The sequence below is a fragment of the Streptomyces sp. NPDC001781 genome (assembly GCF_053596035.1).
Map to the genome: position 1 here is coordinate 1 of NZ_JBSFFI010000024.1, position 56,178 is coordinate 56,178.

Genomic DNA, 56,178 nt, shown 5'->3' on the forward strand with positions numbered 1-56,178 from the left:
GGGGGCGGGGCGGGGGCGCCGCCCCCGCCCCGCGGGCCCGCCCCCCCGCCCCCGGGGTGCTGCGACTCAGGCGAGGTCGAAGCGGCCCAGGTTCATCACCTTGTGCCACGCGGCGGCGAAGTCCTGCACGAACTTCTCCTTGGCGTCGTCGGAGGCGTACACCTCGGCGACGGCGCGCAGCTCGGCGTTGGAGCCGAAGACCAGGTCCGCACGGGTACCGGTCCACCGCACCGCGCCGGTGGAGGCGTCGCGGCCCTCGAAGGTGGACTGGTCCTCGGAGGTGGAGCTCCACGTGGTGCCGAGGTCGAGCAGGTTGACGAACCAGTCGTTCGTCAGCACGCCCGGCGTCTCGGTGAGGACACCGAGGTCGGAGTCCTGGTAGTTGGCGCCGAGGACCCGCAGACCGCCGATGAGGACGGTCAGTTCCGGGGAGCTGAGGGTCAGCAGGTTGGCTCGGTCGACCAGCGCGTACTCGGCGCGGCCGGGGTTGCTGCCCTTGCCGGCGTAGTTGCGGAAGCCGTCGGCCACGGGCTCGAGCGCCTCGAACGACTCCGCGTCGGTCTGCTCCTGGCTCGCGTCCACGCGGCCCGGCGTGAAGGGCACGTCGACCGGGAAGCCGCCGTCCTTCGCGGCCTTCTCCACCGCGGCGTCGCCGCCGAGCACGATCAGGTCGGCCAGGGACACGTGCTTGGCACCGGCGGAGGCGTTGAACTCCTCCTGGATGCCTTCGAGGGTGCGCAGCACCAGGGCGAGCCGGTCCGGCTCGTTGACCTCCCAGCCGCGCTGCGGCTCCAGACGGACGCGGGCGCCGTCGGCACCACCGCGCTTGTCACTGCCGCGGAAGGTGGACGCGGACGCCCACGCGGCACTGACGAGCTGCGACACGGTGAGACCGGAGTCGAGGATCTTGCGCTTGAGCGCGTCGGCGTCGGCCGCGTCGATCGGCTCGCCGACCGGCTGCGGCAGCGGGTCCTGCCAGAGCAGCGTCTCCTCGGGGACCTCGGGGCCGAGCAGCAGCGACTTCGGGCCCATGTCGCGGTGGGTCAGCTTGTACCAGGCGCGGGCGAAGGCGTCCGCGAATTCCTCGGGGTTCTCGTAGAACCTGCGGGAGATCGGCTCGTAGACCGGGTCGAAGCGCAGCGACAGGTCCGTCGTGAGCATGTTCGGCGCGATCTTCTTGTCCGGGTCGAAGGCGCTGGGCACGGTGCCGTCGCCGGCCCCGTCCTTCGGCTTCCACTGCTGGGCGCCGGCCGGGCTCTCGGTCAGCTCCCATTCGTAGCCGAAGAGGGTGGCGAAGTAGTTGACGTCCCAGGTGACCGGGGTGGAGTTCCAGGTGACCTCCAGACCCGAGGTGATGGCGTCGGGGCCCTTGCCGGTGCCGTGGCTGGACTTCCAGCCGAAGCCCTGCTGCTCCATCGGGGCGTCCATCGGGTCGGGGCCGACGTCGCTCGACGGGCCCGCCCCGTGGGTCTTGCCGAAGGTGTGGCCGCCCGCGATCAGGGCGACGGTCTCCTCGTCGTTCATCGCCATACGGGCGAAGGTCTCGCGGATGTCGCGGGCCGCGGCGACCGGGTCCGGGTTGCCGTTGGGGCCCTCCGGGTTGACGTAGATCAGGCCCATCTGGACGGCCGCGAGGGGCTTGTCCAGCTCACGGTCGCCGGTGTAGCGCTCGTCGCCGAGCCAGGTGGTCTCCGGACCCCAGTACACGTCGGCGTCGGGCTCCCACGCGTCCACCCGGCCGCCGCCGAAACCGAAGGTCTTGAAGCCCATGGTCTCCAGCGCGACGTTGCCCGCGAGGATCATGAGGTCGGCCCAGGAGATGTTCTTGCCGTACTTCTTCTTCACCGGCCAGAGCAGTCGACGGGCCTTGTCCAGGTTGACGTTGTCCGGCCAGCTGTTGAGCGGGGCGAAGCGCTGCTGGCCGCTGCCGCCACCGCCGCGGCCGTCGAAGGTGCGGTAGGTACCGGCGCTGTGCCAGGCCATGCGGATGATGAACGGGCCGTAGTGGCCGAAGTCGGCGGGCCACCAGTCCTGGGACGTGGTGAGCACCTCGGCCAGGTCACGCTTCACGGCCGGCAGGTCGAGGCTGAGGAAGGCTTCGGCGTAGTCGAACTCCTCGCCCAGCGGGTTGGCCACGGGCGGGTTCTTGGCAAGGATCTTCAGGTTGAGCTGCTTGGGCCACCAGCGGTCGTTCCCGCTGCCCAGGGCCGGGTGCAGGGAACTGGCGCCGGCACCGTGCGCGACGGGGCAGCCGCCGGTCTCCTCGGGCTTCGGGTCGGTGACGATCGCGTCTTCGTTGTGAGGCATGTCGATCCTTCCGGAAAAGGTGCGGGACAAGCGGCGCTAGGTGCTGCGGCCGGTGGAGCAGTCGGAGCAGACGCCCCAGTACACGACCTCGGCCTCGTCGATGGCGAAGCCCCGGTCGTCGGAGGCGGTCAGGCAGGGCGCGTGGCCCACCGCGCAGTCGACGTCGGCGACGGCACCGCACGACCGGCACACGGCGTGGTGGTGGTTGTCGCCGACGCGCCCCTCGAACAGCGCGGCGCTGCCGGGCGGCTCGATACGGCGCACGAGCCCCGCCGCGGTGAGCGCGTGCAGGGCTTCGTAGACGGCTTGTACGGAGATGTGGCCGACTCGCTCGCGGACCTGGGTGGCGATCGTCTCGACACCGAGATGGTCGCCCGCGCGGACGGTATCCAGCAGCGCGACACGGGCCGCCGTGACGCGGAGACCGGCACCGCGCAGGTCCGCGGCGGCGGTGGTCGGAGGCTGGGATGCGGTCATGGGGAAACCCTAGCGCCTTAAACACGAACCATTCAAGAAAACGAGCTGTACAAGTTTTCACTTCACCCGGTCACCGGCCGATACCGGTATGTATCGGACGAACCGGGGTCCGATGTGGTGGTTCCCCGCCAGGGCGGCACTCACTCGTCCGGGTGCTCCGGGCCCGCCATCCGTGGCAGGGCGGGAGCTCTCTCGTTCGGCAGCCGTGTGATGTTTCCGGCATGACGTGAATGTCGGTGCACCGGAGGGCAGCAGTCCCCTTCATGCCCCACGCGAACCTCCAGCGGCAGGTGATCGGATGACCACGGCGACGACCCGGACGCCCCGGACGCCGCCCGCACGGCCCGACGCGGCCGGTGCCCCCGGCCCACCGGACGGCGTCAGACCCTCGCTGCCCTCGCTGACCGGGCTGCGCTGGGTGGCGGCCCTGCTGGTGTTCGGACTCCACATCAACAACTTCGGCTACCTCGGTGGCCAGGCCGGGCGCCTGGTCTCCTGGGCGTTCACCCCCGGCGGCACAGGCGTGTCGTTCTTCTTCGTCCTGTCCGGATTCGTACTGACCTGGTCGGCCCGGCCCGGCGACCGGGCGCCGGGCTTCTGGCGGCGGCGGATCGCCCGGGTCTACCCGGTCCACCTGGCCACCGCCCTCCTCGCGGTCGCCATCGCCTTCGCCATGGGCAGGCCGGCCCTCCCGACCTGGAAGCAGACCCTGGCGAACATGTCGCTGGTCCACTCGTGGTGGCAGCCCTGGTGGCAGACGCTCAACCCGGTGAGCTGGTCGCTGGCCTGCGAAGCGTTCTTCTACGCGCTCTTCCCGGCTCTCTTCTGGCTGCTGCGCAGGCTGAACGCGCGCGGCACCCTGGTCCTCGGCGGATTCGCGGCCATGGTCGCACTGGTCCTCGCCTGGGCTGACGCCCATCACTGGCTGGACCAGCCGATGTACTCGCTGCCGCTGGCCCGGCTGCCGGAGTTCGTGCTCGGCACGGTCACCGCGCGGCTGGTGCTGCTCGACCGCTGGCGCGGGCCCGGCCCGGAGGGCTCGCTCGCCCTGGCCATCCTCGGCTACTTCCTCGTCCCCCAGGTGGCGCCCGGTTACGCGGCCACGTCCTGCACCCTGGCCGGGTTCACCCTGCTGATCCCGGCGGCGGCCGTGGCCGACCTGCGCGGACTGCCCACGCTGTGGCGGGGACGCCGGCTGGTGCGGCTCGGGGAGCTGTCGTTCGCGTTCTACATGGTGCATCTGCTGGTGCTGCGCGCGGGCATCTCCGTCCTGGGCGACAGGCCGCGCTTCGGCGCCGCGGCCGGGATCGGGGTGACCGCGGCCGCGTTCGCGATCTCGCTCGCGCTGTCCTGGGCGCTGTTCGAGGGCGTGGAGCGCCCGGTGCGGCGCCTGCTGCTGCGCGGCGGCCGGACGGAGGAACGGCCCGATGCCCGGAAGGAGCCGGTCGCGGCCGACTGACCCGCCGCAGCCGGGTGCCGGCCCCCGCGGAGAGGGACCGGCACCCGTCCCACCCTGTCAGGAGTTGGCGCAGATGTTGCCGAACGCGGGGTTCAGCAGGCCCACGACGTCGATCGTGTTGCCGCACAGGTTGACCGGCACGTCCACCGGGACCTGGATGACGTTGCCCGAGGCGACGCCGGGGCTGTTGGCGGCGGCGCCGGTGGTCGGGTCCGGGTCGGCCGCCTGGGCCGCCGTGGCACCGAAGAGGGCGAAGGCGCCCGCGAGAACGGCCGTTGCAGCGATCTTGCGCATACGCATGAGCTTGCCTCACTGAATCGAGGGTGGGGACCCCTCCATCAGAGCGTCGGCCCGGCCGCAACGCCCCCCGTGCTACTCCGTTCGAGCGGCGGCCCCCGGTCCGGGGGTCGTCCGAGACGGGAGCGGGAGGCTCCCGGTGGGTGAAGTCGGCCCAGCCGACCAGGAGTTGACCTGGACGGCAGACCGCTCGGACGCCTGACCGGGCCGGGGGCCGTGCACGGAGGGCCGCGCGGCCCTCCGTGCACGCCACCCTAGGCGCGCCTCGTCGAGCCCGCCTTCCGGGCCCCCGCCTCCCCGCTACCGGAACTGAGTGATCTTGGACGGAACGGTGTCCGACCCCGAGGTGAGCGCCCCGGTGCTGTTGACGACGTGGGCGTACTGGCCCTTGCCGCCGAGCGAGATCACCAGGATGTCGTGCAGCTTGACCCCGGAGTTCACCGGGACCTGGAAGCCGTGCGCCTGGACGACAGCGAGTAGCCGCAGGCGGTGCCCCGCGCGGTCCCGTACACGCGGACGTACCGGCCGGACCCGCTCACCGCGTAGGAGGCGGTGCCGCCCGTGCCGCCGGCGACCGTCCTGAGCGTGGTCCAGTCGGTTTCCTCGGTCGAGCTCTGGACCTGGAAGTCCAGGTCCTGCACCGAGCCGAGGTCGACGCGGAGCCGCTGTGGGTCGGCGAAGGCGCTGGACCAGCGGGTACCCGTGCCGCCGTCGAAGGCGGCGGACGCCGGGGTGCCGGCGCTCTCGGCGGACGAGGCGGAGGCGGGACCCGCCCTGCGCGGCGTCGGCGGTGCCGCAGCCGGCGCGGGCGGCGTCCGTCGCCGCGAGGGCCGGGGGTTGGAGGGCGAGCAGTGCTGCCGTGGCGGCGAGCGCTGTCCCCAGGGAGCTCAGTCCCATTGCGGCTCCCTGCGACCGCGGGACCGGGGAAACCGGCCCTGCTCGGTTCATGTCCCGACGGTCCCGCCCGGCGAGATCAGCGGACCGGCCGCCCCTGGGTGCGCAGCCGGCCGACCGTCTTCAGGAACCGATCGGCAGGAGAACGCAGTTGAGGGTGGGCCAGCACGGTGTTGCGCAGCCCGCGCACCGGCCGGCGCCACACCCGATGGGCCACGGAGACGGGATGCGGGCGGGACGCGAAGCCCTCCCCGACCCTGAGTTCGCGCGTCTTGAGCCAGTCCTTGTACTCCTTGTCGCCCCGCCCGAGGTCGACCAGGGTGACCCCGCCGCGGGCGGCGCCCTCGGCCGTGCGCAGGTGCATCATCAGCCCTGGCGAGTAGTAGTGCAGTTCGGGGTCGTAGGCGGTGAACCAGGCGGCCAGCACGGTGCTGGAGCGCGGCCCGAAGTGTGCGGCGACCGGGCGGTCACCCGCGTACAGCACGGAGAGCACGCCGGTGAAGTGCTCCTCGCGGACGTGGAAGAGGTGGTTCACCAGGTCCACGATCCAGGGACGGGAGAAGCGGTCCATCCGGCCGGTGCGGCGGTACTGGGCCGACTTCCAGCGCATGAGGGTGCGCAGCACCTGCGGGTCGCGCTCGTCGAAGACGAAGCGCACCTCACCCGCGTCCCGGCCGAGCCGGCGTTCCTTCTTCAGGGTCGTCCTGGCGAGCCCCGGATAGGTGGCGCGCAGCCACTCCGCGTAGGTGCCGTCGCCGGGCTTCACGTCGATGACCGGCGAGGCGAAGGTGCCGGTCAGGTGCGGGGCGAACGGACGCTGCTCCTGAACGAGATGGTCGAACTCGAAGATGCTGAGCCCGCAGGCGCGCAGCAGTTCGGCCGCGTCCCAGGTGACACCGGGGCGGTGCACGAGCGCCTGGCAGTCGGAGAGCCCGAGCCCGACGGCCCGCCCCGTACCCAACGGCCCCCGCTCGTACGGCAGGAAGCCGACCGGCTCGCCGCCCTCACGCAGCACCGCGATCCGGACGCCGCCGCGATGGCGGCCGACTCCGAGGGCGAACTCCGGCGCGAGGAAGGGGTTGGCGTACTCGGGTGACTCGTCCATCGCCCGGTGCCAGGCCCCGCGCAGCGCGGAGGTCAGTTCGCCGGGTCTGTGAATGGTGATCTCCACCGTGCTTGGCCCCGCCCTTCATGTGATCGCTCCCCCTCGCGCACCGCCGCTCAAACGTGGCGAAACAGTGCGCGCAGCGTCCAGGGTGCCCCAGAGGGCGGACGGTCCGCCACGGTTCCGCGCAGATCGACGGGTTCCGCAAGTCCCCTGCACAGACGGGACATTCACTTGCCACCGGGCAAAGAGACGGTTTGGTCCAGTCCAAAGGCGTGTATTGGACTAGACCAAGCCGGGTGCCGTCCAGGAGTCTGGCACCATCCCCTCCCCCACCCCCTCTGGAGGCTCGCAGTGAGACGACTTCGGGCATGTCTGGGCGCGGCGGCCGCCGTCACGCTGGCCGCGGCCGGTACGACGGCACTGGTCACGGGCAGCGCGTCCGGCGCCACGAGTGCGCTCGACAACCGCTGGTACGCGGCGGCCCCGTACCTGATGCCGACGGACAACGACCCGCCGAACGCGGCCGCCGTCATGGACGCGACCGGTCTCAAGGCGTTCCAGCTGGCGTTCGTGCTGGCACCCGACGGCGGCGGATGCTCGCCCACCTGGGGCGGCACCTCTCCGGTCTCCTCGGACACCGCCGTGCAGTCCGTGATCAACACCATCCGGTCCAAGGGCGGTGACGTCTCCGTCTCGATCGGCGGGTACGGCGGCACCAAGCTGGGCCAGACCTGCGCCGACCCGGCGGCCACGGCGGCGGCCTACCAGCAGGTCATCACCAAGTACGGCCTGCACGCGATCGACTTCGACCTGGAGGAGCCGGAATACGAGAACACGGCGGCGGTCCACAACGAGATCGGCGCGGCCAGGATCCTCCAGCGGAACAACCCCGGCCTGTACGTCTCGGTCACCACGGCCGGCACCGCGGACGGCACCGGCTGGTTCGGCAAGCAGATGCTGCTGGAGGCGAAGTCCCAGGGCTTCACCCCGAACAACTTCTCCATCATGCCGTTCGACGGCGGCTTCGACGGCGCGGCGAGCCAGACCAGCGCACTGGCCGGCTTCAACGGCGTCCTGCGCTCCACCTTCGGCTGGGACGAGGCCACGGCGTACGCGCACGAAGGCTTCTCCGGGATGAACGGCCGCAGCGACACCGGGGAGTACTTCTCCCAGGCAGACTTCCAGACGGTGCTGGACTTCGCCACCGGCCACCACATGGACCGCTTCACCTTCTGGAGCCTGAACCGGGACCGCCAGTGCACTCCGGCGGACAACGGCGGCCGTACTTCCGGGACTTGCTCCAGTGTGGCGCAGAACGCCTGGGACTTCGCCAAGTTCTCGGTGAAGTTCGCCGGCGCCACTCCGCCGAACCCGACCCCCACACCCACCCCGACCCCGACCCCGACGATCACTGACCCCGGCGGCTCCTGCAGGTCCGCGTGGAGTTCCTCGGCGGTGTACGTCAGCGGGGACGAGGTGTCCTACAACCACCGCAACTGGAAGGCCAGGTGGTGGACCCAGAACGAGGCACCGAACGGCTCCGGCTGGGGCCCGTGGCAGGACGAGGGCTCCTGCTGACCGCGCGGCCCCTTGCCCGGCCTGGCACGGGCCGTCGGCTTCACTGATCATCGACGCCCAAGGGTGCGTTCGGATTTCAACGCGCTGAACGCATCCGGGCTGCGGGAGGCCCTCCATGTGACCGTCCCCAGGCTTCTCACGGCCGCGGCAGGGATCCTCGCCCTCGGCGGCACCGCGCGGGCGGCAGATCGTACGTGGCGCCCGGAGGCGGCCTCGGCCTCCCGGTCCGGCAGCTCCAGGAAGCCGGTCGGCTCCCCCGCCGCGAGCTCCTCCGCCCGGCCGCGCGGCGCGAGCGGCTACCAGGACACCTACGGCGGTATCGCCCTGGGCGACGAGGACTGCTCCTCCTGCGGGGCCTGGGTGGCGTCCCGCGGGCCGACCTTCCGGCACGTGTGACCCGTGCTCCCACCTGCGCGAGTGGTGCATCCGGTCGAACGGTCGTAGCGTCGGCACACGGTCGGACACAGCACGACAGGTGGGAGCGACCATGCGCGGATCACTGGTGGGAACGACGGTCACCCTGGCTGCTGGAGCGCTGCTCACCGCGGCGATGACGACGGCGTCGGCCAACCCGCCGACGGCCCCCGTGCCGCACCGGACCGCACCCGTGCTCGTGGACTGCCAGTTCAAGAAGACCGTGCGCCCCGCGGACTTCATCCTGGCCTGCGGCGACGGCAACAGTCGGCTCAGCGGGCTCACCTGGGTGAAGTGGGACTCGAGGTCGGCGGTGGCCGAGGGCATGAACATGGTCAACGACTGCGACCCGTACTGCGCCAAGGGCGTCTTCCGCTCGTACCGTGTGACCGTGCGCCTCGACCGCCCGGCCGCGTGGAAGAAGCACCCGGACGTCAAGCGCTACACCCGCATGAGCGTCACGTACGACGACGCCCGTCCGAAGGGCTTCACGCAGACCATGGTCTACCCGCTCTGGGGCTGATCCGGCCGGTACGGCGTCAGCTCCGGCCCGCGAGTGGGGCCGGAGCCGAGGCCGGGCGGCTCAGACCAGCTCGACCAGCAGGTCCCCGCCCTCGACCTGCTGGATGCGGTTGATCGCCAGCCGGGACACCCGGCCCGCCTCGGGCGCGGTGATCGTCGCCTCCATCTTCATCGCCTCGATCGTGGCCACCGTCTCCCCGGCCGCCACCTCGGTGCCCTCCTCCACCGCGAGCGTCACCACACCGGCGAACGGCGCCGCGACATGGCCGGGCTTGGAGCGGTCGGCCTTCTCCGTCGCAGGTACGTCGGTGGCCGCCGAGCGGTCGCGGACCTGGATCGGCCGGAGCTGGCCGTTGAGGGTCGACATCACCGTGCGCATACCGCGCTCGTCCGCCTCGCCGACCGCCTGCAGCTCGATCAGCAGCCGCACGCCGGGCTCCAGGTCGACCGCGTACTCCTTGGCCGGGCGCAGGCCGTAGAAGAACGACTTGCTGTCCAGGACACCGGTGTCGCCGTAGGTCTGCCGGTGGGTCTCGAACTCACCGGTCGGGCCGGGGAACAGCAGCCGGTTCAGCGTGGGCCTCGGGTCCTTCTCCAGCCCTTCGCGGTCATCGGCGGACAGCTCCCGCACCGGCTTGGCCTCGGCGCGGCCGCGCAGCGCCTTGGTGCGGAACGGCTCCGGCCAGCCCCCGGGCGGGGTGCCCAGTTCGCCCCGGAGGAAGCCGATCACCGAGTCCGGGATGTCGAACCGGTCCGGGTCGGCCTCGAAGTCCTCCGGCGCGACGCCCGCGCCGACCAGGTGCAGGGCGAGGTCGCCGACCACCTTGGAGGACGGGGTGACCTTGACCAGGCGGCCCAGGATGCGGTCGGCGGCCGCGTACATCGCCTCGATCTCCTCGAAGCGGTCACCGAGGCCGAGCGCGACGGCCTGGGTGCGCAGGTTGGAGAGCTGGCCGCCGGGGATCTCGTGGTGGTAGACGCGGCCGGTCGGGGAGGCGAGACCCGCCTCGAAGGGCGCGTAGACCTTGCGCACGCCCTCCCAGTACGGCTCCAGTTCCTCGACCGCGTGCAGGCTGAGGCCGGTGGGGCGCTCGGAGTGGTCGGTGGCGGCGACCAGGGCGGAGAGCGAGGGCTGGGAGGTCGTCCCGGCCATCGAGGCGACCGCGCCGTCCACCGCGTCGACGCCCGCCTGGATCGCGGCCAGGTAGGTGGCGAGCTGGCCGCCGGCCGTGTCGTGGGTGTGCAGATGCACCGGCAGCCCGAACTCGCCGCGCAGCGCGGTGACCAGCTTCGCGGCGGCGGGCGCGCGCAGCAGGCCGGCCATGTCCTTGACGGCGAGGACATGGGCTCCGGCCTCGACGATCCGCTCGGCCAGCCTCAGGTAGTAGTCGAGCGTGTAGAGCCGCTCGGCGGGGTCGCTGAGGTCTGCGGTGTAGCAGAGCGCGACCTCGGCGACGGCCGTGCCGGTCTCCCGCACGGCGTCGATGGCGGGACGCATCTGGTCGACGTCGTTCAGCGCGTCGAAGATGCGGAAGATGTCGACACCGGTGGCGGCGGCCTCGCGTACGAAGGCGTCGGTGACCTCGGTGGGGTACGGGGTGTAGCCGACGGTGTTGCGGCCGCGCAGCAGCATCTGCAGGCAGATGTTGGGCACCGCCTCGCGGAGCGCGGCCAGCCGCTCCCACGGGTCCTCGGCGAGGAAGCGCAGCGCCACGTCGTAGGTGGCTCCGCCCCAGCACTCCAGGGAGAGCAGTTCGGGAAGGGTGCGGGCGACGACGGGGGCGACCGCGAGCAGGTCCTTGGTGCGCACGCGGGTGGCCAGCAGGGACTGGTGGGCGTCGCGGAAGGTGGTGTCGGTGACGCCGAGCGCCGGGGACTCCCGCAGGTCGCGGGCGAAGCCCTCGGGGCCGAGGCGGACGAGGCGCTGCCGGGAGCCCGCGGGGGGCTCGCCCGCCGGGAGCGCGGGCAGCTTGGTGACCGGGTCGAGCAGCTCGGGGCGCTCGCCGTGCGGCTTGTTGACGGTGACGTCGGCCAGGAAGGTGAGCAGCTTGGTTCCGCGGTCGGCCGAGTGACGGGACGTCAGCAGGTGCGGGCGCTCCTCGATGAACGAGGTGGTGACGCGTCCGGCGCGGAAGTCGGGGTCGTCCAGCACTGCCTGCAGGAAGGGGATGTTGGTGGCCACGCCCCGGATGCGGAACTCGGCGACCGCGCGCCTCGCGCGGCCCACCGCGGCCTGGAAGTCCCGTCCACGACAGGTGAGTTTGACCAGCATGGAGTCGAAGTGGGCGCTGATCTCGGTGCCGGCGTGGGTGGTTCCGCCGTCGAGCCGGATACCGGAGCCGCCGGGCGAGCGGTACGCGCTGATCAGACCGGTGTCCGGGCGGAAGCCGTTGGCGGGGTCCTCGGTGGTGATCCTGCACTGCAGGGCGGCGCCGCGCAGGGTGATCCGGTCCTGGGACAGCCCGAGGCCGGCCAGGGTCTCCCCGGCGGCGATGCGCATCTGGGCCTGGACGAGGTCGACGTCGGTGACCTCCTCGGTGACCGTGTGCTCGACCTGGATGCGGGGGTTCATCTCGATGAAGACGTGGTTGCCGTCTCCGTCGAGGAGGAACTCGACGGTGCCGGCGTTGCGGTAGCCGATCTCGCGGGCGAAGCGCACGGCGTCGGCGCAGATCCGGTCCCGCAGTTCGGGGTCGAGGTTGGGGGCGGGCGCCAGCTCGATGACCTTCTGGTGGCGGCGCTGGAGCGAGCAGTCGCGCTCGTAGAGGTGGATCACCTCGCCCTCGCCGTCGGCGAGGATCTGCACCTCGATGTGGCGGGGGTCGACCACGGCCTTCTCCAGGAAGACGGTCGGGTCACCGAAGGCGGAGGCCGCCTCGCGCGAGGCGGCCTCGATGGACTCGCGGAGCTGGGCGGGTTCCTCGACCCGGCGCATGCCCCGGCCGCCGCCGCCCGCGACCGCCTTCACGAAGACGGGGAAGCCGATCTCGTCGGCGGCACGCACCAGTTCGTCCACGTCGTTGGAGGGCGCGGACGAACCGAGCACGGGTACCCCGGCCGCGCGGGCGGCGGCGACCGCGCTGGCCTTGTTGCCGGTGAGTTCCAGGGTGTCGGCGCTGGGTCCGACGAAGGTGATCCCGGCCTCCTCGCAGGCGCGGGCGAGGCCGGGGTTCTCCGAGAGGAAGCCGTAGCCGGGGTACACGGCGTCGGCGCCGGCGCGGCGGGCGGCGGTCACGATCTCGTCGACGGAGAGATAGGCGCGGACGGGGTGCCCGGGCGCGCCGATCTCGTACGCCTCGTCGGCCTTGAGCCGGTGCAGCGAGTTGCGGTCCTCGTGGGGGAAGACGGCCACCGTGCGCGCACCGAGTTCGTAGCCCGCCCGGAACGCGCGGATGGCGATCTCTCCGCGGTTGGCTACCAGCACCTTGCGGAACATCTGGGATTCCCTTCAGCCTGCCGGCGACGAACACCATGGTGTCAGCCACGCACTGCCCCCGTACTCCGCGGAAACACTAGGGGGTGCGCGCTCCGGCGGAGGTGCGAAAACCATCACATTGACGTGCGCACGTCGGTTCGGTGGGGAGGACGTCCGGGGCGCGGGCGTCCGCGGCGGGGAGCGCGGGCGTGAGGGGGTCCGGGAAGACCGGTGCGCGGCGGGAAGTGCGGGCGTACGGCAGGCGGAGGCGGCGGCCGCGCAGCAGGGCGAGGACGATCGCGGCGGACACGGCGACGAGGTGCTCGCGCCCCGCGAGGTTGGGTACGGCGATGGACTCCCAGACCATCGATCCGCCTGTCAGGGTGAAAACCACGGGGGCGCGGCGGACCACGGCCAGATAGGTGAACAGCCCCACGACGGCCGCCGAGGGGCCGGTGTCGAGGACGGCTCCGTACTCGGCGGGCAGGCCGATCCCCCACCGGCCGGGGCCCAGCTCGATCATCAGGCGGGCCGTGAGGGTGCCGGCCAGGGTGGCCACGTAGGCGATGGCCAGGGTCCGGGCGCGGCCGAGGACCAGTTCGGCGAGGGCGAAGGCCAGGAACAACTGGGTGATGCCCGCCCACACCGGCAGGTCGAGCGCGGGGACGTACAGCGAGACGGGGGTGCGGAGCAGGGAGAGCCAGAGGGGGAGGTCGGCGGTGACGCCGCCGAGCCGGCGGACCCAGGTCGCGCCGGCGGGGTGCTGGGCCAGGTCGTGGAAGAGGATGACGCCGAAGGCGGCCACGAAGGCCAGGAGGAGCCCGGACAGCCCGCGGTGCGCGAGGCGGCGTAAGGGGTCCGCCACGATGGCGCGCCATTCGCCGCACAGGGTGCGGCCGGCGAACCGCGCCGCGCGCACGGGGAGGCTCCATGCCCCCGGTTCCCCCGCCACGTGCCGCTCTCCCTTCGCCGCCACCCCGCCGGGGCATGCCGTCACAGTCCAGCGGGCCGGGAACCGGGCGTCAAGATCTACGGCTTCGGTGGATACGCCGCCGTCGCCCTGTTCACGGCCAACGACCTGATTTGAAAGTCCACTTCATGGAAGGCCGCTGCTTTCATTCCCTTTTGATCATCAACTCTCGTATAGTGACCGCCGGTTCACCCAAGACGCCGTTTCTTGTCGCTTCTCGTCTCCCGACCACCCCCGATTTCCGCGAGGACCAGACCGGACCGATGACCGCGCCCCTGCCGCCCGGCGACCGCCCAGACCTCCGTACGCCCGCCCTCGCCCTGGCCGCGACCGTCGTCCTGTCGGCGCTCGCGCTCGGCGCGGCCGTGGCGGTGGCCCCGCGTCCGGCGCGCGAGGCGCTGTTGTGGGCCGGGGTTCCGGCGGCGGTCGCGCTCTGTGTCGCGGTGACCGTGGCCGTCCACGCGCGGGGCACCGCCCGGCGGTCTCGGCGGCGCCTTGCGAGCGCGCTGGCCGATGTGGAGCGACTGGAGCGGCAGCGGACCTCGGCGGCCGAGGACACACGCCGGGAGCAGCAGCGGCTGATCGACGAACTGGCCTCCCAGCGGGCCGAGTTCAGCACCGAGCAGAACCGTCTTGAGGAAGAGGGCGCGCGCGAGGCCGACCGGCTGCGCCGCGAGTTGCTGCGGCTCTCGGGCGAACTGGAGAAGGCCCGGCGGGAGCGGGCGACGGCCGTCTCGGCCACCTCGAACACGGCGGGCCGGATGCAGGCGCTGGCCACGGCGACCCTGGCCGACCTGCGGGCGATGGAGGAGCGGCACAGCGACGAGGACGTCCTCGCCGACCTGCTGCACCTGGACCACCGCACCGCGCAGGCGGGCCGGCTGGCGGACTCCATCGCCGTGCTGACGGGAGCGCGCTCGGGACGGCGCTGGGCCCGGCCCATCGCGATGGAGTCCGTCCTGCGCGGCGCCATGGGCCGGATCGGCGGCTACCGCCGGGTGCGGGTGCACTCCGTCAGCGAGATCGCCGTCGCCGGTCACGCGGCCGAGGGCGTGATGCACGCGCTGGCCGAACTCCTCGACAACGCAACGAACTTCTCGCCGCCCACCGCCGAGGTGCACGTCTACGTGGAGGAGGTCCCGGCCGGGGTCATCGTCTCCGTGGAGGACAGCGGTCTGGTGATGGGCGACGTCCAGTTGCGGCGGGCGGAGAAGGCGGTGACCGGTGACGTGTCCGGGCTGGGCGGTCTGACCGGTACCCGGTTGGGGCTCGCGGTGGTCGGCAGGCTGGCCCGCAAGTACGGACTGAAGGTGTCGTTCCGGCCCTCGGCACGCGGCGGCACCGGTGTGCTGATGCTCGTACCGCAGGAGATCCTCACAAGCCCGGCGCCCACGGCCCCGGCCGCCTCCCCCGCGCCGCAGCCCGAACGACCCGTGTCCCCGCCCGCTCCCGTGCGCGAGGCCCCCGCACCGCCCGCCGAGGAGGTGGGCGGTCTGCCCAGGCGCCGTCGCGGACGGACCCTGGCCGAGGCCGAACGGTCCCGGTCGGCCTCGCGGGACACCACCGGACGGCCCGCCCCCGGACCCGACGAGGCCAGGGTCCGCGCCGCCCGCTTCAGCAGCTTCCGCGACGCCGTGCGCCCCGGAACGGCCCCCGGGGCCGTGGCGCCGCACACCCGAACCGGTGAAGCGCGCACGGACGGCCCGGCCGACACCCCCGCTGTCTCCCGTCCCCCCACGCAACCGCACACGCACCCGGAAGGCGACACCACTTCATGACCGGCCCGACCACCGCGGACGACACGCTCACCTGGCTCCTCGAGAGCCTGCTGGAGAAGACCCCGGGCGCCCGGCACGCGCTCGTCCTCTCCCGCGACGGCCTCAAGCTGTGCCGCACCCCGGAGTTGTCCGTCGACCAGGCGGACCAGCTCGCCGCCATCGCCGCCGGCATCCAGTCGCTGTCGCACGGGGCGTCCGTGGAGTTCGGCGACGGCAGCGGCGGCGTCCGCTCGGCGATGGCCGAGTTCTACGGCGGTGTGCTGTTCATCGTCGAGGCCGGCGAGGGCGCCCACCTGGCCGTCGTGACCGGCGAGGAGGCCGACCCGGGCGTGGTCGGCCACACGATGAGCGAACTGGTGGAGCAGCTCGGCGAACACCTGACCGCGCCGCCCCGCTCCTCATGAGCCGTCCGGGCAGGGACGACGCTCCCGACCGTCTCTACACCATCACGCGGGGACAGATCGGGACCGGCGCCGGCAGCACGCTGGACCTGGTCACGCTGATCGTCGCCGAGTCGGCGGCGGCCGCCGGCATGCAGTCCGAGCACGTGGCCGTCCTGCGGCTGACCAGGTTCCCCACCTCGGTGGTGGAGATCGCCGCCGAGCTGCGCCTGCCCGTCAGCATCACCAAGGTGCTGCTGTCCGACCTGCTGGCCACCGGCCATGTCAGCGCACGTCACCCGCGCCGCCCCGCCATCACCGACCCCGACATCCTGGAGCAGGTGCTCGTTGGACTCCGCAACCTCTGACGCGCGCACCCCGTTGGGTGCCTCCGCCGACAACGGTCTGAAGATCGTCGTCGTGGGCGGCTTCGGCGTCGGCAAGACCACGCTGGTCCGCTCGGTCAGCGAGATCCGTCCCCTCAACACCGAGGAGACGATGACCCGGGCGGGCGAGTCGGTGGACGACATCGCGCACGTCGGCACCAAGACGGCCACCACCGTCGCCTTCGACTTCGGCCGCATCACGCTGGACGCGCACAACGTGCTGTACCTGTTCGGCGCGCCGGGCCAGGAGCGGTTCTGGTTCCTGTGGGACCGGCTGTTCTCCGGCACGCTCGGCGCGGTCGTCCTGGTCGACACCCGGCGGATCGACGACTCCTGGTACGCCATCGACCGTCTGGAGCAGCACGGCACGCCGTTCATCGTGGCCTGCAACGACTTCGGCGGCCCGGTGCGCGCGGGCGCGGACGTACGCGCGGCGCTGGACCTCGACCCGCACGTACCGCTCGTCGACTGCGACGCCCGGTCCCGTGAGTCGGCCAAGGAGGTCCTGATCACTTTGGTCCGCCATGTGCAGGCCCGGTACGCCACGACCGCCGGGGTCAGAGGGGAACTGGTGTGATGTCCGAAGCCGTTCCGCTCGGCGGACCCCGCTTCCAGACCGAACCCGCCTGCCTGTACCGGGAGATGCGGCGCGACCACGGCTCCGTCGTCCCGGTGGAGCTGGACGGCGGCATCCCGGCCTGGCTGGTGCTGGGCTACCGCGAGCTGCATCAGGTGACCGGTGATCCGGCGCTGTTCAGCCGGGACTCAGAGCTGTGGAACCAGTGGGAGAACATCCCCGAGGGCTGGCCGCTGCTGCCGATGATCGGGCATCGCCAGCCCTCCGTCCTCTACACGGTCGGGGAGCGGCACCGGCAGCGGGCGGCGATGATCAGCAACGCGCTGGAATCGGTCGATCCCTTCGAACTGCGGCGCCAGGCCGAGCGGTTCGCGGACGAGCTGATCGACACCGTCTGCCTCTCCGGCGAGGCCGATCTGGTAGCCCAGTACTCGTCCCTGCTGCCGGTACGGGTCCTGGCGCACCTCTACGGCTTCCCGGACGACGAGGGGCCGGGGCTGGTCACCGCGCTCAACGACATGATCGACGGCCGGGAGCGGGCGCTGGCCGGGCAGTCCCACCTCGCCTCCTCCATGGCCCGGCTGGTCGCGGACCGTGCCGAGAAGCCCGCCGCCGACGTGGTCTCGCGGATGCTGGCGGACGAGAGCGGGTTCACGGCCGAGGAGATCGTCCAGGACCTGATGGTGATGATGGCGGCCGGACACCAGCCGACCGCCGACTGGATCGGCAACTCGCTGCGGCTGATGCTGACCGACGACCGCTTCGCCGCCTCCCTGTTCGGCGGCCGCAACAGCGTCGCGGAGGCGATGAACGAGGTCCTGTGGGAGGACACGCCCACGCAGAACGTGGCGGGCCGCTGGGCCGCGCGCGACACCCACCTCGGTGGGCGCCGGGTCCGCGCCGGTGACCTGCTGCTGCTCGGCCTCCAGGGCGCCAACTCCGACCCCCAGGTGCGTACCGACGCCTCCGGGCTGACCGGCGGCAACAACGCGCACTTCTCCTTCGGGCACGGCGAGCACCGCTGCCCCTTCCCGGCGCAGGAGGTCGCCGAGGTCATCGCGCGCACCGGCATCGAGGTCGTCCTCGACCGGCTGCCGGACATCGACCTGGCGGTGCCCGCCGGGTCCCTCACCCGTCGGCCCTCGCCCTGGCTGCGCGGGCTGACCGAGCTGCCCGTGCGGTTCACTTCGACCCCTGCCCTGGGAGGCATGCCACGATGACCACCGGTACCGGGATCTCCCGTATCGCCCTCGATCCCTTCGTCACCGACCTGGACGGCGAGAGCGCGGCCCTGCGCGCGGCCGGGCCGCTGGCGGCCGTGGAGCTGCCCGGCGGGGTGCCGGTGTGGGCCGTCACCCGGCACGCCGAGGCCAAGGCGCTGCTGACCGACCCGCGCCTGGTGAAGGACATCAACGTGTGGGGGGCCTGGCGCCGCGGTGAGATACCGGCGGACTGGCCGCTGATCGGGCTGGCCAATCCGGGCCGTTCGATGCTGACCGTGGACGGCCCGGACCACCGCCGGATGCGCACGCTGGTGGCGCAGGCGCTCACCCCGCGACGGGTGGAGCTGATGCGGGAGCGGATCGGCGAGCTGACCGCGGACCTGCTGGACGCGCTGGACGCCGACGGCGGGGTGGTCGACCTGAAGGCGGCCTTCGCCTACCCGCTGCCGATGTACGTGGTGGCCGAGCTGATGGGCATCGACGAGGCGCTGCTGCCCCGGCTGAAGGTGCTCTTCGAGAAGTTCTTCTCCACCCAGACCCCGCCCGCCGAGGTCGTCGCCACCCTGACCGAGCTGGCCGGGATGATGGCGGCGACCGTCGCGGCGAAGCGTGCCGAGCCGGGCGACGACCTCACCAGCGCGCTGATCCTGGCCTCCGCCGACGGCGACCACCTCACGGACGAGGAGATCGTCGCCACCCTGCAGTTGATGATCGCGGCCGGGCACGAGACGACGATCTCGCTGATCGTCAACGCGGTCGTCAACCTCTCCACCCATCCCGGCCAGCGGGAACTGGTGCTGTCCGGCAAGGCGGACTGGGCGGCGGTGGTCGAGGAGACGCTGCGCTGGTCCACGCCGACCTCGCACGTGCTGATCCGCTTCGCCACCGAGGACGTGCCGGTCGGCGACCGAGTGATCCCGGCAGGCGACGCGCTGATCGTGTCCTACGGCGCGCTGGGCCGCGACGAGGAGGCGCACGGGCCGAGCGCCGGGGAGTTCGACATCACGCGGGAGTCGGGGAACCGGCACATCTCCTTCGGCCACGGCCCGCACGTCTGCCCCGGCGCGGCACTGTCCCGGCTGGAGGCGGGGGTGGCGCTGCCCGCGCTGTACGCCCGGTTCCCGCACCTGGAACTGGCGGTCCCGGCCGCCGAGCTGCGCCACAAGCCGGTGGTCACCCAGAACGACCTGTTCGAGCTTCCGGTTCGCCTGAACGGGTGACTTGACTTCGAGCGCGCTTCAGCTCGTAGCGTCGCAGGCGCTCCGGTGCCCGGCGTCCCCCACGGGATGCCGGGCGGCTGGATCCGTCGCTAGATGGATGAAGGAGCGCCAAGTCGTCCGACATGACGATCGAGCACGTGCGAAAGGCTGGAACACCACATGCGACAGCGCAGTCTGCGGGACCTGCAAGTGTCGGCCATCGGCCTCGGCTGCATGGGCATGTCCGCTTTCTACGGGACGGCGGACCAGGACGAGGGCGTGGAGACCGTCCGCCGCGCCCGCGAGCTGGGCATCGACTTCCTGGACACGGCCCAGATGTACGGGCCGCTGACCAACGAGTCCCTGGTCGGCGAGGCGGTCCGTGGCCATCGTGACGAGTACGTACTGGCCACCAAGTTCAACTTCCGGATGGACGACGCGGTGCCGGGCGACATGTCCAGCGTGGGCCGCCAGGACGGCTCGGCCGAGCATGTCCGGTCCTCGGTGGAGGGCTCGCTCCAGCGGCTCGGCACCGATCACATCGACCTGTACTACCAGCACCGGGTCGACCCGGACGTGCCGATCGAGGAGACGGTGGGCGCACTGGCCGAGCTGGTCGCCGAGGGCAAGATCGGGCACATCGGACTGAGCGAGGCGAGCGCGGAGACGCTGCGCCGGGGCAACGCGGTCCACCCGATCACGGCCGTGCAGAGCGAGTACTCGCTGTGGTCGCGGGACGTGGAGGCGGAGGTGCTGCCGACCTGCCGCGAGCTGGGCATCGGCTTCGTCGCCTACTCGCCGCTGGGCCGGGGCTTCCTCGCGGGCCGGTTCTCCTCCCTCGAGGAACTGGACGAGAACGACTACCGCCGCAGCAGCCCCCGCTTCACCGACCAGCACCTCCAGGCCAACCTGCGTCTCGCGGCCAAGGTCAGGGAGATCGCCGAGAAGAAGGGCGTCACCCCCGCCCAGCTCGCCCTCGCCTGGGTCCTCGCCCAGGGCGACCACATCGTCCCCATCCCGGGCACCAAGCGCCGCTCCTACCTCGAACAGAACGCGGCCGCGGTCGACATCGTCCTCACCCCCGAGGAACTCTCGCAGATCGACGCCGAGTTGCCCGAGGTCTCCGGCGAACGATACGACGAGGCGGGGATGCGAGCCGTCAACCGCTGAGCCGTGCCGTCCGGCCGGGACCCGCGTACGTCGCCGGGTCCCGGCCGGCGTGTTCCGCTAGTGCTGCGACCGGAAGGGTTTGCCGGAAAGCTGGCGGCGTCCGGTGCGGTGCATCGCAAGGCGGAGCATCGCCCGCGTACTGGATGTACTCGGGCGATGCGACAACGCGGCGAGGTGCCGTGCCGGACGCCGCGAGCCGGTGACCCTTCCCGGTCACCGCACTAGCGGCCCATCATCCCGGCCGCCCGGTTGCCCCGGCGTTCGCCCGCCCGGTTGGCCGCGGTGGCCATCAGGGCGAGGCACAGGCCGACCGCTCCGGCGACGATGTTGCTGATGACCGTACGGGTGGTGCTGACGTTGCCCGCGACCACCCAGGGGGCGACGATCATCCAGATGCCGATGAGGGCGGCGGCCCAGGCGCGGGCGTGGGTGCGCTCGTAGGCGTGGCCGAAGCCGCTCATCAGCAGGGCGTAGGCGACGCCCGCTATCAGGTTGTTCACCGCGAGCGTGGTGAAGCCGTTGAAGCCCACGATCCACGGGGAGGCCGCCATGTACAGCCCCGTGATCAGGGCCATCGCCTCGACGGCCTGTCCCTGCTTGGTCGCGGCCGCCCTCTCCGCGAGCACGAAGCGCTCCCGCATCTCCAGGACGTCCGGGTGCGTCTCCATCGTGGTGTGCATTCGTTCCGTCATGATCGCGCCTCCTGCGTAGGGGCTCCACGTCCTTATGTGAATTTTACGCCCGGGCACCACCGAAAACACCGCACACAAGTCGAAATGGGACCTACTTCGCCGGCTTCAGATCCGTGATCTTGCGCGTCGCCAGGTCGGACTGGACGTCGATCCGGGTGACCTCCGGGTTCTTGCCGTCGCTCCAGGTCAGGGTGACCCTGCTGGTGGCGTGGCCCATACCGGATCCGGTGTAGGCGACCTTCCACTTCACGGGGACGTTCTGGGCGAAGAGGATGCCGTCGGCGTGGTTCCGCTTCTCCCAGGCGGCGACTTTCCCTCGGGCGGAGGCGGAGAGGTAGAAGTCGCGCAGCGCCTTGGCGTCGGCGCCGCTCGCCGGGTCCTCGGTCTCCCAGGCGGCGTCGATGTAGGCGCCGTAGAAGTCGGTGACGCGCTGGGTGACATGGCGCGGGTCGCCCTGGGCGGTTGCCGCCGCGGCGGGCCGGGCCGTGGCGGAGGCCGTGCCCGCGAGCGCCGGGGTGACGGCGGCCAGGGCGAGGCCCGCGGCGAGGGCGGCGACGGTCAGCGGAGTCGTACGAACGCGGATGGACATGTGTCTCGATTCACCGGATTCCACGCGACCGGGCCGATCCCGGTCGTTGACGGTGCCTAAGACCGCAATTCCCGCGCCCTGGTTCCCGTTTCCCGCGCTTTGCCGTCCCGCCGTCGCGCGCGCACCCGGCCGGCGTCGGGCCATCGCACGTCGTAGGCCCAGCCGAGACCCTCGAACCAGCGGATCAGGCGGGCGCTGGCGTCCAGTTGCCCGGGGAGGACACCGTGCCGGGCGCTGGTCGGGTCCGCGTGGTGGAGGTTGTGCCAGGACTCGCCGAACGACAGCGGGGCCAGCCACCACACGTTGCCGGAACGGTCCCGGCTGCGGAAGGGATGCGCACCGGTCGCGTGGCAGATGGAGTTGATGGACCAGGTCACATGGTGCACCAGGCACACCCGTACCAGTCCGGCCCAGAAGAACGCCGTCGCGGCGCCCGTCCAGCTCCCGGTGATCAGCAGCCCGAGCAGGGCGGGCAGCGCCAGCGACAGCACCACGAACACCGCGAAGCCCCGCGAGATCAGCCGCAGCGCCGGGTCCCGCTCCAGGTCGGGCGCGTACTGGGACGTGGAGGCGTGATCGGTGTCGAACAGCCAGCCGAGGTGGGCGTGGAACATCCCCTTGGCGAGCGCCCCCGGGGTGCGGCCGTAGCGCCAGGGCGAGTGCGGGTCGCCCTCGCGGTCGGAGTACCGGTGGTGCTTGCGGTGGTCGGCGACCCAGGTCAGCAGCGGCCCCTGTACGGCGAGGCTGCCCGCGACGGCGAGCGCGATCCGCAGCGGGCGGCGCGCCTTGAACGAGCCGTGGGTGAAGTACCGGTGGAACCCGACCGTGATCCCGAGCCCGCTGACCAGGTAGAACACGGCCGCGAGCACGACGTCCAGGGGGCTGAGCCCGTCGCGCCAGGCCAGTGGGACGGCGGCGAGGAGCGCGAGGAAGGGGACGGCGACGAAGACCCCGATGAGGATCTGCTCGGCGTTCGGCCGGGACCGTGTCCGGCCGGGGGACGGTACGGCGTCCGGGATCTCCGGCGCTTTTGGGACTTCCGGCACGGGCGGGACCTTTCCGCTGGAAACGGGCACTGGGTGGGCCCGGTGGAGGGTGACTACTCGGCGGCGGTGAGGGCCAGCACGGCGTTCTGGCCGCCGAAGCCGAAGGAGCTGCTGATGGCGGCGCGCATCGGCGTGGGACGGGGGACCTTGGCGACGACGTCGAGGTCGATGGCCGGGTCCTGGGTGTGCAGGTTGGCGGTGGGCGGGATGAGCTGGTGCCGCAGGGTGAGGGCGGTGCAGGCGGCCTCGATGGCGCCGGCGCCGCCGATGGCGTGGCCGATGGCGCCCTTGACGGCGGTGACCGGGGGCGGGCGGTGGAAGACCTGGCGGAGGGCGTTGTGCTCGGCGAGGTCGCCCTGCGGGGTGGAGGTGCCGTGGGCGTTGACGTGGTCGATGTCCTCGGGGGCCAGCCCGGCGTCGAGGAGGGCGCTGCGGATGGCGCGGGCGGCACCGTCGCCGCCGGGGTGCGGGGAGGTGAAGTGGTGGGCGTCGCAGGAGGCGCCGTACCCCGCGACCAGGGCGGTGGGCCGGGCGGCGCGGGCACGGGCGTCGGCGGTGCGTTCCAGGACGAGGACGGCGGCCCCCTCTCCGAGGACGAAGCCGTCGCGGTCGCGGTCGAAGGGGCGGGACGCCTCGTGCGGGGCGTCGGCGCGGCGGGACAGGGCGCGCATCTGGGCGAAGCAGGCGGCGGTCATCGGCAGCCGGGCGGACTCGCTGCCGCCGGCCAGGACCAGGTCGCAGGCGCCGGAGAGCAGCAGGTCGCGGGCGAGGCCGACGGCGCTGGTACCGGAGGCGCAGGCGGTCGAGACGACCAGGTTGGGGCCGGTGGCACCGAGGTCGAGGGCGATCTCGGCGGCGGCCATGTTGGGCACGCTGCGCGGCAGGGCGAGCGGGGAGACCCGGTCGGGGACGCGGGCTGCGAGCCGGTCGAACTCGGCCTGCCAGCCCTGCATGGAGCCGGTTCCGACGCCCATGACGATGCCGATGCGCGGGCCGTCCCAGTCACCGGGGGTGAGCCCGGCGTCGGCGACGGCCTCGCGGGCGGCGAGCAGGGCGAAGGTGGTGAACCGGTCCAGCCGGCGGCTGAGCCGGTGCCCGAGCAGCCCCGGTGCGTCGAGGTCCGGCACCCGGCAGGAGAACGCCACGGGCAGCCCGTCGAGTCCGGGGTCGGCGGTGGCCGTGGAGGTCCCGGCGCACAGCCCCTCCCAGGCGGAGGCCTGGCCGACACCGGCCGGGGTGACCAGTCCGAGTCCGGTGACGGCCACGGGGGCGCGCCGGGTGGCTTGACCTGCGTTCACGAGCTGCATGAGCGGTGATTATCCGGACCTCCCGCCCACTCCCCCGGCCGCCACGACCCGTTCGGCCCAGGTCGCCACGGGCTACCACCCGGATGCCCGAACGTCCTTGACGTGCCGCGTCACTTCGGGCCGTTGGCCGGGAGCGCGGCGGGCGCGGCCGGGCGACGGCGGGACCGCGCCCGGCCCGGTCCGTTCTGGCTGAGCAACGCCTCCGCCGCCAGGCGAAGTCGGCGGGCCGTCGTGCGGCACGCGGCGGCCTGGCGGGCGAGGGTGGGTCTGCTCCACTCCGGGGCGGCGACCCGGCCGTTCAGGGTGGCGGCGGTGGCGAGGAGACGGCGGGCGTAGCCGTCCATCAGATCGGCGTCGGTGCGCAACTGAGCTACTCGGTCGAGGAGTTCGGCGGCTATCGGGTGGTCGGGCGTGGAGTGGCTCACCATGACGGCTCCCGGTGGCGGAGGTTCAGCGCGGCAGGACGGCGCCCGCGGCGCGGTGGACCATGAACTGGGGGCAGGCCACGACGAAGAGCGGCCGGGCGGTGTCGATGCCGAGCCTGCGCAACTGCCCCGCCATGGGTTCGGCGGCGGCGGTGTCCAGCCGCAGCCGCACCCCGGCCCCGGCGTGCAGCCGGGGGCGCCCGGAGGTGCGGATCGCGGTGCGTACGGTGCTGTCCCCGCGTCGCCCGTACAGCGCCCAGTCCGGCTCCGGGCAGCGCACACCGGGTCCGAGGCGGCCGAGGACGGCGATGCCGAGACCGGGCGCGCTGAGCCGGAGCCGGGGGCCGGTGAGGTGGGCCTCGGCGGCCGCGCGTATCGCGGGCTGGCCCCAGACCTCGCGGGCCGTCACCCGGGCCTCCTCGGTGGTGACGGCGAGGGAGAGGACGTGGCGGCCGGTGCGGCGCAGGTCGGCGCGGCGCAGCAGGTCGGTGGCGAAGTCGGCCGGGTGGGGCCGCCACAGGTCGTCCACCGGGACGGACAGCGCGATCTCGGTGTACGGGCCGAGGGTGGAACAGCGGTGCTCGTACAGCGAGAGCACGGCGAGGGTGCGCCGGCCGATTCCGCTGGGCCGCATCCAGGGCACGTCGGGCAGCAGGGCCCGTACCGCCTCGGTGTCGACCGGGAAGCAGAGGTGGGCGGCGGCGGAGTCCTGGTAGCGCACGGGCACGCCGACCGGGCCGGTCGTCGTCGGCACCGAGGAGGTCGCCAGGGTGAGGAAGGGGTGTCCCTCGGGTGGCTGCGCCGGATCCTTGAGCTGGTACGCCTGGCTGCGCACGACCGGACCCCGGTACGGCGTGAGGGCCTCGTCGAGGTGTGCGCGGGCCTCGGGGGCGACGGTGCGCAGATGGCCGATGTACTCGCGCAGCAGGTGGGACTCCGGGAAGGCGCGGGTCGGCCCGGTGTAGCGGGCGTCGTACCGGTTGGGGTGCGGGGCGGCGGGGGCGGCGGCCGGGACGAGATCGTGCTCGTTGGTGACGTGGCCGACCCAGGTGCGGGGGTCGGCGGGCCGTCCGGCGGGGTCCGGCGCGCCGACGGCGACGACGTGGGTGAGCCGGTAGGCGCGGCAGAACCCGGCGTCGCGCGCGAGGTTGAGGAGTGCGGTACCGCCCTCGCCGTGCCCGATCAGGGCGATCTCGGCGCCGCGCGGGATGCCGTGCTCCTCGATGGCGGGCCGGAGTGCGCGGGTGTACGGCGAGTCGGCGGTGAGCTGTTCCCGCCAGGCGCCGACGACGTCACGCGGGGAGCCGTGCCGGGGGCGTCCGGAACTGCTGCCGGGGGCCTGGACGACGTACCGGACCACGCCGTCGGGACCGCGCACGTTCTGCACGAGGACGCGGCCCTCGGGGGCGAGGGTCTCGATGTTGCGGAGGAAGCCGAGGAGTGAGCCCTCGGTGGCCAGGGCCTGCCGCTCGGTGCCGGTGAGGGCGACGGCCTCGGCGGCGCGCTGCTCCCCTCCGGCCGGCGGCCGCGCGGGAGCGGGCGGCTCGGCGTCCAGCAGGAGGCGCACACGCAGGAGTTCGTCCAGCACGGGGGTGAGCGCAGCGAGCGAGCGCTGGGCGCCGGGGTCCCGGAAGAGAGCGCGCAGGGCGCGTACGGCCTCGCGGTCGCCCTTGGTGCCGAGGGCCTCGGTGAGGCGGCGCATGCCGGGGTCGCGGGCCAGTTCGGGGTGGCTGGCGAGCACGGCGGCGACGCGCAGCCGCAGCGAGGTGACGGCCATCAGCGCGGCCAGGGGCTCCCCGCCCCGGCGGGCGCCGAACAGCCACACGATCCTTCTGCGCGCGCCCCCGGCGGGGGAGCCCAGGCCGCGCGGGTCCGTCAGGGCGCGCAGCAGCGCCCAGCGGGCGGTGAGTCCCGTACGGGGGTGGCGGGCCGCGCGTCTGTGGGGCGGGGCGAGCAGGGCGTCCGCGGTGCGCTCGGCGACGGCGCGTACGCTGTCCGCGACCTCGGCGACCTCGCGGGCGCCGTCGCGAAGGAGTCGCTCGGTGGTGCGCTCGCCGGCGTCCTGCCCGCCGGGCGCGGGCCGTCCGGGTGCGTGGCCGTCCGCTCGCATCCGACGCTCCCTCGGTTCAGACGACGTACGACGGGATGCGACCGCGTCCGGCGGGACGCGGCCTCGTGCCCATCGTCGGCCAGGGCTTGCGCGCCCGCACCTGCGTCCGCCGGATGCCGGGCCGTGCGGGCCGGCGGCCTTTCCGTTCCGGCGCCGGGCGGGCGGCGACTGTGGGGGATGTGGGCGGGCGCCGCCGAACGGGCGACCCCGTGTCAGCCTGCCAGGCCCGCCGCGAGGACGGCGCCGAGTTCCCAGCACGCCTCGGTGTCGGCCTTGCCGGGCGCGCCGGTGACGGTGACGGGCTCGGCGGCGCGGCGCCAGCCGAGGCCGGTGGCGACGGTCTCCACGGAGCGGACGGCGCCGGTCACGTCGTTGCCCCCGTGCACCCAGTAGCCGAAGGGACGGCCCCGGGTGTCGTCCAGGCACGGGTAGTAGATCTGGTCGAAGAAGTGCTTGAGGGCGCCGGACATGTATCCGAGGTTCGCCGGGGTGCCGAGGAGGTAGCCGTCGGCGGCCAGCACGTCGGAGGCGGTCGCGGCGAGGGCGGCACGCCGGACGACGCGGACGCCCTCGATCTCCGGCGCGGTGGCGCCGGAGACGACGGCCTCGAACAGTTCGCGGCAGTGCGGCGACGGCGTGTGGTGGATGATCAGCAAGGTGGGCACGCCCGCACCCTGCCGTGCCGGAGCCCCGGTCCGCAAACAGGGCTGCCGGAAGTGCGGGTATGGGTGCGACGATGCCGGGCACCGTTAGGGAACGTGAGAGGAGCCCTCGTGGCAGAGGAAGAGCAGCGGGCACCGGCGGCGGTGGTGTTCGACACGCTGGGCATCGCCTATGAGCAGGCGTTCGCCGCCTCCGGGCCGCATCTGGCCTCACTGAGCTGGCTGGTGGACCACCTGATGCCGGGCAGCCGGGTGCTGGACGTGGGCAGCGGCACCGGCCGGCCCACCGCCGAGGCGCTCGCGCGGGCCGGGCACCGGGTGCTGGGCGTCGACGTGTCGCCGGTGATGGTCGACCTGGCCGCGCGCCAGGTGCCGGACGCCGAGTTCAAGGTGGCCGACATCCGCGAGGTCGAGCTGGCGGAAGGGTCGTTCGAAGCGGTCTGCGTGTATTTCTCGCTGCTCCAGATGTCCCGTGACGAACAGCGGGACGTCCTCGCCTCGCTGGCGCGGGCGCTGCGCCCGGGCGGTCTCGCGGTGCTGGCCACGGTGCCGGTGGACGTGGCGGACGCGGAGTTCGAGTTCATGGGGCAGCCGGTGCGGGTGAGCAGCTTCTCCCCCGACGACTTCGCCCGGCTGGCCACGGACGCGGGGTTCTCCGTGCTGTCCGAGGCGCACGCCACCTTCGTTCCGGCGCACGCCGACGCCGGGCCGGAGCCGCATCTGTTCCTGTACTGCCGGCGTACGGCGTACTGAACCCCCGGCTCCCCGCAGGGAACCGGGGGCTCTCGGCTCAGTAGCGCAGACGCCGGGCGCGGAGCAGCATCACCAGGCCGGAGGCGGCCAGCAGGACACCGAGGGCGGCGGGCCACAGGCTGGCTCCGGTCTCGGCGAGGCCGCCGTTGCCCACGGCCTGCGGCTCCAGATCGGCGGGCGGCGGGGTGGTGACGGCGGCGGCTTGCGCCTGGGCGGACCCGGAGACCTGGGGCGCGGCGGTGGTGGCCGGGGCGCCGGACTCGTCCCGCCGGGCGGTGCCACCCTGGTTCTTCGTGGTGTTGGCCGGGGCCGTCGCCGCGTCGACGCGCGGTGCCTCGGCGGGGCCGGACTGTGCGGGCTGCTCCGCCGGGGCCGTGCCGGCCGACTGTGCGGGCTGCTCGGGGCTTCCGGGCTGCTGCGGCTGCTCCGACTGCTCCGGCCCGGACCCGGCGGGATTCCCGGGCTCGGCGGTCGCGCTCGGCCCGGCGGAGTTCTGACCGCCGCCGGGCTGCTCGCTGGGCCCGGCGGTCCCGCCCGTGCCGCCGTCGCCCTTGCCGTCGTCGCCGGGGCCGCAGTCACGGCCCGAGTTGATGCAGTCGACCATGGTCCGCATCAGGCCCTCGTCGAAGACGTCGATGAAGTCGCCGTGGTCGGTGACCGGCTTGTGCTGCTGCTCGGGGAAGGAGTCGACCGCGAACAGCGGGGTGCTCTTCCCGCCGTCGTTCAGGCTCGGCGCGTCCACGTCGTAGACGATCCGCTGGACCAGCTGCGGGATGGCCTTGAACCCCTCGGGGCAGTTGCCCTGGGCGTCGGCGAAGGCCACGTGGGTGCGGTGGTTGGCGCTGTCGGTGTTGCGGCCGTCCCAGCAGCTCTGGAAGTGGAAGCTGCGCACCACGTCGCTCCCCGACGGGCACAGCGGGTACTTGTCCTTGAGCTGCCGGTCCTCGAACCCGGTGCAGCTCCAGGAGGCATTGGCGTTGGCGGGTCCGTTGACGAACGCCTTCGCGTCACCGGTGATGATGCGCAGCAGCCGCGGCATCTCGGTGACCTTGCCGCTCGGGCTGCCGACGAAGGTCAGGGTGACCTCCTTGGGCGTGACGATCTGGCCCGCGTTGCCTTCCGTGCCACCGCCCGGCGCTCCGGCGTCCCGCTCCTGCTTGCCGTTCTGCAGACGCAGCACCGGCCAGTAGTACGTGGACTTGTCGCCCTGGTCGGCGCAGCTCGTGCCGGCGTTCGCGAGGTCCTGGTCGCTGGCGAAGGCGGTGTTGGACTGGTTGCCGACGTAGTCGTGGAAGTGGTGGGCCCCGTTGGAGACGCCGGGCGCCACGATCACGTTGTCCGAGTTGAACAGGCCGTTCTCGTTGACGCCGCACTCGGTGCGGAAGGTGCCGCCGGGGGGCGCCTCGGGGGCGTTGGGCGGTACGGAGTCGATGTCCGCGTAGTCGGCGGCGACGGGCCCGTTGCCGCCCTGGCCGGTGCCGCCGTTCTGGCCCTGGCCCTGCGCCTGACCCTGACCCTGGTTCTGCTCGCCGCCCTCGGAGGGCGCGGCGGACTGGCCACCGGGGGCCGCCTCGGCGGGGCGCAGGGTGCAGGGGGCGAGCGCGTCGAGCTGGTCGGGGCGGTTCCCGGCCCGGCCGATGGCGTCGGCGATACGGCCCAGGGTCGCGGTCCGCTTGTCCTTCAGCGGGTTCATCACCGAGTTGTCGGCGGCCGCGGGGTCCTGGCGGAGTGCGTCCGCCGACTGCTGGAGCCGCTGGTACGCCTCCGCGATCTGCTGGTCCAGCAGGGCCAGTTCACGGTCGACGTCCCCGCGGGCCGCCTCCGGTACGTCGGTCAGCCGCGCGCCGGCGTCGGGGCAGTCGATGGTGGCCATCCCGGCCGATCTGAGAGATGCGTCGGTCGCGTCGCCGGAGCCCTGTCCGCTCCAGCCGCCTTCGCTGGCCGACGCGTAGACGTTCGCCGCGACGAGGCCGCCGCCGCCGAGCATCAGCGCGACCGCGGCGAGCGTCACGCGTCGTGCGCCGGTCGGGCGCCTGCGCCTGTTCGGTTCCAAGATCGTCCCCTGCGAGTCGTGGTCGGTGGGGCACGGGATGCCCCACACCCGTACGCGGGATGGTGCCGGTGCGTTCAGCCCGGCCCGGAATTCGTGGCGAACTCCTGAGAAAAAGCGGCCAGATGGGGCGCAAGAGGTCAGGAGCCCGCTCTCGCGGGGGAGTTGGCATCGCGGGGGCCCAGTGTGCCCATCCGAACACGGCAACGAACATCACAAATACGTATCGGACATTCCACCCGGTGACCTTCACACGAGTGACACAAGTTGGCTAGGTTGACCGCAGGCCGCCCGGCTCCCCCGTCCCCAGGAGCCCGCAGCGGCGCCCGGTGCGGGAGATTCGACCGACTTCCGGGCGCGCCGGCCCGACTGCCCCACGGGGCGAGGAAGGAGTCGTCTCCCATGGCGCCGGAGAGTCACGAAGAGGTTCGGCAGCGGATCGACTCCCTCTATGCACGGGCCGAGAGCGCGACGGGCAACTACAACGCCACCCGTGCGATGGCGGCCGCCGCCCGCAGGCGGGGCGTCCCGCTCGGCAAGCGGTCCGGCGGCCGTCCGGACCCGGCACCCGACGCCGCGACCCGCCAGTGGTTCGACGCCGCCCGCGCCAAGGCCGGACCGACCGTGGCCGCCGCGCTTCCCGCTGACCGGATGCCCGCCATCGGCCCTGCCGTGGGCCGGACCTGGACCGCCGCCGAGCCGGGACTGCCCGGCGTCGTGCCCGAGACGCCCGCACTGCCCGCGGGTTCCTCACAGCGTCCGCTTGCCGAGCTGACGGGCGGCACGTCCTCCGCCCCGGTGCTGGAGGCGGCGGGTGCGGCGGCCGTGCTTGCCCCGGTGGCGGCGCTGCCGGCCGTGCCGAGCGCGCCCGAACCGAGTCCCCCCGCCCTGCCCGCCGGCAGCCCGGACCTCGCGGGTTCTCCCGCCCCGACGCCGCCCGGCGGCGACCCCGGAGAGCTGCCGGTTCCGGGCGCCGCCTCCGGCCGCCGCTCCCCCGCCGGCCTCAAGGCGGGCAACCGCCGCAAGCTCGCCTCCGCCAGGGATCTGCTGTCCCGCCACTCCTGGAACGCCGCCCCGGCGCAGGCGTGGGGCACCTCGCGGACCGGCGGCGCACAGGCCGCCGCGCCGGGGATCGCCGGCTTCGGCGCGGCGCAGGCATCACCCGCCCCGGCCGGCGAGTGGTCCGTGCCGGCCTCCGTCACGGACACCGGCCCGCTGACGTACCCGATGCCGACCGCGCTGGGCGACACCGGCTCGCTGCCCTACCCGATCCCCGGCCCGCTGAGCGACACCGGCGGCCTGAGCTACCTGGCCCCGGCCCCGCAGACCGACACGGGCACACTGCCGGCCGTGGACACCAGCGCGTACACGTCCGGTCACGACACCGGCGCTTTCCTCACGACGGCCTCGGTGGCGCCGGCGTACGACACGGGGGCCTTCCCGGCCGTACCCGCGGTGGCCGAAGCCGCCCCGGTCCCGGCGTACGAGACGGGCGCGTCCCCGGCCGTGTCCGCGGTGGCCGAAGCCGCCCCGGTCCCGGCGTACGACACGGGCGCGTCCCCGGCCGCGCCCGCGGTGGCAGAGGTGATCACGGCAGCGGCTCCCGCGTACGGGACCAGTGCCTTCCCGGCGGCCCCCGCGTTCCAGCCCGCGCCGGCCCCGGCCGCCGCCTCCCGGTCCGCGCTCCCCTCGGCCCCCACGCCCGCTGAGGCAGCCGTGGCCGCCCGGCCCCCGGCTCCCGCCCCCGGGACCGGCACCTTCACCACCCCCCTCACCCCCCGCCCCGAGTCCGCCCACGCACTCCGTGCCGCCAAGGCCATCGCCTTCGCCGCGGCCCAGGTCGGCAAGCCGTGCGTCTGGGGCGCTACCGGTCCCGACTCGTTCGACTGCTCCAGCCTCATCCAGGGCGCCTGGCGCACGGCCGGGGTCGAGCTGCCGAGGGCCGCGCACGAGCAGGCGTCGGCCGGTGTCGAGGTGGCGCTCGGCGCCGCGCTCCCCGGGGACCTGGTGATCTTCTTCGAGGACGACCGGCATGTGGGCCTGTACGTCGGCAACGGCACGATGATCCACGCGCCGGGGCCGGGCGCGACCATCCGCGAGGAGTCGGTCCACGGCGCCGGGGAGGCCGCGATCCACCGGGTGATCCGGCCCGCCTGACCGCACATAAGAGCTGCTTATGAGCCCATAGACCGGACCCGTGTACTAAGTTAGGGCTGCCTTAGCTTAGGCTTCCTGATCGAGTCGCCTGTCCACGCTCGAAGGGAACCTGATCATGCCGCGCCCCCTGCGGGTAGCCATCGTAGGAGCCGGCCCCGCCGGGATCTACGCCGCCGACGCCCTGCTGAAGTCCGAGACGGCCGCCGATCCGGGCGTGTCCGTCGACCTCTTCGAGCGGATGCCCGCCCCGTTCGGCCTGATCCGCTACGGCGTGGCACCCGACCATCCGCGTATCAAGGGCATCATCACCGCCCTGCACCAGGTCCTCGACAAGCCGCAGATCCGTCTCTTCGGCAACGTCGACTACCCGCGCGACATCAATCTGGACGACCTGCGCGCGTTCTACGACGCGGTGATCTTCTCCACGGGCGCGATGGCCGACCGTGACATGTCGATCCCGGGTATCGACCTGGACGGTTCCTACGGCGCGGCCGACTTCGTGTCGTGGTACGACGGCCACCCCGACGTGCCCCGCACCTGGCCGCTGAAGGCCGAGAAGGTCGCCGTCCTCGGTGTCGGCAACGTCGCCCTGGACGTGGCCCGTGTCCTCGCCAAGACGGCGGACGAACTGCTGCCGACGGAGATCCCGCAGAACGTCTACGACGGTCTGAAGGCCAACAAGGCCCTGGAGGTCCACGTCTTCGGCCGCCGCGGTCCGGCACAGGCGAAGTTCAGCCCGATGGAACTGCGCGAGCTGGACCACTCCCCCAACATCGAGGTCATCGTCGACCCCGAGGACATCGACTACGACGCGGGCTCCATCGAGACCCGGCGCGGCAACAAGCAGGCCGACATGGTCGCCAAGACGCTGGAGAACTGGGCGATCCGCGACGCCGGTGACCGCCCGCACAAGCTGTTCCTGCACTTCTTCGAGTCCCCGGTGGAGATACTCGGAGAGAACGGCAAGGTCGTCGGCCTGCGCACCGAGCGCACCGCGCTGGACGGCACCGGCAACGTCAAGGGCACCGGCGAGTTCAAGGACTGGGACGTCCAGTCGGTCTACCGCGCGGTGGGCTACCTCTCGGAGAAGCTGCCCAAGCTGCCCTGGGACCTGGAGACGGGCACCGTCCCGGACAAGGGCGGCCGGGTCGTCGAGGAGAGCGGCGCCCACCTGACGTCGACGTACGTCACGGGCTGGATCAGGCGCGGCCCGGTCGGTCTGATCGGCCACACCAAGGGTGACGCCAACGAGACGGTGGCCAACCTGCTCGACGACCACGCAGCCGGCCGGCTGCACACTCCGACCGCACCGGACCCGGAGGCGGTGTACGCGTTCCTGGCCAGCCGGGGCGTCCGTTTCACCACCTGGGACGGCTGGTACAAGCTGGACGCCGCCGAGCGCGCCCTCGGTGAGCCGCACGGCCGCGAGCGCGTGAAGCTCGTGGAGCGCGAGGACATGCTCCGGGAGAGCGGCGCCTGATCCCGAGGCACCCGCTGACAGCCGAAACGGCGAAGAGCCCCGACGAGACCGGCATCCCGGCCCTCGTCGGGGTTTCGCGCACCAGGGCCCCACGGGGCGCGGGTGAGGCGCGTCGGGGGCGCGCGCGACCGCGCATGCCCCCGCCGACGCGCCGCCCCGGGGCCCCGGCGCCCCGATGACGGCGCATACCCGTGATACTGGAACGCGCACCGGCCCCCATCAGCAGATTGGCCCATGTCGAACTCCGCCACCGACCGCGCCCCCGTCCCGCAGACGATCTGGGCGGCCCGCGGCCGTCACACCGGTCCCGCTCCCGAGGACGTCGTCCGCCGCACCCTGAGAGAGCGCCGGGCGAGCGGGGACCTGGACGACTTCTCGGAGCCGTCCGTCCCCGAGGGCTCCACCGACCGCGTCTTCGAGGCGCGCTGGCGCGCCGGGGGCACCGTCACCGTGCGGGCCCGGCTCACCCTCGTCTCCGTGCCGGAGCGGCCGGAGCACGAGTGGACACTCGTCGCGGAGGCCGAGCGGCTGTGGGAGCAGGCGTGGCCCTCACCGGCCACCCTGTTCTGGCCCGAGTCCGGTCCGGCGTCCGGGGACGGCGGGTGGGACCACCACCCGACCGTGCCGGGACTGCGGTTCCGGCAGGTCAACGCGCTGCCCCTGGACGACCGGGAGATGCGCAGGCGACTGCGGGACGCGGCCCGTGAGGCCTGGAGCGTCAATGTGGTCGTGCACGAGGCGATGACGCCGGACGAGCGCGGCAGGCTGCCGCTGGCCCGGCTGCTGCCCCCGGGGCTGCGCCACCGGGTGATCGAGCACCGGGCGACCCCGCAGCAGTTCCGGGCGGTCAACTGGGCGCTGAAGGACCTCGGGGTGGAGGTGCCGCGCGGCGGGGCCGTACTGCTGCCCCCGGACCCGGCACCCGCGGGGTACGACCGGCGGGCGTACGCCGTGCGCAGCGTCTTCCTGGACGGCTCCGAGCCTGCCGAGCTGGTCACGGCCCTGCGGGACTTCGTCGCCCTGTCGCGCCCGAGGCCGCGCGGTCTCGGTGAGGCGCTGACCGCTCTGCGGGACAACTGGACGCTGATGACAGCGCAGGAGGAGCTGGAGCGGGAGCGGCGAAGGGTCGAGCGGTACCGGGAGGCGCTGGAGGCGATGACGAAGTCGCGGGATCTGTACCGCGAGGCCGCCGAGCAGGCCCACGAGGCGCTGTCCGCGTACCGCGACACCCCGCTGCCCGTCCTGCCCGAGCAGCGGCCCGAGGGACGCAACCAGTCGCCGTTGCAGCAGCTCACCAGGACGTTCGAGCGGCTGAGGATTCCGGCGTGGGGGCAGCGGCCCGAGAACCCCGGGACCGCCCCCGAGCGGGAGACCGAGGGCGGCGACCGGGTGTGACCCGGCGGCTGTGGCGCGCCACAGCGGGCAGAAGGAAAAGGGCGCGGACGGGCCGCGCGCCGGGAGGGGGCAGGGTCCATGGACAACTCCACGATCGTGCTGGTGGTCGCGGCCGTCGCGGCGGCGGTGGTGCTGGGGTTCGCCGTCGTCCTGCTGGTGCGGCTGGTCAAGGCGCGTCGGTCGCTGCGGGACGCGGGGCTGCCGACCGGGCCGCGCTGGGTGTTCTGGGGCGCCGTCCTCTATCTGGTGCTGCCGACCGATCTGCTCCCCGACCCGGTCTACCTCGACGACATCGGCGTCCTGCTGCTCGCCCTGCGCAGCATGCGCGCCGCGACACGCCCGCTGCCGGAGAAGCCCGGCGACTTCTGAACGGGCGGCGGGCCGGTGCGGTTCGGGTGATCCCGTACGGGTTTCGGCCGACCGGGTGAGCGCACGGGTGGTGCGGGTGAGCGACGAAAGGCCCGCCACCTCGGAGTACGGCCTCGCCTGACGGAGCGCGGCAGTGTAGACATGGGCACATGCTGCGACTGCCCGGCCGGCCCGATCTGCGGGCGCCCCGTTCCTTCGGGCATCCGCGTGCGCCCATGGGGGCGCCGCAGCCGGGCGGTCAGGGTGAGGGCGGTCCGCCCGGCGTTCTGCGTGCGGCGACGGGGCGCAGCGTCGCGGGGCAGGTGTTCCTGCTCCAGGTGGTGATCGTGCTGCTGCTGGTCGTGTCGGCCGTGGTGGCCCAGGTGCTCCAGGTACGGCACGACAGCGATCTGGAGGCCCGCAACCGCTCCCTGGCCGCCGCCGGTTCCTTCGCCAACGCCCCCGGTACGGCGGCCGCGCTGCGCGCACCGGACCCGTCGGCGATCCTCCAGCCGAGCGCGGAGGCGGCCCGCCGGGCGACGCGTGTCGACTTCATCGTCGTGATGAACACCCAGGGCATCCGTTACTCCCACCCCGACCCGGACCGGATCGGCAAGAAGTTCGTCGGCACGATCGCGCCCGCGCTGCGCGGGGAGACGGTGGTCGAGCAACTGACCGGCACGATCGGTCCGCTGGTCCAGGTGGTCGTCCCGGTACGGGACGCGGACGGCAGGGTGGTGGGTCTGGTCTCGGCCGGCATCACCACCGCGCACGTGGGCGGCGCGGCCGACCAGCAGATGCCGCTCCTGCTCGCGGCGGCCGCGGCGGCGCTGGCGCTGGCCACGGCGGGCACCGCGCTGGTCAGCAGGCGCCTGCTGCGCCAGACCCACGGCCTCGGCCCCTACGAGATGACCAGGATGTACGAGCACCACGACGCGGTGCTCCACGCGGTGCGGGAGGGTGTGCTGATCGTCGGTGACGGCGGCCGCCTGCTGCTCGCCAACGACGAGGCGCACCGGCTGCTGGACCTGCCCGAGGACGCCGAGACGCGCAGCGTGCTGGACCTCGGCCTGGACGACGAGACGGCCGGCCTGCTCGTGTCGGGGCGGGTCGCCACGGACGAGGTGCATCTGGTCAAGGACCGGCTCCTGGCCATCAACCAGCGCCCCACCGATCTGCGCGGCGGCCCGCCCGGCAGCGTCACCACGCTGCGCGACTCCACCGAGCTGCGCGCCCTCTCCGGCCGTGCCGAGGTCGCCCGTGAACGGCTGAACATGCTGTACGACGCCGGGGTGGGCATCGGCACCAGCCTCGACGTGAGCCGTACCGCCGAGGAGCTGGCCGAGCTGGCGGTGCCCCGGTTCGCGGACTTCGTCACGGTGGACCTCTTCGAGCCGGTGCTCAAGGGCGAGGAGCCCAGGCCGGGCACCGAGCTGCGGAGGTCGGCGTTCAGCGGCGTCCGCACGGACGCCCCGCTGTATCCGCTGGGCGAGCGCATCCGGTTCGTGCCGGCCTCGCCCCAGGGGCGCAGCCTGGCGACCGGGCACTCGGTGGTGGAGCCGGACCTCAGTCAGGCGCCCGGCTGGCAGGCGCAGGACCTGGAGCGGACCGAGCGGATCATGGACTACGGCGTCCATTCCCTGATCACGGTGCCGCTGCGGGCGGGCAACCTGGTGCTGGGCGTGGCGAACTTCTGGCGCTCGGAGAAGCCGCAGTCGTTCGACTCCGAGGACCTGGCGCTGGCGGAGGAGCTGGTGGCGCGGGCGGCGGTGTCCATCGACAACGCCCGCCGCTACACCCGCGAGCACAGCATGGCGGTGACGCTCCAGCGCAGCCTGCTGCCGCGCACGCTGCCCGCGCAGGACGCCCTGGAGATCGCCTACCGGTATCTGCCGGCGCAGTCCGGGGTGGGCGGCGACTGGTTCGACGTCCTGCCCCTGCCGGGCGCGCGGGTGGCGCTGGTCGTGGGCGACGTGGTCGGGCACGGTCTGCACGCGGCGGCGACGATGGGCCGGCTGCGTACGGCGGTGCACAACTTCTCCTCGCTCGACCTGCCCCCGGACGAGCTGCTGGGTCTGCTCGACGAGCTGGTGGCCCGGCTCGACCAGGACGAGACACCGGAGGACGGCGCGGCCGCGGTCACCGGGGCGACGTGCCTGTACGCGGTGTACGACCCGGCGTCCCGGCGCTGCACCATCGCGCGGGCCGGGCATCTGCCGCCTGCGCTGGTGCTGCCGGACGGCACGGTGGAGTTCCCGGACGTACCGACCGGTCCCCCGCTGGGGCTGGGCGGGCTGCCGTTCGAGACGGCCGATCTGGAGCTGCCGGAGGGCAGCCGGCTGGTGCTGTACACGGACGGGCTGGTGGAGGACCGGGAACGGGACATCGACGAGGGGCTCGACATGCTGCGCGACGCGCTGCGGCACTCGCCGGACGCGTCGCCGGAGGAGACCTGCCGGACCGTCCTGGGCCGGCTGCCGGTGCGCCCCGCGGACGACGTCGCGCTGATCGTGGCCGAGACCCGCGTCCTCGGCGAGGACCAGGTCGCCCAGTGGGAGGTGCCCGCCGATCCGGCGGCCGTGTCGGAGATCCGCGCGAAGGTGACCCGTCAGCTCGCCGACTGGGATCTGGAGGAGCTGACCTTCACCACGGAGCTGATCCTCAGCGAGCTGGTCACCAACGCCATCCGCTACGGCCGCGACCCCATCGGCGTTCGCCTGCTGCGCGGCCGCACCCTCATCTGCGAGGTGTCGGACGGCACCACCACCTCGCCCCACCTCCGCTACGCCGCGAGCACCGACGAGGGCGGCCGCGGCCTCTTCCTCGTGGCCCAGCTGTCCGACCGCTGGGGCACCCGCTACACCCCGACCGGCAAGATCATCTGGTCGGAACAGCCGCTGCCGTAGGGCCGTCAGGGGGCGGTGTGCATCCCTGCGGGTTCGTTCCAGGGCGCCCGCGCGCGGCTCGGCTCAGCCCAGTGCCTTGTCCAGGTTGAAGGCCGCGCTGATCAGGGCGAGGTGGGTGAACGCCTGCGGGAAGTTGCCCTGTTGTTCGCCGGTGCGGCCTATCTCCTCGGCGTAGAGGCCGAGATGGTTGGCGTAGGTGAGCATCTTCTCGAAGGCCAGGCGGGCTTCGTCGACGCGGCCGGCGCGGACCAGGGCCTCGACGTACCAGAAGGAGCAGATGGAGAAGGTGCCCTCGTCACCGCGCAGGCCGTCGGGGCTGGCCTCGGGGTCGTAGCGGTAGACGAGGGAGTCGGAGACCAGGTCCTCGGTGAGGGCGTCGAGGGTGGAGAGCCACTTGGGGTCGGTCGGCGCGATGAACTTGGCGAGCGGCATCATGAGCAGGGACGCGTCCAGCACGTCGCTGCCCTCGCACTGGGTGAAGGCACCCCGCTGTTCGGACCACCCCCGGTCCATGATGCGGCGGTAGATGTCGTCGCGGGAGCGGAGCCAGCGGGGCAGGTCGGCGGGCAGGCCCCGGCGGTTGGCGAGGCGGATGGCGCGTTCGACGGCGACCCAGCACATCAGCCGGGAGTACAGGAAGTTCTTCCGGCCGCCCCGTGTCTCCCACACCCCCTCGTCCGGCTGGTCCCAGTGGTCGCACACCCAGTTCACCAGGTGGCACACGTCGTCCCACTGCGCGCTGGAGATGGGCTGGGCCCACTTGTCGTAGAGGTAGATGGAGTCGATCAGGGCGCCGTAGATGTCGAGCTGGAGCTGCGAGGCGGCGGCGTTGCCGACGCGGACCGGGGCCGATCCCAGGTAGCCCTCCAGGTGCGTGAGTTCCTGCTCGGGCAGCTCGGCCCGGCCGTCGATGCCGTACATGATCTGGAGCGGGCCCTCGTGGGCTCCGTCGGCCGCACTGATGTGGGTGGTCAGGAAGCGCATGAACGCCTCGGCCTCACCGGTGAAGCCGAGCCGGAGCAGGGCGTAGACGGCGAAGGCGGCGTCGCGCACCCAGACGTAGCGGTAGTCCCAGTTGCGCTCGCCGCCGAGCTGCTCGGGCAGGCTGGTGGTGGGGGCGGCGACGATGGCGCCGGTGGGGGCGTAGGTGAGCAGCTTCAGGGTGAGGGCGGAGCGGTGCACCATCTCGCGCCAGCGGCCCCGGTAGCGGGACTGGGCGAGCCAGCGGCGCCAGTAGTCGACGGTGGCGTTGAACTCGTGCTCGGCCTCGGCGTGCGCGCAGCCGCGCGGGGCGATCTCGCCGCCCGCCTGGTCCAGCGCGAACACCGCGCTCTCGCCCTCGCCGAGCTTGAACTCGGCCCGCGCGTCCCGGCCGTCGGACTCCATGGCCACGGTCGTGGTGAGCGCGAGGGCGCGCTCCCCGGCGTCGAACACCAGCCGCCCCTCCTCCTCGCGGAGGGTGTGCGGGTCGGCGCCGTACCCGAAACGCGGCGCGACCAGGGCGCGGAACGGCACGGTGCCGCGTACGCAGACCACGCGGCGGATCAGCCGGTGCCTGCCCGCCTCGCCGGGGCGGGCGGTGCCGACCGGCATGAAGTCCTGCACCTCGCCCACCCCCTCCTCGCTGAAGAAGCGGGTGATCAGCACATTGGTGTCGGGGAAGTAGAACTGCTTGGTGTGCGCCGGCACGGAGGCGGTCAGCTCGAACCGGCCGCCGCGTTCGGCGTCCAGCAGCGCGGCGAAGACGCTGGGGGCGTCGAAGGACGGGGAGCAGTACCAGTCGATGGTGCCGTCGCTGCCGACGAGCGCCACGCTGCGCAGATCCCCGATGAGGCCGTGCTCGGCGATCGGCAGGTAGCGGCGGCTCTGCCGGGTCTCCTGCTGGAAGGGCGTCTCGGCCATCACTGCGGCCTCCCGGTGCGGTGTACGGCTGCACGTCCAGCGTAGGCCGCTCGGGATGCGCGTGGGCGCTGGGCGGCCGATGGTGGGAGTGTGCCCCGTTCGGCGGCACCGGCACGGATGCGCCCATCCGGAGGAGGAGGCACCATGTCGAGTTCCACACCCGAAGAGTCGCGGTCGATCGACGACCACTGCACCCCCGACGCCCTGCTGCACAGCGCCCCGGCCAGGGACGTCACCCCGGAGGACCTGGTGATGGCGGCGGGCAGGGACGTCACCCCGAAGACCCTGGACTGGGCCCGCCGCAAGCTGGAGACGGAGGGCTCGGCTGCGATCGAGAAGCTGCTGCCCTGACGTAAGCGCCTTCTCCAGACCCTCACAGCGCCTTGCGGCGCATCAGGACGGCGAGGGTCAGCAGGCCGGGCGGCAGGGGCAGCCAGACGGTCAGCATGCGGTAGCCGAGCACGGCGGAGGCGGCCGTGGCGGCGGGCGCGCCGGACGTGGTGAGCGCGAGGACGAGCGCCGCGTCCAGCGAGCCGAGCCCGCCCGGCGTGGGCAGCAGGGCGGCCGCGCCGCTGGCGGCGAGGTAGAGCAGGGCCACCTCGGGGGCGGGCAGTGGCAGCGCCACCGCGCGGGCCACCGCGACCAGGACCGCGCAGTGCAGCGCGGCGAAACCGAGTGAGCCGCCCCAGAGGGCCGCCGCGCGCGCCGGCCGGGCGTGCACGGCCCGTACGTCGGTCATCAGCGCGCTCAGCGGCCGGCGGCAGCGCGGCCACAGCGGACCGGCGGCGAGCACCGCGAGCAGCAGCGCCGCGCCGAACGCGCCGGTCAGCCAGACCAGCGGCACATCGGGCACGCTCAGCAGCCCCGGACAGAACGGCACCAGCAGCGCGATCAGCAGCAGCTTCGACACGCCCCCGGCGCCGCCCTTGACGGCGAGCGCACCGGCCGAGCGGCCCACGGGCAGCCCGCAGCGCAGCAGGAACCGCAGGTTCACCGCCCCGGCACCGATCCCGGCCGGCAGCAGATGGTTGGCGGCGCTCGCCGCGAACTGGGCCGCGACGAGCCGGACGCGGGGCAGACGTTCCACCACGGCCCCCTGCTGGGCGAGCGCGGAGGCCGCCCAGGTGCCCACCGCCGCGACCGCCCCGAACGAGAGCCAGCCCTGGTCGGCCTCGGTGAGCCGCACCGCGCCCCCGCGGACGGTGGGCCAGTACCGCTGGGTGAGGTAGGCGAGGACGAGGAGGACGGAGACCAGCAGGCCCACCTGCCACACGAGACCCCGCACGCGCTGACCCGGACGGCCGGCCGGTACGGGGAGCGCTTCGGGAGCGTCCTGGGTCATCGGCACCCCTCCCCCTCCACGGAAGCACCCGTCGCCGACGTCCAGGGAAACCGGGCGTCACGGCGAAATCAAGGTCAAACTAACGCGGATTCGCGTCGCCCGCCGCGCACCCGCGGCCATCCGGCGGCGGCGCGGCGCGCGGCGGGGGTGCGGGCACGACGACCGGGCGGGCTCAGAGCCCCTTCGGCACCCGGTGCGGCGGCTGCTCCGGCGTGGGCCTCGGGGTGAGCGGCGGCACGGTCCGCACCGCGGGCTCGTCGGCCTCCAGCATCACGGTCTCCCCGTGGTGCTCGATGATCAGCGGCGGCCCTTCGAGCAGCGTGTACGTCGTCTTGTCCCCGCTGATCTCCACGCGCAGCCGCCGTCCCCGGAACTGCAGGTGGAAGGCGAGTTTGCGCAGCCGCTCGGGCAGACGGGGCGCGAAGCTCATCCCGGCCGGGCCCTCCAGCACCCGCCGCATGCCGCCGAATCCGGCGACCAGCGCCATCCAGGTCCCTGCCAGCGAGGCGATGTGCAGCCCGTCGCGGGTGTTGTGCTCCAGGTCGTGCAGGTCCATCAGCGCCGCCTCGGTCGTGTAGGCGTAGGCGAGCCGCAGATGGCCCGCCTGGGCGGCGATGACGGCCTGGCAGCAGGCCGACAGGGAGGAGTCGCGCACGGTCAGCGGCTCGTAGTAGGCGAAGTTCCGCGCCACCTGCTCGTCGTCGAAGTAGGACGGGCAGGTGTACATGGCCAGGACGAGGTCGGCCTGTTTGACGACCTGTTTGCGGTAGAGGTCGAAGTAGGGGAAGTTCAGCAGCAGGGGGTACTGCTCGGGGCGGGTCCCGGCGAAGTCCCAGCGCTGGTAGCGGGTGAAGCCGGCGCTCTGCTCGTGGACGCCGAGTTCGTGGTTGTAGGGGATGTTCATCGCCTCGGCCGCGTCGCGCCAGGCCGCGCTCTCCTCCTCGTCGGCGCCGAGCCGCTGCGCCTCGTCCGGGTAGCGCTCCACGGCGTCGGCGGCCGCGAGCAGGTTCTGCCGCGCCATCAGGTTCGTGTACGTGTTGTCGTCGGCGACCGCGCTGTACTCGTCGGGCCCGGTGACGCCGTCGATGTGGAACGCGCCGTGATGGTCGTGGTGGCCCAGCGAGCGCCACAGCCGGGCGGTCTCCACCAGCAGCTCCAGCCCCACCTCCCGCTCGAAGCGGAGGTCGCCGGTGGCCTCCACGTACCGCACGACCGCGTCCGCGATGCCGGCGTTCACATGGAAGGCGGCGGTGCCCGCGGGCCAGTAGGCGGAGCCTTCCGAGCCCTCGATGGTCCGCCAGGGGAAGGCGGCGCCGCCGAGTCCCAGCTGGGCCGCGCGTTCCCGGGCCGCGTCCAGGGTGTTGTGGCGCCAGCGCAGCGCCTCGGCGACGGCACGGGGCGCGGTATGGGTGAGCAGGGGCAGTACGAACATCTCGGTGTCCCAGAACGCGTGCCCGTCGTAGCCGGAGCCGGTGAGGCCCTTGGCGGGGATGGCGCGCTGCTCGGCGCGGGCGCCGGCCTGGAAGACGTGGAAGAGGGCGAAGCGTACGGCCTGCTGGATCTCCTCGTCACCGTGCACCTCGACGTCGGCACGCGCCCAGAAGTCGTCGAGCGCCGCCCGCTGGTCGGCCATCAGTCCTTCCCAGCCGTCATGGGAGGCGGCGGCGAGCGCCGCGTCAACCTGGTCGGCCATGGCGGGCAGCGAGCGGGTGCCGGACCAGCCGTGTGCGACCAGTTTCTCCACCCGCAGGGTGTGGCCGGGCTCCAGTACGGAGGTGACGGTGAGCCGGGCGACGTCGATGCCGCTCTCGCTGCGGCTGGTGGTGCGGCCCGGCCCGGTGACGACGTGGTCGGCGGCGACCGCGACCCTGAGACCGCTGCGCTTGGTGCGGTGCACCAGCCGAAGCCGCTCACCGGAGGCGAAGCCGTCCTCCTGTTCCAGGGGGGAGCGCAGGCTCATGGCGGCGCGCGGGTCGCCGTTGGGCTCGGGCAGGCTCTCGTTGGCGACCAGTTCGGACTGGATCACGACCCGGCTGGGACGGCCCACGGCCTCCACCTCGTAGGCGATGGCGGCCACCGCGCGCTGGGTGAGCGAGACCAGCCGGGTGGAGCGCACCCGGACCGTGGACCCGGCCGGCGAGGTCCACTCGCAGGTGCGCTCCAGCACCCCGCGGCGCATGTCGAGGACGCGTTCGTGGGAGACCAGGCGGCCGTACCGCAGGTCGAAGGGTTCGTCGTCCACCAGCAGGCGCAGGATCTTGCCGTTGGTGACGTCGATGACGCTCTGCCCGGACTCCGGGTAGCCGTAGCCCGCCTCCGCGTACGGCAGCGGGTGCACCTCGTGCACCCCGTTGAGGTAGCTGCCGGGCAGGCCGTGCGGCTCACCCTCGTCGAGGTTGCCGCGCCAGCCGACGTGCCCGTTGGACAGCGCGAACACCGACTCGCTCTGGGCGAGTACGTCCAGATCGAGGTTGGTCTCGCGCACGTGCCAGGGCTCGACCGTGTACGCCCGCTCAGTGATCACTGCGTCCCTCCCAGCTCGGCGAGGTCATTCACGACGATATGCGCGCCGTGCGCGTACAGCGCGTCGGCCTGCCCCGTGCGGTCCAGCCCCACCACGTATCCGAAGCCTCCGGCGCGGCCGGCGTCCATCCCGGCGAGCGCGTCCTCGTAGACGGCGGCCCGCTCCGGGGGCACGCCCAGGTCGTCGGCGGCGGCCAGGAACGTGTCGGGTTCCGGCTTGCCCGGCAGGTGGCGTTCGGCGGCCACCACGCCGTCGATCCGCACGTCGAAGAGGTCCTCGGCGTCGATCGAGCGGAGCACGTCCTGGCAGTTGGCGCTGGAGGAGACGATGGCGGTGGCCAGGCCGGCCGCGCGCACGGCCGCCAGATACCGCAGTGTGCCCTCGTACGCCTCGACTCCGTCGGTGCGGATCTTCTTCAGGAGCAGTTCGTTCTTGCGGTTGCCGAGGCCCTGCACGGTTCCGGCGTCCGGCGGGTCGTCGGGGGCGCCTTCGGGCAGTTCGATCCCGCGGGACTTCAGGAAGGAGCGGACGCCGTCGGCACGCGGGCGGCCGTCCACGTACTCGTCGTAGTCGGCGACCTCGTCGAACGGCCGCGCGTCGGGGCCCTCGTGGTCGCGGAGGAAGGCGTCGAAGGTCTCCTTCCAGGCGGCGGCGTGCACGACGGCCGTCTTGGTGACGACGCCGTCGAGGTCGAACAGGCACGCCTGGATGGTGTCGGGCAGTCCGAGCTGAGTCATACTCTGCTCCCTTCCCCGGATCGGGCCCGGCGATCACGCCGTTCCGAGCGGAAATCAGGGCGCCCCGGGCCCGCCTGGCGCCCGCCCGGTGGCACACTCTGCCGCATGCCGCCGACGTTCGACGATCTCCTCATCCGCGCCCGCAGCCTGGTCAGGGACGGGCGGCGCGCGATCCTCGGGATCGCGGGCGGTCCGGGAGCGGGCAAGACGACTCTCGCCCGGCACCTCGTACGCGCCCTGGACACGGACGGCCCGCCCTGGGCGGCGCACGTCCCGATGGACGGCTTCCACCTGGCCGACGCCGAACTGGACCGGCTGGGCCGCCGGGACCGCAAGGGCGCCCCGGACACCTTCGACGCGGCCGGGTACGCGGCGCTCCTGCGCCGGCTGCGCGAGGCCCCCGCCGACGGGGACGAGGTGGTGTACGCACCCGCCTTCGAGCGGGACCTGGAGCAGCCGGTGGCGGGCTCGATCCCGGTGCCGTCGGCGGCCCGGCTGGTCGTGACCGAGGGCAACTACCTTCTGCTGCAGGAGGGTTCGTGGGCCGGGGTGCGGCCGCTGCTGGACGAGGTCTGGTACTGCGAGGTCGACGAGCCGGAGCGGGTGCGGCGGCTGGTGGCCCGGCACGTGGAGTTCGGCAAGGAGCACACGGCGGCTGTCGCCTGGGTGCTGGGCACCGACCAGCGCAACGCCGACCTGATCGCCACCACGCGGGACCGGGCGGACCTGGTGATACCGGCCTCGTCGCTGCCCGGACCCGGCCGGGGCTGAACCGGCGCCCGCCGGGCCCCGTATCCGTGGGTGCGCGGCGGGGGGACCGCCGGGCGGGCCGGTGCGGGCGGTGGCACCGCCGGTCGCGGGAACGGTGCGCGGCCACGGCCCCGGCGGGGCCGGATCGGCGCCGGGACCGGTGCGGCCCGTGCCACCGTGGGGCGGATGATGGCGAGCGAACACCTCGGGACCGGGGCGATCACCGCACCGGCGCCCCCGGCACCCCCGCTCTCCCGCCCCCCTGGCCGCCGATGGCTGGTCCCGGTGCTGGTGGCGCTGCTCCTGGCCCAGATGGCGGCGGCGATGGCCACCACGGCCGTCCGGCAGACGCCCACCATCGACGAGCCGGTGTACGTGGTCACCGCCACCGACTACCTCCACGAGCACCGGCTGCGCTACAACCCCGAGCACCCGCCGCTCGGCAAGCTCCTGATCGCGGCCGGGGTCGCGGTGGCCGCCCCGCACTACGACCCCGATTTCCCCGGCACCCAGGGCGAGGCGGGCCGGCATCTGCTGTACGGGGCGGGGAACGACCCCGGGCGGCTGATGCTGTGGGCGCGGCTGCCGGTGATCGCACTGACACTGCTCGGCGGGCTGGTGGTGTTCGCCTTCGCACGGGACCTGGCCGGGAGGGCGGCCGGTCTCGTGGCGCTCGCGCTGTACGCCTTCTGCCCCGACGTGGTCGCCCACGGCTCGCTGGCCACGCTGGACCTCCCGGCGACCGTCTTCCTGCTGACCTCGGTCTGGCTGGCCTGGCGGGCGCGGCACCGTCCCCGCCTCCACGTGCCGCTCGCCGGGGCGGCGCTGGGCGCGGCGGCGGCGACGAAGATGAGCGCGCTGCCGGCGATCCCGCTGCTGATGCCGCTGGCCGCCTGGTCGGTGTGGCACGCGCGAGCCGGTGCCGGGCGGCGGCGCAGGGCGCTGTCGGCGCTCGGGGGTGCGGCAGCGGTGCCGGCGGTGGCGGTGGCCGTCGTCTGGGCCGCCTACCTGGCGGTCGATCCACAGCTCGGTTTCGCGCCCGCCGAGCCGGTCCCGCCGCTGGCGGGCAAGCGGGCGCTGGTGAGCGGCCTGCTGCCGCTGCCGCCCGCCTACGGCGCCGGACTGCGGGCGCAGTTCGCCATGGAGTACCACCCGTGGGAGGGTTTCCTGTTCGGCCGGGTGTACACCGGTGCTCTCTGGTACTACCTGCCCGCGGCCCTCCTGGTGAAGACCCCGCTCGGCCTCCTCGCCCTGGGCGCGGCGGGCGCCGTGAGCGTCCTGGCGTCGCCCCGCCTGCGCCCCGCGGCTCCGTACCTGCTGCTGCCGCCCCTGCTGCTGCTGGCGGTGGCGTCGACGGGAGCGCGGGACTTCGGCACCCGGTACGCGCTGTTCGTCCCGGTGTTCCTGGCGCCGGCCGGGGGCTGCGTCGCGCTCTGGCGGCGCCGGTGGGCGCGAGCGCCGGCCGGGCTGCTGGTGCTGTGGGTGGCGGTGAGTTCTCTGCGGACCTTCCCGTACTACCTGCCGTACGCCAACGAGGCGTTCGGCGGGCCCGCGCGGACGCACCGGCTGCTGCACGACTCCAACGTGGACTGGGGCCAGGACCTCGGCGTCCTGGCGGACCGGTTGCGGGAGCGGTACCCGGGCGAGCGGGTGTGGCTGGTCTACAAGGGCAGCGGGGTCCCGTCCTACTACGGCATCCGCGCGGGCGCCCCGCTCACGGTGCCGCCGGAGCGGGTGCGCGGGCTGCTGGTGGTGTCGGACTCGGCCGCCGCCAAGGCGCGGGGGCGGCTGGCGGAGCTGATCCGGACGAGCCGGCCGGTGGACGACGTGGGGCACTCGATCACGGTGTACCGGCGCTGACTCCCCGGACCAACACGCGGGGCCACCTGGGGCGGTGAGCTATGTTGACTCGTCGTGGGAGACAAAGTGGACGGACCGGCGCCCTCGCCGCAGCAGGCTCGCGCCCAGGCATCAGCGATCACCTCGGGCGGGACGGCCACGGGCACCGAGGCGGCGCCGACCTCCCAGCTCCGGGCGCTGTTCGACGGGCCCCGGCTCTCCCCGGGGCAGCGCCGGGTGGCGCAGTACCTGATCGAACACCTCACCGAGGCCGCGTTCCTGTCCATCACCGAGCTGGCCGACCGGGCCGGGGTGAGCCAGCCCTCGGTGACCCGGTTCGCCTCCGCCGTGGGCTTCAGCGGGTATCCCGCGCTGCGGGAGCGGCTCCAGTCGATCGCCCTGGGCGCGCTGGCGGGTCCGGGCGAGGAGGACCGGGCGAACGAGTTGCAGGCGGCCGTGGACGCGGAGATCCAGAACCTGGAGCATCTGCGCCGCGACCTGGCCGACCCCGACCGGGTGGTCCGGGTGGGCCGCGAGCTGTCCCGCTCCACTCCCCTGACCGTGCTGGGGCTGCGCATCTCGGGGTCGCTCGCGGAGTACTTCGGGTACGCGGCGCGGCGTATCCACCCCGACGTCCGGCTGGTGACACGGGGCGGCAGCGTGGCGTGCGACGCGCTGCTGCAGTCCCGTGAGGCGGGCGGCACCTGGGTGCTGGCGTTCGCCATGCCCCGGCACGCGCAGGAGACGCTCGCCGCGCTGCGGGTCGCGCGGGAGGCGGGGCTGAGGGTGGCGCTGGTCACCGACCTCGCGCTGGGCCCGCTGGCGGAGGAGGCCGACGTCACCTTCGCCACCGGCACCGGCTCCCGGCTGGTCTTCGACTCCTACGCCGCCCCCGGCCTGCTGGCCGCCGCGCTGCTCCAGGCGATGACCGACGCCGATCCCGAGCGCACCCAGGCCCGGCTGGAGAAGTACGAGCAGGTCACCGAACAGCAGCAGTTCTTCCTGCGGGACTGATCGGCGGCGGGTTTCCCGCACTCCTTCCCGGCTGCGGCACGGATGAATGTTTTCATCCGTCTTGCAAAGCAGTTGGCATATATAAATACTGCTCACGGATTCCGAGGCGGCCTCCGTCCGGCCCGCCCGGGCCAGGGCCGCCCCCACCCGTCGGACCCCCCTCTCCCGCGACGAGGCACACCGGAAGCGATGAGCATGCCGATCACCACCACGCGCATCAGTCCCGACTGGCCCTGCCAGGTCAAGCAGCCGGGCAGCTACGACTGGGAACGCTCGGCGGCCAAGTGGCTGCGCGAACTCGTCCCGGCGCGCTACGCCAGCTACCCGGCGCTGATCCGCCACCCCGTCCTGCTGGCCCGGCACGCCGGGCTCCAGGTGCAGCAGGAGATCCGGGTGGCCCGCACCGCGCTCCAGACCGCCCGCGCCGAACTGCCGGTGCTCGGGCTGCCGGAGTCGGTCATCGAGCACACCATCAAGCTGTACGCCGCCGAGCTGCTCCAGCTCCAGCACATCGCGCGCAGTGTCCGTGCCGTCTCCGAGGCGCTGGGCACCCGCGGCACCGGCCGCTGACCCCGCTCCTCGCGCACCTGATCCGGCACTCGCCGCCCCTGATGGGAGCGGTCCGGCCGGACAAGTGAGCGAGCGGCCGGGGTGTGCGATGCTCGTCGCGTGACGAGCGAGCCCACCCCTTCCGCGGAGACCGGCTTCGGCGCCGATGTGGCGGCGCTGGCCAAAGTCGTGGCCCGGCAGCGCGCCGAGATGGAGCGGCTGCGGGACCTCACCGCGTCCTCGGCGGTGCTGGAACGCGCCAAGGGCGCGCTGATGGCCCTGACCGGCCGGTCCGCCGAGGCCGCCCAGGAGGAGCTGCTCGCCCGTGCCGAGGCCGGGCGCCGCACCCTGATCGAGGAGTGCTGGCTCACCCTGGGGACGCTGGAGCTCCCGAAGCCGGCCGCGCCGGACGCCGGACCGGCCGGGCTGCCGGTGCCGGCTTCCGCCTCGCGCAGGCCCGCACCGACGGTGCCCGGCGACCTCGCGGACGTCCTGGCCGACCTCGGCCGGGCCCTGGTACGGGTCGGCTCGCCGCAGGAGCTGGCCGGGGTCCTGCTGCGCCATCTGGGCCCGGACGCGGCGGCCGACGCCGTCCTGCTGTACCAGCACGTCCAGGGGGACGGCCTCGAACTCATCGGGTACGCGGGCGTCGACGCCGCCCTCGCCGGGCGCTGGCACCAGATGCCCGAGGTGAACAGGCTCGCCCCGCTGGACTGCCTGCGCGCGGGTGAGCCGCACTGGCTGGAGGATCTCGCCCAGGACCGACGCCGCTACCTGCTCGGGGACCCGCCCGAGCGCTGGCTGTCGCGGGCCTGGCTGCCGGTCCCCGGCGGGCCCGGTTCAGGGGTGGCGCTCGGCGTGCTGCGCACTCAGGAAGGACCGTTCGAACCCCGAGAGCGGCAGCTGCTGCTGGGCGCCGCCCGGTTGTGCGCGGGCCGTCTGCGCGCCTTCGACGCGGACCGGGCCGACGACGCGGACGGCATCACCCCGTACGTGCAGACGGTGCTCGACGCGCTGCCGGGTGCCGCGATCCTGCTGCGCCCGCTGCGCGCCGCGTCCGGCGCGGTCGAGGACTACCGGATCGAGGCCGCGAGCCAGGAGGCGGTCGACGTGTTCGGCAACAGCGGGCGCGAGATGCTGGGCCGGCAGATCCTGGAGAGCTATCCCACCGTCGCGGCCGAGCAGTTGTGGCACGGCTACCTGACGGCGCTCACCACGGGAGTGCCGTTCGAGAGCGCGCCCTTCGCCTACCAGGACGTGGTGGACGGCGTACCGGTGACCGCGACGTACTCCGTGCGGGCGGCACCGCTGGGCGACGGGCTGCTGGTGACCTGGCTGCGGCTGGACCCGGTGGAGCGGCAGGAACAGCGGCTCTGGAACGTGCAGCGGCTGGGCAACCTCGGCTGGGCCAACTGGAACCTGGTCACCGGCGAGGTCTCCTGGTCGGCACAGACGTACGCCGTGCTCGGTCTCAACGCGGCACGGGGACCGGTGCCGCTGGCGGAGCTGCCCGGGCTGGCGGCGGCGCAGGACGCGGCTCCGCTGCGTGCCGCGATCAGCGAACTCGTGCGTCACGCCCGCCCTTTCGACGTGCCCTTCCGGGTGGACACGCCGGGCGGGGTGCGGCACCTGCGGATCGTCGCGGAGGCGGTGACCGAGCCGGACGGCACCCCCGCCGAGGTGCACGGGTTCGTGCAGGACATCACCGCCCAGCGCAGCGCCGAACTCGCGCTGGTGGAGAGCGAGCGGGCGATGCTGCTCCAGCGCGGGGTGCTCCATGCCGAACGCGCGCTGGCCGGCCGGTTGCAGCACGCACTGCTGCCGCTGCCGTCCGGGCGGGTCCGGCTGGGCGGTCTGCGGGTGGAAGTCGCCTATCTGCCGGGCCAGTCGGGTCTCCAGGTCGGCGGCGACTGGTTCAGCGCGGTCGAACTCTCCGACAACGCGGCCCTGTTCGTGGTCGGCGACGTGGCCGGACATGGCATCGACGCGGTGGCCACGATGGCTCAGCTCCGGTTCACCGCGAAGGGCATGGTGGGCACCGGCTCCTCGCTGACCGGCGCGCTGAACCGGCTGAACACTCTGCTGCTGCACTCGCGGGACGGCCGCTCCACCGCCACCATGGTGCTCGCCCGCTACGACCCCGTGACCCGCGTGCTGACCTGGGCCCAGGCCGGGCACCCGCCGCCGCTGCTGGTACGCGGGGACTCGGCCCGCTTCCTCGACCGGCCCGTCGGCATGCTGCTCGGCGCGAGCGCGACCCCGGTGTACGACTCCGCCGAGACCCGGCTGGAACCCGGTGACCGGCTGCTGCTGTTCACCGACGGTCTGGTGGAGCGCCCCGGCGAGGACATCCTCGCGGGCTTCGCCCGGCTGGCCCGGACGGTCCGCGCCGAGGGCGGCGACAGCCTGGACTCGCTGCTCGCCTCGATGCTGGTGGACGCGCACCGCGACGATGTGTGCGTGGTGGACGTCCGGCTGCCGGAGGAGTGAGGGCTCAGCCGGTGCCGGAGCGCGCCTCGAGGTCGCGGCGGGTGTCGTCGCCGTAGACGCCTCTCTCGTCGCCCCGGATGCCGTACCAGAGCTGGAACCGGGCGACCGCCGCGGCCAGTCGGGCGTCGTAGGGTCCGGTGGCCGAGCCGTCGCGGAAGACGTCGGGGATGCTGAGCAGACGGCGCCGCAGCTCGGTGACCTCCGGGCCGAAGTCGCCCTGGCGGAGGATGCCGGGGCCGTCGGGGTCTGCCGCCGGGGGAGCGGAAGGGACGGAAGACCGCGCGGGGCGCGCGGTCGATTCCTGGAGGTCGGGGAGCAGGAGCGCGCAGCCGAGGCCGACGACGGCGGCTGCCGCCAACGCCGGTGCGACGGCCCGGCGCCGCCGGCGTGGCCTCGGGGCCGCCGTGGTCTCGGCCGGGACCGGCGGCAGCTCCTCGGTGTCGGCGTCGGCCTCCGTGTCGGCGGGAGGCGGGTGCCGCGCACCCTCACCCGGTTCCGGCATCAGCTCTCGCATCAGCTCCGCGAGTGCGTCGGCGGGCCGGGCGCGCAGGACGCGTACGGGTTCCACGACCCTTGCGGGGCGCGGGCGTTCGGGATCGGGGGGTGTCGGCACGCTGCTCTCCTTCCGTCCCTCGCCGGGGGATACGGAGCGCGGGGCGGTGCCGTTCAGCGGGCCCGCGTCAGGCGGGGGTCAGTGAACCCGCCAGCACGAAGCGGCTCAGGGACGCGGTGAGCGTGCCCACGAAGGCGTCCTGCTCCTCCTCGGGCAGGACGTCCAGGGAGAGGTAGGGGTTGAGGTCCTCCAGCTCGACCAGGAGCAGTTCGCCCGCCAGGGTGCGGCAGGCGTCGACGCGCTGGATGCCGTGGCCGAGCGCGTTCCAGTCGACGAAGCCGCGCGCGAACTCCAGGTCCGCGGCGGTCGCCCGGTACGGCTTGAGGTCCCAGCGGTCGCGGGGGTCGGGGGCGTAGAGGGCGTACTGGAAGTCGTCGTCCACGAAGTAGAAGGACACCTCGTGGACGAAGTCGATGTGCGGCTGGACCAGGACCGAGCCGTCCGCGACCGGGGCGTCGGCGACGCGGCTCGCCGGGACGGTGCGCAGGCCGAGGGAGTCGGCGCCGTAGGTCGGCTTGACCACGTACCGGTCGGCGGCGGGCAGCCGGTGCAGGTCCTCGGCGCGGTCGACGGTGGGTATGACCGGCAGCCCGGCCGCGGTGAGGTCGAGCAGATACCCCTTGCCGGCCATGTCGGCCTTGCCGGTCAGCGGGTTGTAGACGCGGGTACCGGTCTCGAGCGCGCGGGCGCGGAACGCCTCGTACTCCGCGTGGTAGCCCAGTACGGGGCCGCTGTTGCGCACCACTACGGCGTCGAAGCCCTCCATCAGCGCGGCCGCGTCCATCGGGTGGCACAGGGCGAGGTCGAAGCGGTCGCGCAGCCGGGAGGTGAGGAAGACGTCCTCGTCGCCGTAGCGACGCCCGCGGGCCGGGTACGCCAGGTCGGTGACGTAGAGCAGGCGGGGGCGGGCGGAGGGCATACGCGATCTCCTCGTACGGGCCGGGTGCCGACAGGGTGGAGAAAGGTTACGTCGCAGCAGGTGGACGATGATCGCCGGGCCCGTGTGGAGCACTCCGTTCCCTCGGAAGACCGCTTGCGCTGCACTCAGTGCCAGGCTCGGGCCCCGGATGCTACGTTCCCGTCCATGAGCACCAGCAGTGCGGCGTCGCCCGCGAAGCCGCCGATGCGGGACGCCCTGGTCGCGGCCGCCTTCCAGCTCTTCCTGGAGCGCGGGTACGAGCAGACCACGGTGGACGACATCGTGGCGCTGGCGGAGGTCGGACGGCGTTCGTTCTTCCGCTATTTCCCTTCCAAGGAGGACGTGGTCTTCCCCGACCACGAGAGCTGCCTCGCCGACATGACCGCGTTCCTCGCGGCGGGCGAGAACGACGCGGAGCCGGTGCGACGGGTGTGCGACGCGGCCCGGCTGGTGCTGCGCATGTACGCGGAGAACCCGGCCTTCTCGGTCCAGCGCTATCGGCTGACGCGCCGGGTGCCGGGGCTGCGGACCTACGAGCTGTCGGTCGTCTGGCGCTACGAGCGCGCGCTCGCCGCGTATCTGCGCGGCCGGTTCGCGGGGCGGCCGGACGGCACGCTGCGGGCGGACGTGATCGCGGCCGCGGTGGTCGCCGCGCACAACAACGCCCTGCGCTCGTGGCTGCGTTCGGACGGCACGGGGGACGCGGAGGCGGCCGTGGACCACGCGCTGGGCCGCGTACAGGCGGCGTTCGCAGACACGCCGGCCCGGCCCGCGCCCTCCCCCTTCCCGCCCGAGCCGCCACGCCCCGACGACGTCGTCGTCCTGGTGGCCCGCCGGGACGCTCCCCTCTGGCAGGTGGTGCGGCAGTTCGAGGCGGCCCGGGGCGACAACCGGTAATTCAGGGTACGCAGTTCCTTTACGAGTGACACTGAGTGCCATACGCTGTCGCTCGTGCACGGTGGCACGGCATCGGGCACGAGCGGATTCCGGCCCAGTGCAGGGAGTTGACGAGCGTGTACCACCACTCAGCAGGAACGGCACAGCCGGTGGCGGGCTCGGCGAGCCTCCTCACCGAACGCCCCGCCGACTCCATCGAGTACCAGCGCTGCGGCTGGTGCGGCACCGCGATGTACCACCGTCTCCTCTGTCCGGTCTGCCAGGGCAGCGACCTCCGCACCGAGCGCAGCGAGGGTGTGGGCACGGTCCGCCACTCCAGCACCGTGCACCGCAACACCCCCGCCGCCCGCAACGTCTCCCTCGTCGAACTCGCCGAGGGCTTCGTCGTACGCGGCCGCGTCATGGGCCCCCCGATCGGCATCCACAGCGGCGACCGTGTCCGCCTGTCCACGGCGCAGGACCCGGTACGCGGGGAGCCGGTCTTCCAGTTGCTGGACGAGTCGTGCCGGGCGTGGACCTGAGGCGGCCGGCTGGGGCCTGTCCGGCGGATCAGAGCATGTGGAACAGCGGTGCCGGGGGGTCAGGGTCTTTCGTCCGGATCAGGCAGGACCCCGCGAGCCCGGCCTGATCCGGACGAAAGACCCTAAGGGCTGTCCCGCAATCCCCGGCGGGCGCGCGACGACAGCTACGGCACCTCGCCGCGTTGCCGGATCATCCGCATACACCCAGTATGCGGACGACCCTCCGCCTTGCGATGCACCGCATCTGGCGCCGCGCGCTGATCCACCGTGGATTACGGGACAGCCCTTAGGCCGGGAACGTGATCCGGATTCCCACCGTGCCCTCGGTCCCCCGGCGCAGCCTGCTGCCGAGCAGGGTCAGGCGGCCCGCGAGGCCGTACTTGCGGGCGATCAGGGTGCGGTAGCGGGCCGTCGTGGCGGGGTCGGCGATCTCGGCGTGCGCGGGGTGCGGGGCGCCGGTCGGGCGGCCGCGCATGTCGCAGGGGCCCACCAGGACGTCCTCGCGGCGGCGGATGCGCTTGACCTTGTAGCTGTCGGCGGCCGTCCAGACACCGAGGGCATCGCCGTCGGGGACGACCCAGACCGGGGTGGCCACCGGGGTGCCGTCCTTGCGATAGCTGGTGACCAGCAGGTACTTGCCCGAGCCGAGCCGGGACACAAGCGCGTCGTCCATGACCGCGAGTCTACGAGGGCGACCTCACCGGGACCGCGCCGACACCCCCGGATGCCGCGGACCTGCGGCGCGGAGCAACTCCGGCGTCTACATTGCGTCTTGACCGGTACCTTCCGTCCCAGGCACCCCAGGAGCTGACTGTCGTGACCGACAACCCGGCCGCCACCAACGACGTGGCCGTGTCCCTGCGCGCCCGCATCAACACCGGCCAGCCGCACACCGCCCGGATCTGGAACTACTGGCTGGGCGGCAAGGACAACTACGAGGTCGACCGCGCGGCCGGCGACCAGATCCGCCAACTGCACCCAGGCATCGGGGAGTACGCCCGCCACGACCGCCTCTTCCTGGGCCGCGCCGTGCGTCATCTGGTCGGAGACCTCGGCATACGGCAGTTCCTGGACATCGGCACCGGCCTGCCCACCGCCGACAACACGCACGAGGTCGCCCAGGGCCTGGCGCCGGAGGCACGGGTCGTCTACGTCGACAACGACCCGCTGGTCCTGACCCACGCCCGCGCCCTGCTCACCAGCACCCCCGAGGGCCGTACCGACTACCTCGACGAGGACCTGCGCAACATCGACGCGATCTTCGAGCACGCGGCGAAGACGCTGGACTTCAGCCGGCCGGTGGCCCTGATGCTGCTCGGCGTGGTCATCTTCATCGGCGACGACGAGGACCCGTACCGCCTGGTGCGGCAGTTGGTGGACCGGCTGCCGGCCGGGAGCCACCTGGTGCTCTCGCACACCGTCACCAGCCCCTCGATGCCGGACGTGGACGAGGCGGTCAAGTTCTGGAACGAGCACGGCACCCCCAGGCTCACCCAGCGCACCCCCGAGGACGTGACCCGCTTCTTCGACGGCCTGGAACTGCTGGAGCCGGGCGTGGTGTCCTGCTCGCGCTGGCGCCCCGAGGACAACGGGGACGCCGAGCCCGAGGAGGTCGCCATGTTCGGCGGGGTGGCCCGCAAGAACTGACCCGGCCGACCGGGCGGAACGGTGTCCTGCGGTGAACGCTCCAGGCCCCGGCCGCGTACTGACGGGGGGCGCTCACGACCGGAGGGCCCCGTGCCGCCGGCAGGGGCGGTGCGCGCTCGGGGTTCGGGAGTCTGGCATGAGGCACGCACGACGGCGGGTCGTCCGGCGAGTGACACGGCTGGTGGCCGTCGGCGGACTCCTCCTGGGAGCGGGGATGGTCGCGCAGGCGGCCATGGCGAGCGAGACCCCCGCCCGGCCGGCCACCACGTTCGGCGCCGCCGTTACGGCCGGGACCAGGGGCGCGGCACTCGCGGAGAAGCTCGGCACGGCCCGCTCGGCGGGCAACTGGGTGGACGCCGA

General features: G+C 73.3%; 49 protein-coding genes and 1 pseudogene (1 of these 50 only partly in view). 27 read left to right on the forward strand and 23 right to left on the reverse strand.

The window, feature by feature from the left end; genetic code table 11:
* Positions 1-66: 66 nt before the first annotated feature.
* Positions 67-2,307, reverse strand: a complete 2,241-nt coding sequence (gene katG, locus ACWCV3_RS21300; RefSeq protein WP_451226313.1) for a catalase/peroxidase HPI — start codon at positions 2,305-2,307, stop codon at positions 67-69.
* Between the two features lie 36 nt (positions 2,308-2,343).
* Entirely contained in the window at positions 2,344-2,784 is a 441-nt protein-coding gene (locus ACWCV3_RS21305; RefSeq protein WP_451226316.1) for a Fur family transcriptional regulator, read from the reverse strand.
* A 298-nt stretch (positions 2,785-3,082) separates the two neighbouring features.
* Between ACWCV3_RS21305 and ACWCV3_RS21310 the strand changes: the two genes are divergently transcribed.
* Positions 3,083-4,243: an acyltransferase family protein gene (locus tag ACWCV3_RS21310; protein ID WP_451226318.1), complete on the forward strand. Its 1,161-nt coding sequence runs from the start codon at positions 3,083-3,085 to the stop codon at positions 4,241-4,243.
* 57 nt (positions 4,244-4,300) lie between these two features.
* Here the strand turns inward: ACWCV3_RS21310 and ACWCV3_RS21315 are convergent, their stop codons facing one another.
* The 4 genes and pseudogenes from ACWCV3_RS21315 to ACWCV3_RS21330 form a co-directional block, all read right to left on the reverse strand.
* On the reverse strand, positions 4,301-4,537 hold the full coding sequence (locus tag ACWCV3_RS21315) for a chaplin (protein ID WP_451226321.1): 237 nt from the start codon (positions 4,535-4,537) through the stop codon (positions 4,301-4,303).
* 303 nt (positions 4,538-4,840) lie between these two features.
* Positions 4,841-4,981 carry a hypothetical protein gene (locus tag ACWCV3_RS21320; protein ID WP_451226324.1) on the reverse strand — a complete coding sequence of 47 codons (141 nt, stop codon included), beginning with the start codon at positions 4,979-4,981 and terminating at the stop codon, positions 4,841-4,843.
* Positions 4,978-5,244, reverse strand: a pseudogene (locus tag ACWCV3_RS21325) (discoidin domain-containing protein); the annotation flags it as partial. The gene ACWCV3_RS21320 and the pseudogene ACWCV3_RS21325, both read right to left, overlap by 4 nt.
* A 269-nt stretch (positions 5,245-5,513) precedes the next feature.
* Positions 5,514-6,605: a GNAT family N-acetyltransferase gene (locus ACWCV3_RS21330; protein WP_451226326.1), complete on the reverse strand. Its 1,092-nt coding sequence runs from the start codon at positions 6,603-6,605 to the stop codon at positions 5,514-5,516.
* A 288-nt stretch (positions 6,606-6,893) separates the two neighbouring features.
* Here ACWCV3_RS21330 and ACWCV3_RS21335 point away from each other — a divergent pair, with 288 nt between their 5' ends.
* The 3 genes from ACWCV3_RS21335 to ACWCV3_RS21345 all read left to right on the forward strand — a co-directional run bounded on the left by ACWCV3_RS21335 (position 6,894) and on the right by ACWCV3_RS21345 (position 9,057).
* Positions 6,894-8,120 carry a carbohydrate-binding protein gene (locus ACWCV3_RS21335; RefSeq protein ID WP_451226329.1) on the forward strand — a complete coding sequence of 409 codons (1,227 nt, stop codon included), beginning with the start codon at positions 6,894-6,896 and terminating at the stop codon, positions 8,118-8,120.
* Positions 8,121-8,183: 63 nt separating this feature from the next.
* Positions 8,184-8,516 (forward strand): hypothetical protein, encoded by a 333-nt coding sequence (locus ACWCV3_RS21340; protein WP_451226331.1) that lies wholly within the window; start codon positions 8,184-8,186, stop codon positions 8,514-8,516.
* Positions 8,517-8,607: 91 nt separating this feature from the next.
* A complete protein-coding gene (locus ACWCV3_RS21345; protein ID WP_451226334.1) occupies positions 8,608-9,057 on the forward strand; it encodes a hypothetical protein in 450 nt (149 codons plus the stop codon).
* A gap of 60 nt (positions 9,058-9,117) precedes the next feature.
* Here ACWCV3_RS21345 and ACWCV3_RS21350 read toward each other — a convergent pair whose 3' ends face one another.
* On the reverse strand, positions 9,118-12,492 hold the full coding sequence (locus ACWCV3_RS21350; RefSeq protein WP_451226336.1) for a pyruvate carboxylase: 3,375 nt from the start codon (positions 12,490-12,492) through the stop codon (positions 9,118-9,120).
* A gap of 76 nt (positions 12,493-12,568) precedes the next feature.
* Positions 12,569-13,390 carry a hypothetical protein gene (locus ACWCV3_RS21355; protein ID WP_451226339.1) on the reverse strand — a complete coding sequence of 274 codons (822 nt, stop codon included), beginning with the start codon at positions 13,388-13,390 and terminating at the stop codon, positions 12,569-12,571.
* Positions 13,391-13,704: 314 nt separating this feature from the next.
* Between ACWCV3_RS21355 and ACWCV3_RS21360 the strand changes: the two genes are divergently transcribed.
* The 7 genes from ACWCV3_RS21360 (at position 13,705) to ACWCV3_RS21390 (ending at position 20,154) form a co-directional block, all read left to right on the forward strand.
* Positions 13,705-15,219 (forward strand): ATP-binding protein, encoded by a 1,515-nt coding sequence (locus tag ACWCV3_RS21360; RefSeq protein ID WP_451226342.1) that lies wholly within the window; start codon positions 13,705-13,707, stop codon positions 15,217-15,219.
* On the forward strand, positions 15,216-15,623 hold the full coding sequence (locus tag ACWCV3_RS21365) for a roadblock/LC7 domain-containing protein (RefSeq protein ID WP_451226344.1): 408 nt from the start codon (positions 15,216-15,218) through the stop codon (positions 15,621-15,623). The genes ACWCV3_RS21360 and ACWCV3_RS21365 overlap by 4 nt, the downstream gene beginning before the upstream one ends.
* A complete protein-coding gene (locus ACWCV3_RS21370; protein WP_451226347.1) occupies positions 15,620-15,967 on the forward strand; it encodes a DUF742 domain-containing protein in 348 nt (115 codons plus the stop codon). Before ACWCV3_RS21365 ends, ACWCV3_RS21370 begins: the two co-directional genes overlap by 4 nt.
* Positions 15,968-15,980: 13 nt before the next feature.
* Positions 15,981-16,562 carry a GTP-binding protein gene (locus tag ACWCV3_RS21375; protein ID WP_451226549.1) on the forward strand — a complete coding sequence of 194 codons (582 nt, stop codon included), beginning with the start codon at positions 15,981-15,983 and terminating at the stop codon, positions 16,560-16,562.
* Positions 16,562-17,782: a cytochrome P450 gene (locus tag ACWCV3_RS21380; protein ID WP_451226350.1), complete on the forward strand. Its 1,221-nt coding sequence runs from the start codon at positions 16,562-16,564 to the stop codon at positions 17,780-17,782. Before ACWCV3_RS21375 ends, ACWCV3_RS21380 begins: the two co-directional genes overlap by 1 nt.
* Positions 17,779-19,005 (forward strand): cytochrome P450 family protein, encoded by a 1,227-nt coding sequence (locus tag ACWCV3_RS21385; RefSeq protein ID WP_451226353.1) that lies wholly within the window; start codon positions 17,779-17,781, stop codon positions 19,003-19,005. The genes ACWCV3_RS21380 and ACWCV3_RS21385 overlap by 4 nt, the downstream gene beginning before the upstream one ends.
* A 159-nt stretch (positions 19,006-19,164) precedes the next feature.
* On the forward strand, positions 19,165-20,154 hold the full coding sequence (locus ACWCV3_RS21390) for an aldo/keto reductase (protein ID WP_451226356.1): 990 nt from the start codon (positions 19,165-19,167) through the stop codon (positions 20,152-20,154).
* Between the two features lie 221 nt (positions 20,155-20,375).
* Here the strand turns inward: ACWCV3_RS21390 and ACWCV3_RS21395 are convergent, their stop codons facing one another.
* The 7 genes from ACWCV3_RS21395 to ACWCV3_RS21425 all read right to left on the reverse strand — a co-directional run bounded on the left by ACWCV3_RS21395 (position 20,376) and on the right by ACWCV3_RS21425 (position 26,988).
* Positions 20,376-20,846 carry an SPW repeat protein gene (locus ACWCV3_RS21395; protein ID WP_451226359.1) on the reverse strand — a complete coding sequence of 157 codons (471 nt, stop codon included), beginning with the start codon at positions 20,844-20,846 and terminating at the stop codon, positions 20,376-20,378.
* Positions 20,847-20,937: 91 nt separating this feature from the next.
* Positions 20,938-21,435 (reverse strand): hypothetical protein, encoded by a 498-nt coding sequence (locus ACWCV3_RS21400; protein WP_451226362.1) that lies wholly within the window; start codon positions 21,433-21,435, stop codon positions 20,938-20,940.
* 56 nt (positions 21,436-21,491) lie between these two features.
* Positions 21,492-22,481 carry an acyl-CoA desaturase gene (locus ACWCV3_RS21405; RefSeq protein WP_451226365.1) on the reverse strand — a complete coding sequence of 330 codons (990 nt, stop codon included), beginning with the start codon at positions 22,479-22,481 and terminating at the stop codon, positions 21,492-21,494.
* 53 nt (positions 22,482-22,534) lie between these two features.
* Positions 22,535-23,788 carry a beta-ketoacyl-[acyl-carrier-protein] synthase family protein gene (locus tag ACWCV3_RS21410; RefSeq protein ID WP_451226368.1) on the reverse strand — a complete coding sequence of 418 codons (1,254 nt, stop codon included), beginning with the start codon at positions 23,786-23,788 and terminating at the stop codon, positions 22,535-22,537.
* Between the two features lie 110 nt (positions 23,789-23,898).
* Positions 23,899-24,216 (reverse strand): hypothetical protein, encoded by a 318-nt coding sequence (locus tag ACWCV3_RS21415; RefSeq protein ID WP_451226371.1) that lies wholly within the window; start codon positions 24,214-24,216, stop codon positions 23,899-23,901.
* 22 nt (positions 24,217-24,238) lie between these two features.
* Entirely contained in the window at positions 24,239-26,323 is a 2,085-nt protein-coding gene (locus ACWCV3_RS21420) for an acetoacetate decarboxylase family protein (RefSeq protein WP_451226374.1), read from the reverse strand.
* A gap of 212 nt (positions 26,324-26,535) precedes the next feature.
* Complete coding sequence (locus tag ACWCV3_RS21425; protein WP_451226376.1) at positions 26,536-26,988, reverse strand: flavodoxin family protein; 453 nt, start codon at positions 26,986-26,988, stop codon at positions 26,536-26,538.
* Positions 26,989-27,096: 108 nt separating this feature from the next.
* On the opposite strand from ACWCV3_RS21425, the gene ACWCV3_RS21430 reads away from it, so the two are divergent.
* The gene (locus tag ACWCV3_RS21430; protein WP_451226379.1) at positions 27,097-27,738 is read left to right on the forward strand and encodes a class I SAM-dependent methyltransferase; all 642 of its coding nucleotides are present in this window, start codon (positions 27,097-27,099) and stop codon (positions 27,736-27,738) included.
* 37 nt (positions 27,739-27,775) lie between these two features.
* Here ACWCV3_RS21430 and ACWCV3_RS21435 read toward each other — a convergent pair whose 3' ends face one another.
* A complete protein-coding gene (locus ACWCV3_RS21435) occupies positions 27,776-29,725 on the reverse strand; it encodes a DUF1996 domain-containing protein (protein ID WP_451226552.1) in 1,950 nt (649 codons plus the stop codon).
* A 465-nt stretch (positions 29,726-30,190) separates the two neighbouring features.
* Between ACWCV3_RS21435 and ACWCV3_RS21440 the strand changes: the two genes are divergently transcribed.
* The 5 genes from ACWCV3_RS21440 (at position 30,191) to ACWCV3_RS21460 (ending at position 38,074) form a co-directional block, all read left to right on the forward strand.
* Complete coding sequence (locus ACWCV3_RS21440; RefSeq protein ID WP_451226381.1) at positions 30,191-31,945, forward strand: C40 family peptidase; 1,755 nt, start codon at positions 30,191-30,193, stop codon at positions 31,943-31,945.
* A gap of 115 nt (positions 31,946-32,060) precedes the next feature.
* On the forward strand, positions 32,061-33,425 hold the full coding sequence (locus tag ACWCV3_RS21445) for an FAD-dependent oxidoreductase (RefSeq protein ID WP_451226384.1): 1,365 nt from the start codon (positions 32,061-32,063) through the stop codon (positions 33,423-33,425).
* 234 nt (positions 33,426-33,659) lie between these two features.
* Positions 33,660-34,820: a hypothetical protein gene (locus ACWCV3_RS21450; protein ID WP_451226387.1), complete on the forward strand. Its 1,161-nt coding sequence runs from the start codon at positions 33,660-33,662 to the stop codon at positions 34,818-34,820.
* Positions 34,821-34,898: 78 nt separating this feature from the next.
* Positions 34,899-35,189, forward strand: a complete 291-nt coding sequence (locus ACWCV3_RS21455) for a YkvA family protein (protein WP_451226389.1) — start codon at positions 34,899-34,901, stop codon at positions 35,187-35,189.
* 215 nt (positions 35,190-35,404) lie between these two features.
* A complete protein-coding gene (locus tag ACWCV3_RS21460; RefSeq protein WP_451226555.1) occupies positions 35,405-38,074 on the forward strand; it encodes a SpoIIE family protein phosphatase in 2,670 nt (889 codons plus the stop codon).
* Between the two features lie 63 nt (positions 38,075-38,137).
* Here ACWCV3_RS21460 and ACWCV3_RS21465 read toward each other — a convergent pair whose 3' ends face one another.
* Positions 38,138-39,976 carry a glycoside hydrolase family 15 protein gene (locus tag ACWCV3_RS21465; RefSeq protein ID WP_451226392.1) on the reverse strand — a complete coding sequence of 613 codons (1,839 nt, stop codon included), beginning with the start codon at positions 39,974-39,976 and terminating at the stop codon, positions 38,138-38,140.
* 144 nt (positions 39,977-40,120) lie between these two features.
* Between ACWCV3_RS21465 and ACWCV3_RS21470 the strand changes: the two genes are divergently transcribed.
* A complete protein-coding gene (locus ACWCV3_RS21470) occupies positions 40,121-40,327 on the forward strand; it encodes a hypothetical protein (protein ID WP_451226395.1) in 207 nt (68 codons plus the stop codon).
* 22 nt (positions 40,328-40,349) lie between these two features.
* Here ACWCV3_RS21470 and ACWCV3_RS21475 read toward each other — a convergent pair whose 3' ends face one another.
* From ACWCV3_RS21475 to ACWCV3_RS21485, 3 genes are all read right to left on the reverse strand, one after another.
* Positions 40,350-41,318, reverse strand: coding sequence for a lysylphosphatidylglycerol synthase domain-containing protein (locus tag ACWCV3_RS21475; RefSeq protein WP_451226398.1), 969 nt, complete (start codon positions 41,316-41,318; stop codon positions 40,350-40,352).
* 172 nt (positions 41,319-41,490) lie between these two features.
* The gene (locus ACWCV3_RS21480; RefSeq protein WP_451226401.1) at positions 41,491-43,842 is read right to left on the reverse strand and encodes a glycoside hydrolase family 65 protein; all 2,352 of its coding nucleotides are present in this window, start codon (positions 43,840-43,842) and stop codon (positions 41,491-41,493) included.
* A complete protein-coding gene (locus ACWCV3_RS21485; protein WP_451226404.1) occupies positions 43,839-44,579 on the reverse strand; it encodes an HAD family hydrolase in 741 nt (246 codons plus the stop codon). The genes ACWCV3_RS21480 and ACWCV3_RS21485 overlap by 4 nt, the downstream gene beginning before the upstream one ends.
* 105 nt (positions 44,580-44,684) lie before the next feature.
* Between ACWCV3_RS21485 and ACWCV3_RS21490 the strand changes: the two genes are divergently transcribed.
* From ACWCV3_RS21490 to ACWCV3_RS21510, 5 genes are all read left to right on the forward strand, one after another.
* Positions 44,685-45,350, forward strand: a complete 666-nt coding sequence (locus ACWCV3_RS21490; RefSeq protein ID WP_451226407.1) for a nucleoside/nucleotide kinase family protein — start codon at positions 44,685-44,687, stop codon at positions 45,348-45,350.
* Positions 45,351-45,515: 165 nt separating this feature from the next.
* Complete coding sequence (locus ACWCV3_RS21495; protein ID WP_451226409.1) at positions 45,516-47,189, forward strand: phospholipid carrier-dependent glycosyltransferase; 1,674 nt, start codon at positions 45,516-45,518, stop codon at positions 47,187-47,189.
* A 54-nt stretch (positions 47,190-47,243) separates the two neighbouring features.
* Positions 47,244-48,182: a MurR/RpiR family transcriptional regulator gene (locus tag ACWCV3_RS21500; RefSeq protein WP_451226412.1), complete on the forward strand. Its 939-nt coding sequence runs from the start codon at positions 47,244-47,246 to the stop codon at positions 48,180-48,182.
* A gap of 189 nt (positions 48,183-48,371) precedes the next feature.
* Positions 48,372-48,752 carry a hypothetical protein gene (locus tag ACWCV3_RS21505; protein ID WP_451226415.1) on the forward strand — a complete coding sequence of 127 codons (381 nt, stop codon included), beginning with the start codon at positions 48,372-48,374 and terminating at the stop codon, positions 48,750-48,752.
* A gap of 189 nt (positions 48,753-48,941) precedes the next feature.
* On the forward strand, positions 48,942-51,221 hold the full coding sequence (locus tag ACWCV3_RS21510; protein WP_451226558.1) for a SpoIIE family protein phosphatase: 2,280 nt from the start codon (positions 48,942-48,944) through the stop codon (positions 51,219-51,221).
* A gap of 4 nt (positions 51,222-51,225) precedes the next feature.
* Here the strand turns inward: ACWCV3_RS21510 and ACWCV3_RS21515 are convergent, their stop codons facing one another.
* A complete protein-coding gene (locus ACWCV3_RS21515) occupies positions 51,226-51,834 on the reverse strand; it encodes a peptidoglycan-binding domain-containing protein (protein ID WP_451226418.1) in 609 nt (202 codons plus the stop codon).
* 67 nt (positions 51,835-51,901) lie between these two features.
* Entirely contained in the window at positions 51,902-52,753 is an 852-nt protein-coding gene (locus ACWCV3_RS21520) for a hypothetical protein (RefSeq protein ID WP_451226421.1), read from the reverse strand.
* Positions 52,754-52,918: 165 nt separating this feature from the next.
* On the opposite strand from ACWCV3_RS21520, the gene ACWCV3_RS21525 reads away from it, so the two are divergent.
* Both ACWCV3_RS21525 and ACWCV3_RS21530 read left to right on the forward strand, forming a co-directional pair.
* Positions 52,919-53,650 carry a TetR family transcriptional regulator gene (locus ACWCV3_RS21525; protein ID WP_451226424.1) on the forward strand — a complete coding sequence of 244 codons (732 nt, stop codon included), beginning with the start codon at positions 52,919-52,921 and terminating at the stop codon, positions 53,648-53,650.
* Between the two features lie 116 nt (positions 53,651-53,766).
* Positions 53,767-54,171, forward strand: a complete 405-nt coding sequence (locus ACWCV3_RS21530) for a Zn-ribbon domain-containing OB-fold protein (RefSeq protein WP_451226427.1) — start codon at positions 53,767-53,769, stop codon at positions 54,169-54,171.
* Between the two features lie 286 nt (positions 54,172-54,457).
* Here the strand turns inward: ACWCV3_RS21530 and ACWCV3_RS21535 are convergent, their stop codons facing one another.
* Complete coding sequence (locus tag ACWCV3_RS21535; RefSeq protein ID WP_451226430.1) at positions 54,458-54,844, reverse strand: PPOX class F420-dependent oxidoreductase; 387 nt, start codon at positions 54,842-54,844, stop codon at positions 54,458-54,460.
* A gap of 143 nt (positions 54,845-54,987) precedes the next feature.
* On the opposite strand from ACWCV3_RS21535, the gene ACWCV3_RS21540 reads away from it, so the two are divergent.
* A complete protein-coding gene (locus tag ACWCV3_RS21540; RefSeq protein ID WP_451226432.1) occupies positions 54,988-55,818 on the forward strand; it encodes an SAM-dependent methyltransferase in 831 nt (276 codons plus the stop codon).
* Between the two features lie 136 nt (positions 55,819-55,954).
* Positions 55,955-56,178, forward strand: partial view of a S1 family peptidase gene (locus ACWCV3_RS21545; protein WP_451226435.1) — the 5' portion only. It continues 1,150 nt past the right edge of the window; only the first 224 of its 1,374 coding nucleotides appear in the window; its start codon is at positions 55,955-55,957; its stop codon lies off the right edge, out of view.

Bases quoted from the DNA above. Each gene is read 5' to 3' on its own strand.
- katG (WP_451226313.1), bottom strand. From the start codon at position 2,307: ATGCCTCACAACGAAGACGCGATCGTCACCGACCCGAAGCCCGAGGAG.
- ACWCV3_RS21305 (WP_451226316.1), bottom strand. From the start codon at position 2,784: ATGACCGCATCCCAGCCTCCGACCACCGCCGCCGCGGACCTGCGCGGT.
- ACWCV3_RS21310 (WP_451226318.1), top strand. From the start codon at position 3,083: ATGACCACGGCGACGACCCGGACGCCCCGGACGCCGCCCGCACGGCCC.
- ACWCV3_RS21315 (WP_451226321.1), bottom strand. From the start codon at position 4,537: ATGCGCAAGATCGCTGCAACGGCCGTTCTCGCGGGCGCCTTCGCCCTC.
- ACWCV3_RS21345 (WP_451226334.1), top strand. From the start codon at position 8,608: ATGCGCGGATCACTGGTGGGAACGACGGTCACCCTGGCTGCTGGAGCG.
- ACWCV3_RS21350 (WP_451226336.1), bottom strand. From the start codon at position 12,492: ATGTTCCGCAAGGTGCTGGTAGCCAACCGCGGAGAGATCGCCATCCGC.
- ACWCV3_RS21360 (WP_451226342.1), top strand. From the start codon at position 13,705: ATGACCGCGCCCCTGCCGCCCGGCGACCGCCCAGACCTCCGTACGCCC.
- ACWCV3_RS21365 (WP_451226344.1), top strand. From the start codon at position 15,216: ATGACCGGCCCGACCACCGCGGACGACACGCTCACCTGGCTCCTCGAG.
- ACWCV3_RS21370 (WP_451226347.1), top strand. From the start codon at position 15,620: ATGAGCCGTCCGGGCAGGGACGACGCTCCCGACCGTCTCTACACCATC.
- ACWCV3_RS21380 (WP_451226350.1), top strand. From the start codon at position 16,562: ATGTCCGAAGCCGTTCCGCTCGGCGGACCCCGCTTCCAGACCGAACCC.
- ACWCV3_RS21385 (WP_451226353.1), top strand. From the start codon at position 17,779: ATGACCACCGGTACCGGGATCTCCCGTATCGCCCTCGATCCCTTCGTC.
- ACWCV3_RS21390 (WP_451226356.1), top strand. From the start codon at position 19,165: ATGCGACAGCGCAGTCTGCGGGACCTGCAAGTGTCGGCCATCGGCCTC.
- ACWCV3_RS21395 (WP_451226359.1), bottom strand. From the start codon at position 20,846: ATGACGGAACGAATGCACACCACGATGGAGACGCACCCGGACGTCCTG.
- ACWCV3_RS21400 (WP_451226362.1), bottom strand. From the start codon at position 21,435: ATGTCCATCCGCGTTCGTACGACTCCGCTGACCGTCGCCGCCCTCGCC.
- ACWCV3_RS21410 (WP_451226368.1), bottom strand. From the start codon at position 23,788: ATGCAGCTCGTGAACGCAGGTCAAGCCACCCGGCGCGCCCCCGTGGCC.
- ACWCV3_RS21415 (WP_451226371.1), bottom strand. From the start codon at position 24,216: ATGGTGAGCCACTCCACGCCCGACCACCCGATAGCCGCCGAACTCCTC.
- ACWCV3_RS21420 (WP_451226374.1), bottom strand. From the start codon at position 26,323: ATGCGAGCGGACGGCCACGCACCCGGACGGCCCGCGCCCGGCGGGCAG.
- ACWCV3_RS21435 (WP_451226552.1), bottom strand. From the start codon at position 29,725: ATGCTCGGCGGCGGCGGCCTCGTCGCGGCGAACGTCTACGCGTCGGCC.
- ACWCV3_RS21440 (WP_451226381.1), top strand. From the start codon at position 30,191: ATGGCGCCGGAGAGTCACGAAGAGGTTCGGCAGCGGATCGACTCCCTC.
- ACWCV3_RS21445 (WP_451226384.1), top strand. From the start codon at position 32,061: ATGCCGCGCCCCCTGCGGGTAGCCATCGTAGGAGCCGGCCCCGCCGGG.
- ACWCV3_RS21450 (WP_451226387.1), top strand. From the start codon at position 33,660: ATGTCGAACTCCGCCACCGACCGCGCCCCCGTCCCGCAGACGATCTGG.
- ACWCV3_RS21455 (WP_451226389.1), top strand. From the start codon at position 34,899: ATGGACAACTCCACGATCGTGCTGGTGGTCGCGGCCGTCGCGGCGGCG.
- ACWCV3_RS21460 (WP_451226555.1), top strand. From the start codon at position 35,405: ATGGGGGCGCCGCAGCCGGGCGGTCAGGGTGAGGGCGGTCCGCCCGGC.
- ACWCV3_RS21465 (WP_451226392.1), bottom strand. From the start codon at position 39,976: ATGGCCGAGACGCCCTTCCAGCAGGAGACCCGGCAGAGCCGCCGCTAC.
- ACWCV3_RS21470 (WP_451226395.1), top strand. From the start codon at position 40,121: ATGTCGAGTTCCACACCCGAAGAGTCGCGGTCGATCGACGACCACTGC.
- ACWCV3_RS21475 (WP_451226398.1), bottom strand. From the start codon at position 41,318: ATGACCCAGGACGCTCCCGAAGCGCTCCCCGTACCGGCCGGCCGTCCG.
- ACWCV3_RS21485 (WP_451226404.1), bottom strand. From the start codon at position 44,579: ATGACTCAGCTCGGACTGCCCGACACCATCCAGGCGTGCCTGTTCGAC.
- ACWCV3_RS21490 (WP_451226407.1), top strand. From the start codon at position 44,685: ATGCCGCCGACGTTCGACGATCTCCTCATCCGCGCCCGCAGCCTGGTC.
- ACWCV3_RS21495 (WP_451226409.1), top strand. From the start codon at position 45,516: ATGATGGCGAGCGAACACCTCGGGACCGGGGCGATCACCGCACCGGCG.
- ACWCV3_RS21505 (WP_451226415.1), top strand. From the start codon at position 48,372: ATGAGCATGCCGATCACCACCACGCGCATCAGTCCCGACTGGCCCTGC.
- ACWCV3_RS21510 (WP_451226558.1), top strand. From the start codon at position 48,942: ATGGAGCGGCTGCGGGACCTCACCGCGTCCTCGGCGGTGCTGGAACGC.
- ACWCV3_RS21520 (WP_451226421.1), bottom strand. From the start codon at position 52,753: ATGCCCTCCGCCCGCCCCCGCCTGCTCTACGTCACCGACCTGGCGTAC.
- ACWCV3_RS21525 (WP_451226424.1), top strand. From the start codon at position 52,919: ATGAGCACCAGCAGTGCGGCGTCGCCCGCGAAGCCGCCGATGCGGGAC.
- ACWCV3_RS21535 (WP_451226430.1), bottom strand. From the start codon at position 54,844: ATGGACGACGCGCTTGTGTCCCGGCTCGGCTCGGGCAAGTACCTGCTG.